This window comes from Euzebyales bacterium (assembly GCA_035461305.1).
In the GTDB taxonomy this organism is placed as follows: Bacteria; Actinomycetota; Nitriliruptoria; order Euzebyales; family JAHELV01; genus JAHELV01.
In genome coordinates this window covers 57,672-112,905 of the sequence record DATHVN010000141.1, presented here as the reverse complement: position 1 = coordinate 112,905, position 55,234 = coordinate 57,672, and the positions used below count along the sequence as shown (strand labels likewise).

Genomic DNA, 55,234 nt, shown 5'->3' with positions numbered 1-55,234 from the left:
CGCCGTGGGGTGGCGCCGCGCTGTGGGTGGAGACGCCGATCAACCCGCTCCTGCGCGTCGCCGATCTCGCCGAGCTCGGTGCGATCTGCGCCCGCCACGGCACGCTGACGGTCGCCGACAACACGGTCGCGACCGCGGTCCTGCAGCAGCCGGCGCGCTTCGGTGCCGCCGCCACGGTCTACTCGCTGACGAAGGCGGTGGCCGGCCACTCGACCTCCTGCTCGGCGCGGTCGTCACTCAGGACGCCGAGCTGGTGCACAGGCTGCGGCAGTGGCGGACGCTGACCGGCGGGATCCCCGGGGCGTTCGAGGCGTGGCTGGCGACCCGGAGCCTGAGCACCCTGGCACTGCGCATCTCCGCCCAGTCCGCGGGCGCGCTCGAGATCGCCCGGCACCTGCGGCACCATGGCCTGGTGACGGCCGTCCACCACCCCGGCGTCGCGCCGCACGGCGTGGTGGCGGACCGGCAGATGACCGGGGGCTACGGACCGCTCGTGTCGTTCGAGATCGCGGGCGGCGCCGGATGCGTGCACGTGCGGCTGCGGGTGCCGCCGTTCTTCCGGCTCCCGCGCTACGGTTGGCTGATCCTGGCGGACGCGCGCGCTGCCCTGAGCTTGCTGCCGTGGGCGGAGGCGATCGACCTGTGCTTCATCGACGATGGCGTCGGTGGCCCCGCAGACGCCGGTGTCCCACCCCTGTTCGACGAGCCCGGGTCAGAGCGACAGAGGTCCGACATCCGCCGTACGGCGTTCCTCAACCGACAGCTGCGGCTGGTCCGATCGCTGCTGACCGCGGGCTGCAGCGCGCGAGCTGCTCGCGCTGACACTGGCGGACCTGCCGATGACCGCCCACTCGGCCGTCTACCTCCAGCGCCGCTCCGAGATGCTCCTGCCGACCGACGCGCGTGCGCCCGTGCTGGTGACCGAGGACGGTCGGCCGGTGGCCGCGGAGGACGTCGACGACCACCTCGCCCGTCTGCGCGTCACGACGCGCGACTGAAGCCACGAGGTGGAAAATGCCGGTGCCACGGTGACCACGACCGCTATCTTGCACGTTCCGAGCCGTCGGAGGAGGACGTCACATGACGCGCCAGATGCACCGGATCGCCGAGCTTGACGAGTCGGAGTGCCGGCGCCTGCTGGCGGCCAACCCGACCAGGCTGGGCCGTGTCGCCTTCGTCGAGGACGGCGATCCCAACTGGCCGACCGTGCTGCCCGTCAACTACGCGGTCATCGACGACGCCGTGTACTTCCGCACGTTCGAGGGGTCGAAGCTCTATGCCGCGCTGCGACACCAGCGCGTCGCGTTCGAGGTCGACGCCGTCGACCAGGAGTGGAACGACGGCTGGAGCGTCCTGGCGGTCGGGTCGCTGGACATCGTGCGCGACCCCGAGGTGGCTGCGGCCGCCGACGAGGACCTGGCGTCGTGGGCGGCCGGCGCGGACGAGCAGCTGGTGCGGCTCGACATCGATCGCATCACCGGTCGGCGCGTGATCGGGCCGCGCGCCTCCGCCTGACGTCACTGGTACGACACGAAGACCGGCGGCGGTGTGAGCGCCATCGTCGCCTCGGGTGAGCGCATCGGCGTGTCCTCGTCGTAGAAGTTCTTCCAGCCGAAGTGGACGCCGTCCGGCGGTGCGGCGGTGATGGCGTTCCAGGTCTCGAGCTTGCTGCCCTGCGGCCCCTGCCCGTCCATCTGGATCACGTAGGCCAGCTCGTCGCGGCTGGTGTCGAGCCGCTCGCGCCCGCGCACCATCGACAGGCGGAACTGGTGGATGAGAAGCATCTTCTGCGGCAGCCGCCGGCGTCGGGTCAGGTCGGCGAGCCACCCGGCCACCTCGTTGACCTCGTCGATGTCGACCGAGCCGATCTGCTCGAGGTGCTTCTCACCAGGTCGCAGCCGCCACTCGGGATCGAGGGCGAGCCCGACGTGGGGGCGGCGCAACAGCCTGCGGTACCGCCGTGCCTGGGTGAGGAAGTCGGTGCGGCCTGGCTGGATGTCGAGCAGCACGTACAGCCCGGCCCGCCTCGCGGCCTGCACGGCGGGCTCGAGATCGGCGATCGACAGCTCGTCTGCGTAGTTGCCATCGCGGCCGGCCGCGCTCGAGGCGATGGTGGCGATGATCTCGAAGCAGCCGATGATGTCGGCCATTGAGCCGACGGCCTGCCGATACTCGCGCACGAGCCGGCGCGTCCGCGTGACCGACGCGTCGACCGGCTGCTCGCCCAGCGCCCCCAGGGCCGCCGACTGTGGCACGCCGTACAGCCCGACGTACCGCCGCGCGTGCGGAAAGTGCGGGTCGACCACCAGCTGGCCGCCTCCCGGCAGCCGGACGCCGGTCGCCGCGACGGCGACCTGCGCGGCGACCTCGCGACGCTTCAGCGACGCCATCCCGCCGCCGCCGAGGACGACCCGGGGTGCCTCGCCATCCCGTGACAGCTCAGCCAGCCGGTCGATCAGGCGGGCGTCCCCGCGCAGGTCGCGGGCGGCTGTCGCGACGACGGTGTGCCCGACCGCGCGCGCGGCCAGGGCCACGTGCACCGCCTCGTACCCCCTGGGGCGGACCAGCGCCGCGACGCGGGTCGGTGGGGCCGGTGCGGGCAGGGTGTCGAGCAGGTCCTGCACGGCGCGGTCGTCGAAGCCCGGGTCGTTGCGCTTCCCGGGCGCCCTGCCGCCCGCGGCCCACCTGATGAGCTGTCGGCCGGTCGGCCGCCGGCGGGTCGCCGGGCGGAGCCGCACGACCTCGCGCACCCCGCCGTCGCGGGCCGCCTGGTCGCTGACCGCGTCGCCGACCAGGACCGCGCGGACGACCCCCATGCGCCGCATCGCGGCGGCGGCCTCGGACCGCGCCTGCGCGGACGGACGGGCGGAGGCCCGACCAGCGTGTTCGCTGCGGCCGCCCGCTCCAGCGTCCGGCCCGCCCGCACGGACGATCACCAGTGGCGCCCGCAGCATGTGGGCCAGGTGGGCGGCGCGCATGCGGTCGGGTCCGGGCGGCGCGACGACCGCAGTGTGCACGTGCCCGACCAGGGTGAGTGCGTCGGGCACGGAGGCGCCCGTTGCGATGCGTGTGACCGGCGCGGCCAGCTCGGCGGGTGCACCCGCCACCTCGGGCACCGCCGGTGACGTCGCCGTGGCCCGGGGCTCGGGCGGTCCGCCCGGGTCGCGCAGCGCCAGCATTGCACCCAGGGCGACGAGCGCGCCGACGAGCACGACGATCGCCCTGTGCCTCTCGATGTCTCCGGATCGCTGCATGACCCCTTGGCCAAGACGCGCCGGCCGGCGGTCCACTGCCGGCCGGGGTTGCCGTTCAACCCGTCGCACCGGTGTGTGCGGCGTCGACGACCTCGCCGATCAGCTCCTCGATTGCGTCCTCGAGGGTGACCACGCCCAGGACGGTATCAGCCGAGCTCACCCTGCCGAGGTGGCTGCCCGTGCGTTGCAGCTCCTCGACGATGTCGTCGACGGTCGCGTCGGCGTCGACGGTCGGCAGCGCGCGGATGCGACCGTTGGGCACCGGCTGGTCGGGCTCGAGGTCGAGCACGTCCTTGACGTGGAGGTAGCCGACGAGCGCGCCGTCCTCGTCGCGGACAGGGAACCGGGAGAACCCTGTCCGCGCCACGAGGTCCTCGACCTGCTGCGCGGTGACCGGCCAGTCGAGCGACACGAGATCGTCCGGACCCATGAGCAGGTCCCGGGCCTGTACCCGCTCGTACTGCAGAGCGCCCGTCAGCAGCTCGTGCTCCTCGTGGTCGAGCAGCCCCTCCCGGCGGGACTCGGACAGCATCGCCGCGACCTCCTCGGCGGTGAAGGCCGACGACACCTCGTCGCGCGGCTCGACCCGCAGCAGGCGCAGCACGCCGTTCGCGATCGCGTTCAGCAGCCAGATCGCCGGTTTGGCGATGCGGACGATGGTGGCCAGCAGTGGGCCGAGCAGCAGCGCCGACCGCTCCGGCGCCGCCAGGGCGACGTTCTTGGGGACCATCTCGCCCAGGACCATGTGCAGGTAGACCACGATCGCGAGCGCGAGCGTGAACGCGACGGGGTGCAGCAGCGACTCTGGCATCCCCAGTGCCTCGAACGGACCCTCCAGCAGGTGTGCGATCGCGGGCTCGCCGACCGCGCCCAGGCTGAGCGAGCAGACGGTGATGCCGAGCTGCGCGCCCGCCAGCATCAGTGATACCCGCTCCATGGCCCACAGCGTCGTCCGTGCCCGTCGCCGTCCGTCGGCCGCGAGCGGCTCGATCTGGCTCCGGCGCGCTGAGATCAGCGCGAACTCCGCGCCCACGAAGAACGCGTTGCCCAGCAGCAGCCCGGCGGTGAGCCACAGCGCACCCGCGCCGCTCACTGGTGCAGCATCCCGATGACGGCGGCTGCGAGGCTCACGTCGTGACCCCGTCGGCGTCCTCGCTGGCGTCGGCGCCGTCCTCGTCACGCATCACCGGTGTGACCTTGACGCGGTCGACGCGCAGGCCGTCCATGCGGATCACCCGCATGGTCCAGTCGCCTACGTCGACCTCGTCGTCCGTCTCGGGCAGGCGGTCGAGCGCGTCCGCCATGAAGCCGGCGATGGTGTCGTAGCCGTCGTCGTCGGGCACCTCGACGCCGAGTGCGCGGATCTCGTCGGGGCGCAGGAGGCCGGTGACGACGTAGGTGCCGTCACGTCCCAGCCGCACGCGCGCCACCGGCTGGTCGTGCTCGTCCTCGACCTCGCCGACCAGCTCCTCGATCAGGTCCTCCAGCGTCACGATGCCCGCCGTGCCGCCGTACTCGTCGACCACGACCGCAAGGTTGGTGCCCGTGTTGCGCAACTGACGCAGCAACGTATCGAGCTCGATCGCCTCGGGCACGAACAGCGGCTCGACGGCGACGTCGCGCGCCGGCGTCGTCGACCGCTCCTCCCGTGGGACCCGTAGCAGGTGGCGGAGGTCGACGACACCCACGATGTCGTCCGAGCCGCCCTCGCCGGTCACGGGGAAGCGCGACAGGCCGCTGTGCCGGGCCTTGGTGAGGACCTCTGCGACCGATGTCTCGGCGTCCACGAACTGCACCCGCGCGCGGGGCGTCATGGCGTCGGCGGCGGAGCGTTCGCCGAACTCGAGGGCGCGCGCGAGCAGTGCCGCAGTCGGCCGCGGCAGCGTGCCGAGCTCCGCCGAGCGCCGCACCAGCGACTGCAGCTCCTGTGGCGCACGGGCCGACGCGAGCTCCTCCTGCGGCTCGAAGCCCAGCAGGCGGACGATCGCGTTGGCATTGCCGTTCAGCAGCCGGATCAGCCAGCCGGCGAGGCGCGTGAAGGTCCGCTGGGGACCGACGACGCGGGCCGCGACCGGCCACGGTCGCGCGATCGCGAGGTTCTTGGGAACCAGCTCACCGAGGACCATCTGGAGCCCGGTCGCGACGACCAGCGCGACGGTGACGGCGATGCCCCGCAGCGCACCCTCGGCGACGCCGAGCGCGGACAGCGGGCCGCGCAGCAATGTGGCCAGGGACGGTTCGGCCAGGTAGCCGACGATCAGAGAGGTCACCGTGATGCCGAGCTGCGCGCTGGACAGCTGGGTCGACAGGCTCCGCAACGCCTCGAGCACGCCGGCCGCGGTCTCGTCGCCCTCCTTGGCGGCGTCAGCCACCTGTGAGCGGTCGACCATCACCAAGCTGAACTCGGCGGCGACGAACAACGCGTTGGCGAGCAGCATGGCGGCCGCGAGCGCGAGGAGGACCCAGGCGACGGTCATCGGGACGCCTCGTGGGACTGTGACGATCGGGACGTGATCGGGTCCGGCATGGAACGGCCATTGTGGCCCACGCGTCCAGGCCTCATGCGCGTGTGCGTGACGGCAGCCAGGTGACCGCCGCGGCCACAGCGAGCAGCACGGCCGCCGTCCCGGCCACCACCGGGATCAGTCCGCTGCGGTCGGCCTGGGCCACCGCGATCCCGGTGAACGCCCACACCAGCACCAACGCGAACGCGACGTCGCCGCGGCGCGCCAGCATCAGCAGGCCGACGGCGGACGCGGCCGCCAGCGCGACGGCACCCCACAGTGGCGCTGCGGCGCCGCCGTCGATGCCGACGTCGACGGCGGCGATCGCGGTGTTGGCGATGGTTGCGACGGTGACCCATGCCAGGTAGACGCTGAACGGCAGCCGCACGGCCAGCCACTCGATGCGCGAGCCGACCGGGCCGCCCACACGCTCGTAGCACGCGACCAGGGTCACGAGCAGCGCGACGATCAGCGCCCACGCGAGCTCGATCCGCAGGTGGTGCCACGCGAACAGCCAGGCTGCGTTGCACGCACAGCTCGCCGCGAACGCCAGCCCCAACCGCTGCATCCGCTGGTCGTCGCGCTGGGCTGGCAGCGCCTGCCAGGCCACGAAGACCGCGAGCAGCGCGTAGATGACGCCCCAGATCACGAAGACGTAGCCCGCCGGCGTCACGAACGTCGGATAGCGGTCGGACACCGCGCCGCTGGTGATGCCGTTGATCGGCAGGGCGTTGGCCAGCGCGTTGACCGTGATGACCAGCGCGTAGGCGGCGACATTGAGGAGCTGACGCCAGGCGGGGTGCGGCCACGCGTCGGTCGCGGTGGTCATGCGTCACCTCGGCGCGGTGGGACCTCCGATCCTACGCACCTACCGCGTGTCAGGTCGTCGTCGACGGGTGCAGGCGCAGGTCGGCGCACGCCGCACACGCGTGGGGCGGGATCACCCCCAGGTCGATGAGGCGGGCGAACAGCCAGCAGCCCAGGCACAGGCCGAACGCCGACTCGAGCGTCGCGGCCACCGCGATCATGCCGACGAGCACGAGCGCGGGGCCCGTGGCGGCGAAGCCGACGTGCATGACCACAGCGGTCACCGACAGGGTGGCGCCGATGCCCTGCGCGAACCGCTTGGGCGGTCCGGGGACCGGTCGTGGGGCCACAGGCAGCCGCGGCGTCACGACGCGGGTCACGAGCTGGCCGAGGGGGCTCAGCCTCGGGCCGGTCGCGACGCGCGCCACGAACCCGTACGCGAGCACGGGAAGCAGCCAGGTCGCGCCCGAGAGCGTTGCGACGCACAGCATGACGACACCCGCGGCGACGAGGCGAGCGGAGACCTCGTTGACGGGATCGGGGAAGCTGAACAACCTTCGCATGGCGCTCAACGCTAGGTCCCTCGACGGCCGACACGCAGTGGGAACGCTGCAAAGCCGGCGCTCGATGCCTCCGCGTCGGCAATCTCTGACCTGAGTCAGAGATATCGGACATGATCGACGCAATGGACCACGTCGGTGTGCTGCGCAGGTTCAACCGGTCGTTCACCACGCGGATCGGCGTCCTCGAGGAGCGGTTCCTGGGCCTCGACCGCCCGCTCGGCCACGCCCGGGTGCTCTTCGAGATCGGCACCAGGCCTGACGACGCGATGGCGGTCCGCGACCTGCGTGCCGACCTGGACCTGGACTCCGGCTACCTCAGCCGCATCCTGCGGGCGCTCGAGGCTGACGGGCTCGTCGAGGTCGTGGCCGACCCGGCTGACGCCAGGCAGCACATCGCGCGGCTGACCGTCGAAGGCGGCGACGAGTGGAGCCGGCTCGACGAGCGGGCTGACCGCCTCGCGGCCGCCGTCGTCGACGGGCTGGCGCCCCGCCACCGCGACCGCCTGGCCGTCGCGCTCGGCGAGGCTGACCGGCTGCTCGCCGCAGCGCAGGCGACGTTCGAGCTCACCGATCCGCGGACGCCTGACGCCCGCGAGGCCCTGACCCGCTACTTCGAGGAGCTGGACAGCCGGTTCACGGGCGGGTTTGATCCCGGCGCCGCGACCGAGGCCGACGCACCGGCGCTGTCCATGCCGGCCGGACGTTTCGTGCTGGTACGCGTCGACGGACGTCTGGCGGGGTGTGGTGGCGTCCAGGTGCTGGGCGACGGCATCGCCGAGATCAAGCGCATGTGGATCGCCGATGCCATGCGGGGGCTCGGGCTCGGAGCGCGGCTGCTCCGCACGCTCGAGGAGCACGGGGTCGCCCTCGGCTGTGCCACGGTGCGGCTTGACACCAACGGAGCGCTCACCGACGCCATCGCCATGTACCGCCGTGCCGGGTACCGCGACATCCCCCGCTACAACAGCAACCCCTATGCCGAGCTCTTCTTCGAGAAGCACCTCACGTCACGGTGACGGCCGGCCGGGGTCGACACCGTTCGTGCGCACCACGACGCCCCCGTCATCGACCTGACCGAGCCGGCCGTCCGCGTGTAGCCACCTCACGAGCGGTGGCGCGTCCAGGCGGCCACCGCGGTGCGATGGTGACGGGACCGCACGTCGGCCCTCCGCCGCGCGGTGCGCACGGGTACCGTCGTTCCTCGTCCCCCAGGAGGAACCAATGGGCCAGACCGTGCGCCGTGCCGCATGGGACGGCGCCCGCGCGATCGCGCCGCTGCTGATCGGCGTGGTCCCGTTCGGCATCGTCGCCAGCGTCACGGCGGTCGACCACGGGGTCGCGCCGGCCGGCGTGTTCGGCTTCTCCACGGTGCTGTACGCGGGGGCATCACAGCTCGCGGCCATCGAGGTGCTCGGCCGTGGTGCCCCGCCCCTGGTCGCCATCGGCACGGTCGCGATCATCACCTGCGGTTCGTCATGTACTCGGCGGTCCTCGCACCGCACCTGGCCGACGTCGGACTCGTGCCCCGGCTCGGCGCCGCGTACGTCCTGACCGATCAGGCGTTCGCCGTCTCGGTCACCGCGTACCGCGACCGCGACCTGGGACCCCGGGCGCGTCTCGCGTTCTACCTGGCCGGCGCGGTGGTCATGTGGCTGTCGTGGCAGGTGGCGACCGCTACGGGACTGCTCATCGGCACGACGCTGCCGGAGGGCCTGCCGCTCGACTTCGCCCTGCCGCTGGTCTTCATGGTGCTGCTGATCCCGGCGATCACCGATCGCGCCACCGCGGCCGCCGCGACGGTCGGTGGCGTGGTCGCCGTCCTCGGGGCAGGGCTGCCGGCGGGCACCGGGCTGCTGCTCGGCGCAGCGGCCGGCATCAGCACCGGCGTGGTCATGGCGGCGCGATGATCGAGCCGGCGACGGCATGGATGGTGATCATCGGCGGCGGCATCGTGACCTACCTGGTGCGGGCCGTGCTGTTGACCGTGGCGCACCGCGCCCGCGACCTGCCGCCACGTGTGCGCGACGGATTGCGGATGATCCCGCCGGCGGCCCTGGCGGCCCTGGTGGCACCAGCGGTGCTGCGGCCCGACGGCGGGCTGCTGCTGTGGCACCCACGACCGCTCGCCGGCCTGGTCGCCGCCGCGGTCGCGTGGCGCACCCGCAGCGTCGTGGCGACGCTGCTCGTCGGTGGTGCGGCGCTCGCGGGGCTGACGGCGCTCGGCGTGGGTGCGTGACCGCCGGCCGGGTGATCCGCGCTACGCTTGGGAGTGGACAGGGGGTTCGCGTGCGTGGCTGGGTGATCGCGGCGGTCGTCGCCATCGCGACGATCGTCCTGCTGATCCTCGGGATCCGGGCGCTGCTGCGTGGCCGGCGGGTCCCCAACAAGGCCAAACTGGCGATCGCCGGCGCGGTCCTGTGGCTGCTGTCGCCGATCGATCCGCTGCCCGAGTCCCTGCTGGGTCCGCTGGGCCTGCTCGACGACGTCGCGGTGCTGGTCGCGCTGGTGCGTTACGTGCTGGACCAGGTGCAGCCGCCCGCCGCGGGCGAGCCCGTTCAACGGCGGGTGCGTGACCGGCGTGCGATCGACGCGACCGACTGGCGGCTGTCCGACGACAGTGGCGACCGCCGCTGACGCGGACGCCAGGTGTCACGCCGGGGCTGGACGGCTGATGTCGGCGACCCTCACCTGCGCCAGCGCCTCCAGCGCGGTTGGACGCAGCCGCAGCTTCAGGCGTCGGCCACCTCCACCGAGGATCACCCTGTCGAGCGCCATGATCGGCGCGTCGACGAACACAGGCACATCGTCGGGGAGGGCCAGGGGCGTCACGCCGCCAGGTACCATCCCGGTGCGCTCGGTCGTCTCGTCGGTGCCCGCGAACGAAGCCTTGCGGGCCCCGACGAGCAACCGCGAGTGCCGGTTGAGGTCGAGGCGCCGCGTCGCCTGCACGATGCATGCGGCGTAGCGCAGCTCACCCGTCTTCGATCTGACCAGGATGCAGTTGCCCGACTCCTCCATGGCATGGCCATAGTGGGCGCAGAAGGTGGCCGTGTCAGCCAGGTCGGGATCGATCCAGATGGCTTCGACGTCGGGATCGAGCGTCCTGGCGACGTCGAGCACCCGGCTCTCGAGCGCGTCGGCGTCCATCGGTTGCACGCAGGCACCGTACCGGTTGCGCGTCCGAGTGCACCGACCGGTCGCCCGGTGGCACGGTCGGCCGGGTCGGCACACGACCACCGACAGCGGTAGTTTGTCAATGTCCGACGTGGCCGGTCACTGTGGAACCTTGCCCCGTTGGAGTTTCACCGGCCCGGAAGCCGGTCACCGTGGTCGTGCACGGGGCTCCGCGATCATGGCGGAGCGGACCGCGATTGGAGACTGAACTCGACGGCAGGTCGCTGCGCATGGCTGTTCTGACATCAACGCTCGACGGCGCCCGCGTCCTCGTGACCGGGGGCTCCGGGTTCATCGGTCGCTCGGTCGTGGCGATGCTGCGCTCGGCAGGAGCCGAGGTCCGCAGCGTCGACCGGCACCCAGGTGAAGACGCAATCACGCCGGCAGTCGTCGGCGACCTGCGCCACCCCGAGGTGGTCGAGCGGGTGGTGACCGACGACCTCGACGGCATCGTCCATCTCGCCGCGCGCACGTCCGTGCTCGCGTCGATGAGGCACCCCCGCGAGACGATGGTCGACAACGTCGAGGTCACGGCCGCGTTGCTCGAGCGCGCCCGCGAAACCGGCGTCGGCCGCTTCTTCTTCGCGTCGACCAACGCGGTGACCGGTGACGTGGGCGCGCGGACGATCGCCGAGGGTCTCCCCCTGCAGCCCCTGACGCCCTACGGTGCCACGAAGGCCGCGTGCGAGATGCTCCTCAGCGGCTACGGCGCCTCGTACGGCATGCTGACGTGCTCGCTGCGCCTGACCAACGTCTACGGCGAGGGCATGGCGCACAAGGACAGCTTCGTGCCACGGTTGATGCGGGCGGCGCTGTCGGGTGAGTACGTCCAGGTCTACGGCGACGGCACCCAGCGACGCGACCTCGTCAACGTCGCGGACGTCTGCCGGGCAGTCATGCTGGCGTGGGAGCACGAGGTCGACGGCCCGATGATCGTCGGGTCGGGATCGTCGATCAGCGTGCTGGACCTCGTCGACGCCGCGCGGGAGGCCACCGGCCACGAACTGCCCGTCAAGCACGTCGAGGCCAAGCCGGGCGAGATGCCGGCCGTGATCGTCTCGATCGACCGTGCCCGCAGCATCGGCTACGAGCCCCGGGTCGCGCTCGTCGATGGCCTCCGCCGGGTCTGGCACGAGTTCGACGGCCACAGTCACGGGGCCCTCCCACGCGTGCCGGCGCCGGACGCGGTACGGTCCGCCATGGCGGGGCGCTGACCCTGACCATCTGGAGCCCATGGCGACCGTGCGCACTGCCCCCACCCCGACCGCAGCCGCGGAGGCGGGCCGGCAGGGGAGCGGCCTGCTGCGCCGGCACTGGATGTTCGGGGTCCTGTTCGTCGCCGGCCTCGCGCTGCGGGTGGTCACCTTCCTCGCGTACCAGCCGGCGCTTCTCTACATCGACTCGCTGCCGTACCTGGTCAACATGGGCCCGCTGCGCCCGTCGGGTGCCCGTCCCGTCGGGTACTCGGTGTTCCTGCGGCCGCTGACGGCCCTCGGGGATCTGGGGGTCGTTCCGATCGTGCAGCACGGGATGGGCCTGGCTCTCGCCGTGGGCATCTACGCGCTGCTGCTCCGCGCCGGCACCCGCCGCTGGCTGGCCGCGATCGCCACGGCCCCTGTGCTGCTCGACGCCTACCAGCTCCAGATCGAGCAGAACGTCCTGGCCGAGACGCTGTTCGAGGTCATGGTCTTCGTCGGCCTCGTCCTGCTGGTCGACGGCGTCGGGCGGCATCGTCCGATCGACCGCCGCCTGGTGACCGCGGCCGTCGCGGGCCTCGTGCTGGGCCTGGCCGTGCCAGTGCGCCTGATCGGTCAGTTCGTCGTCGTGCCGGGCGTCGTCCACCTGCTGTTCGAGCGCGGACGCCGGTGGTCGCAACGGGCGCTGGCGGCTGCGCTGTTCACGACGCTGTTCGCGATCCCCGTGGTCGGCTACATGGCCTACTTCCAGTCGTGGACCGGCGACTTCACCCTCACGCCGGTGGGCGGCCGGATGATCTACGGGCGCGTCGCCGTCCTCGTCGACTGCGACCGCATCGACATCCCCGCCGACCAGCGCGACCTGTGTCCCGACCAGCCCCTCGGGCAGCGCCTCAAGATCGACAACTACGTGTGGAACACCGAGTCCCCGATCAACCGCCACGACCCACCACGTGGCATGAACGAGGACCAGTCCCTACGGGAGTTCGGCATGCGGGTCGTCCGTCAGCAGCCGTGGGATCTCGCGAAGGCCATCGTGATCGACATGGGCAAGATGTTCTGGCCGACGAGGGCGCAGTTCCCCAACGACGTCGACGTCGGCCGTTGGCAGTTCCAGGAGGTCTACCCCCGGTACGGCCAGTATGACGAGGTCCTGGCCGAGTTCGGCGCGCGCGCCGAGGTCTCGCCGGGACTGGCGGAGGCGCTTCGCGCCTACCAGCTCAGCATCGGCTACACGCCGGGCCCCGTGCTGCTCCTGGCGCTGCTGGCCGGGCTCGCCGGAGGGCTCGGCATCGGAGGCGCCCGCCGCTCCCCGCTGCGGGCCGCGTGCCTGCTGTGGTCCGTCACCGGCGTCATCGTGGCGATGCTGCCCGCCGTGTACGAGTTCTCGTGGCGCTATATGCTGCCCGCGCTCGTCATGATGCCCATCGCCGGTGCACTTGGCGTGACTGCACTCACCGATCGGAACCGCGCCATGACCACCACCGCCGACCAGACGTCGACCGGGACCGGCGGCGACGCCATCGACGACGCCGCGGTCGCGCGGTTCGTCCGCATGTACCAGGCGCCGCGGCTGGGGCCGCTCGCCGTGGTGATCGCCGCCTACGACGAGCAGGATGCCATCGGTGGCGTGCTGTCGGAGATGCCGTCGACCATCGAGGCGACCCCGGTCAGCGTGGTCGTGGTCGACGACGGGTCGACCGACGCGACGGCCGAGGTCGCCCGGAGGCACGACGCGCACGTCGTCGAGCCAGGTGTCAACCGGGGCCAGGGCGCCGCGCTGCGGCTGGGCTACCGGGTCGCGCGAGCGTGCGGCGCGCGATGGATCGCGACGCTCGACGCCGACGGCCAGTACGACCCGGCGGAGCTGCGCACCGTGCTGCTACCGCTGCTGCGAGACGAGGCCGACTTCGTCACGGGGTCCCGCCGTCTGGGGCGCGAGGAGACCACCGACGCCGTCCGCCGGGCGGGTGTCCGGTTCTACGCGTGGCTGGTCAGCGCGCTCACCAACCAGCGGATCACCGACACATCGTTCGGCCTGCGGGCGATGCGCGCCGAAGTCACCGAGGCGGTGGTGCTCAGCCAGCCGCAGTACCAGTCGTCGGAGCTGCTGATCGGCGCGCTCGCTCACGGGTTCCGCGTCGTCGAGGTCCCGACGACCATGCGGGAGCGCGCTGCCGGCGCGTCGAAGAAGGGCCACAACCTGCTCTACGGCCTGCACTACGGGCGCGTGGTCGTGGGCACGTGGCTCAGGGAACGCGCTCGCTGTCGGCAGGACGCCGGCCGCGGCCGCCAGGTGGCCCCGTCGTCGGGCGGTCCCGGAACACGAGCCGGTCCAGCAGGACGTACTTCGCCAGGAACAGGCCGCCGTTGATCGCGATGAAGGTCGCGTCGACCAGGAGGACCTCGACCGCCCGGGGCAGGCCGACGGACTGCAGCCAGCGGTCGGCCGCCCACGTGCCCGCCGCCGCGGCGACGACGCTGAGCCCCACGACCCCGCCGTAGGGCAGCACCTCCGCGCGCAGCGCCGGGCGTCCGCGGCGTTGCCACGCCCATCGGCGGTTGAGCACGTAGTTGACAGGGATGCCGGCGGCGAAGGCGAGGACCGAGGCGACCTGGGGCGACGTCCAGCCGAGGCCGTACAGCACCAGGAACGTCAGGTTGCTGGTGCCGAAGGCAACCACCGAACCCGCGGTGTACCTGGAGAACCGCTGGACCCCGGGCCTGTCCCACAGACCTGCGAGTCGGGCCAGTGCGCCGGTCGGGGACGCCGGCGTCGTGTCGCGTCTTGAGGTCACGCGCCTGATGCTACGGTGTCAGGCGGTATGCCGCCTCACAGGCGCACGGATCGCCCAGGTGCACGCCGCCCGTCCACCACACCGGCCCGTCCACACATGTTCGTTCGTCAGGTGAAATGGCGATCATGCACCCCGATCGCCAGGCCCACCGGATCAGTTGGCACTGTGCGACCTGCGTAGTAGCTTCTGCGGTCACCAAGGTGTAAAGGACTCACATGCGCACGCTGGTTCTCGGCGGAGACGGATATCTCGGGTGGCCCACGGCGCTGCACCTGTCGCAGTCCGGCCACGATGTCGCCGTCGCCGACAACTTCGCCCGCCGCCAGTACGACTACGAGCTCGGTGTCGAGAGCCTGGTGCCGATCGAGACCCTGCAGACGCGCACCCGCGTCTGGGAGGAGGTCTCCGGCCAGAGGATCGCCACGTACGTGGGCGACCTCACCGACCCCGAGTTCACGATCGAGATGATCCGGTCGTTCCGACCCGACACGATCGTGCACTTCGGCGAGCAGCGTGCCGCTCCGTACTCGATGATCGACCGTTCGCACGCCGTGTACACGCAGGTCAACAACGTGGTGGGCACGCTGAACGTGCTGTTCGCGATCGGTGAGGTCGACCGGGACATCCACCTGGTCAAGCTCGGGACGATGGGCGAGTACGGCACCCCCGAGATCGACATCGAGGAGGGGTGGCTCGACGTCACCCACAACGGGCGCACCGACCGGATGCTGTTCCCCAAGCGGCCGGGGTCCTTCTACCACCTGTCCAAGGTGCACGACAGCCACAACATCGAGTTCGCCTGCCGGATCTGGGGGCTGCGCGCCACCGACCTGAACCAGGGCATCGTGTACGGCTGTGAGACGCCCGAGACCGGGCGGGACCCGCGCCTGGCGACGCGCTTCGACTACGACGCGGTGTTCGGTACGGTGCTCAACCGCTTCATCATCCAGGCTGTCATCGGGCATCCGCTCACCGTCTACGGCTCCGGTGGGCAGACCCGCGGGCTGATCGACATCCGCGACACCGCGGCATGCGTCCGGCTCGCGTCCGAGCACCCGGCCGAACGTGGCGACTTCCGGGTCTTCAACCAGATGACCGAGTCGAAGTCGGTCGCCGAGCTGGCCAAGACCGTCGCCGAGACCTATGCCAAGGACGCGCAGATCGAGTTCCTCGACAACCCGCGCGTCGAGGCTGACACGCACTACTACAACGTCAAGCACACCCGGCTGGTCGAGCTCGGCCTGGAGCCGCACCTGCTCGCAGACACGCTGATCGAGTCACTGTTCGGCGTGGTCGAGCGCCACCGTGACCGCATCGACGAGCGAGCGATGCGTCCCACCGTGGACTGGCGCGCTACGGCCAACCCCCGCTCTGCCCACGAGGACTGATCCGCGCCCCTCCCGTCACCACCCGTGCGGACGCGACACAACGCACAGTTGTTGCATCATCGCACGCCTCCATCCGACATACCTTCCACCGCCCCGAACTTCGCACACCACCCTCGGTTGCCAACGTCGGGGTGGGGAGCGAACGTCGGGCCTGCGCCGAGGTTCTGCCCACACCCGAACTCCGCGTTCGAACGTGTGATGGGAGGTCCGGGTCCTGTCAGCGGAGGATGGGGGTGCCCGAGGTGGCGACGAGAGCAGCGAACAGGCCGCGCAGACGGCTCGTCACCGGGCGGTCGCCGGCGCCGATCGCCCGGCCGTCGACCTCGACGACCGGGACGACCTCGCCCATGGTGCCCGTGCAGAACATCTCGTCGGCCCGGTAGACGTCGGTCAGTGACAGGTCGCGCACCTCGGCGTCGATGCCGTGGTGCGCGCACAGCTCCAGCACCACGGCCCGCGTGATGCCCTCGGGGCACGACGCCGTCCGGGGCGTCAACACCCGGCCGTCGTGCACGACGAACACGTGGGTGGCGTTGGTCTCGGCGACGGCGCCGGCGAGGTCGAGCATCAGCGCGTCGTCCACACCGGCGGCGTTCGCCTGGATCTTCGCCAGGATCGAGTTGATCAGGTTGCACGAGTGGATGTTCTGGTCGACGCAGTCCGGCGGGATGCGCCGGATCCCCGACGTGATCAGCCGGATCCCGCTGCTGTCGTACACGGGCGCCTTGTGCTCCGCGACGATGACCAGCGTCGGTCCCTCGACGTTCAACCGCGGATCCATGCCGCTGGTGTACTTGACGCCGCGCGTCAGCGTCAGCCGGACGTGCACATCGTCGGTCATGTCGTTGGCGGCCAGCGTCCGCGCGAGCTCGTGGGTGAGCTCCGCGTGGGAGGGGATGTGCGTGAACGCCATCGCCTTGGCCGACGCCCGCAGGCGGTCGAGGTGCTCGGTCAGGCGGAACACCCGTCCGTCGTAGACCCGCAGCCCCTCCCAGACGGCGTCGCCGCCCTGCACCGCCGAGTCGAACGGGCTGACGCCTGCCTCATCGCGGTGGACCAGGCGGCCGTTGATGTTGACCTTCAGGTCCCGGTTGCGCTCGTCGAACTGCTGGAGCATCTCAGACCGTCACCAGGCGGTGGGCTGCGAGGCGGTCGTGGATGTCCTTGGCGGCGGCCAGCAGTCCGTCGAAACGGGCGGCGAGGGTCACCTGCCGCGGCTCGTAGGGCGTGAACCCGGTCGAGCGTTCGACGACGCCGTACCAGTGGTCGGCCCAGACGCCGTCGGTCGCGCGGCGGCCCGGTGGCCACGACAGCATCCGCTCGCTGAACGCCACGCCGAGCCTGTCGCACACCGCCGACAGCACGGCGCGCGGGTCCCGCAGCAGGTCGGCCGCGTCAATGACCGGAGGCACCGCACCGCTGTCGGCGGTGTGGGCGACGTGGGCGAACAGCGTCCACTGCTGGGGCAGCCCGAGGTCGTCCAGCGTGGGATCGTGGCGGACCCTCCTGTAGCTCGCGATGACCTCCGCAGGCGACCGGATGAGGAAGCAGTGACGCAGGCCGGCGAGCCACCCGAGGTCGATGTCCTCGGTGATGTGGTGGGTCATGTGCTTCTGGTACCAGATCGCGTGGCCGCCCGGCACCGGTCCCGTCAGCCATGCGGTGACCCGGCGCCAGTCGTGGTCGTAGGCTGCGAGGATCTCGTCGCGAGCCGGATGGCCGATCCCCGTGGTGTGCAGGTAGTGGGCGTACAGCGGTTCGTCGGTGACCGTCGTGTCGGGTCGGTTGCCCCAGGCCCGCAGCAGCGCGGTCGACAGGTTGCGTGGCCCCGACCACATCGCGATCCGCACCGGCTCGGTCATGGGTGCGAACCTAGGGTCTGTCCTCCGGTCCCGGCCGGCATTCGGTCGCATCTGCATCCCGGCTCACGTCGTTGCGGGCGTCGACTGGTGCGCCGTGTCCCGGCACGACGACGTCGGGCGTGGTCGATGTGCCCGCACAGCGTGGCAACGGTGCCGGCCAGTCGAGCGGGAAGCATCCGGACCCGTACCACGGAGGCCCGGACTTCCTCGACGAGATCGCCGGCGAGCCAGGCAGGAGCGTCGGGGACTTCGACGAGCAGGTCGCAGTCCGTGTGCTCGCGACCGAAGTGCAGCAGATCGACCACGTGGACGCCGAGATCGAGCGACAGCCGGTCGTCGACGAGCACGGTCGGCGGCGTGTCACCGCGGCCGGCCACTCGTCCAGGGGGTTCGACGCCCCGTGCGATCCAGTCGGCCAGCATGGGCCGCTCGTAACGGTCCAGGTGTGCCGGTACGAGCCGGTGCCCGTGGATCGGGACGTCGACGTCGGAGCCGGGCCCGAAGCGGGGGTGTCGAACGTGTGGCGGGCCGCCACCGCCACAGTGGGCGCACCGGCGGGTCGGCGTGCCGCCACCGCCACAGTCGGCGCACCGGCCCACAGCGCGGCGACGTGACGCCGTGCTCACCGGGTGTCGACGATCTCCGCGGTCAGTGCCAGCAACTCGTCGGTGACGTGTGGCGCGTTGGCCAGCGCCAGGAAGTGGTTGTCGCCTTCGAGCCGTCGCAAGGGCCACCCGTGCTGCGTGGCCGCGTCGACCGTCCCGGCGTAGCCGTCGCTGAAGATGAGCACGCCGACCGGCGCGTCGGGCCAGTCGACGGCAGTGGGGATCTGCTCGAGCCAGTAGCCGGCCGGCTGTGGGCGCAGCTCGTCGCGCAGCCGCTGCCTGCGCCTTTCGTCGGGCACCAGTGGGCGCAGCGTCTCGTCGTCCCACGCCGGGAACGGCACGCCCTCGTCGAGCGCCTCCCTCAGCCCATCGGCCGCCCCGGGGGCGTCGTCGCCGAGCTGCTCGAGCCGGCTGTGCCCCGCGGGCGGCAGCCCGGCGTCGGCGAGGATCTCGGCGGTCACCCGGTAGCCAGCGTCGCGGAGCACGGGCCCGAGCACGCCCAGCAGCTGGCCTGCGCCGCTGTGCGCGACGAGCACCAGCGGCGCGCCCGGATCGATGTCCTCCGCGATGCTGCGCACGACACAGCGGGCGTGCTGGCGCCAGAACGGCGGTGAGCCGTCGTCGATCAGGTCCGGGACGGTCGCGGGGATGCCGCGCTGGTGGAGCTCGTCGGCGACCGGCTCCCACGTCCCGGGACCCGTGATCGGGCTGTGCACGAGGACGTAGGCGTGGCGCTCGACCAACCAGAACCCCTTGTTCGACGACGGCTACCGCGCAAAGCGCTCCACGTAGTATGTGCGATCTTCGGAGTTGCATGCGCCGATGCCGTAGCGGTCCATCTCGGGATCCATGCGGTTGCGCCGGTGCCGGCGGGTGTGCGCCCACCAGTCGTGCATGGTCCGGGCACCGGCGACGGGATCGTCGTCGATCACCATGCCGACGTTCTCGCGGTGCCCGCCCGCTTCGGTCATCCGCGCGCGGTCGCCGCTGAGTGGGACGTCGCCCCGGGCGATCGCGCATGCGTCGCGGGCTGCGGTCTCGGTGAGCTCCGCGTGGAGCCGCAGCGGCGCCAGCCCCGCATCTGCGCGATCGACGTTCAGCGCCACGAAGACCGGCTCGGCACGCTGATCGAGCGTCGTGCCGGCGGCCTCCGCCGGTGGGGGCGTGTCGGCACGCGCGGTCGGTCCGTGCCCAGGCACCACCACCATGCGACCGATCGTGACGGCGGCCAGGACGAGCAGCCCAAGCAGGACACCGGCGCTGCGCGCGCAGCGCCGGCGTGGCTGGTGGACCATGCAGCGCTCCCGGTCGACGTCGTTGACCGCACAAGCATGCGTCGCCACCGTGGGACAACGGGGCGAAAGGCTTGTCCGGGCGGGAAGGACCACCTTCCCGATGTGATGTTTGCGGCCGCCGGCGATCGCGGTGTCGTCGCATCTGCGCAGGTCAGTGGGCTGCAGAAGGCCCGGTTGTCCGGATGGGCACGGTCGCAGAACGTCGGTGCACGCGCCGATCCGCGGCTGCTCGTGTACCAGTGGTCGTACCACTGGAACGTGCAGATCTGTCGCGACCGAGGAGCACTACGATGTCGAAGTCACCGAATGCCGCCGGCACCACCGACGCCGTAGGCGGTGTTGCGGTCGACGGCGAGTCAGGCACCAAGCCCACGATCACCCTGCCTGCCGGGCCGCCGCCCGACGAGCTGGTCGTCTTCGACCTCGTCGAGGGTGACGGCGTGCAGGTCCCGGTGGGGGCGACCGTGACGACGCACTACGTCGGCGTGTCGTGGGCCAACGACGGACGGCAGTTCGACGCGTCGTGGGACCGCGGGACGCCAATCCAGTTCCCCCTGGCGGGTGTGATCCGGGGGTGGACCGACGGCATCCCCGGCATGCGCGTGGGTGGGCGCCGCCTGCTCGTGATCCCGCCCGCCCAGGGCTACGGCGCGCAGTCGCCGACCCCCGCGATCGCGCCCCACGACACGCTCGTCTTCGTCATCGACATGATCGACGCCGCGGCGTGAGCTGACGACCGTCCGACATCGACAGGCCGGAGAACCGGGATCTGTTTGTGGGTACCGTACGACCACGGCGTGGCTCCGCCGCGGAGGCGGCGGGCGCGAAGGGGTACGGATGGACTGGGTGTGGTGGCTGGTCGTCGCGGTCGTGGTGACGGTGCTGCTGTTCGTGGCGTTCGCGCTGCTCCAGCGCCGCCGTCGGTCCGGGGGGATCGTCGTCGACCGCAAGGCCCGGAGGCGGCAGTGAGCCTGGTCATGCGTGCGGGTGAGATCACGGGACGGCCGGTGGTCACACTCGACACCGCAGAGGACGTCGCCGAGGTCAAGGACTGGTCGACTCCGCTGACAGCCTCCGCGCCGCCGAGGGCGACCACGAGCAGCGCGTCGTGGCCGGCGACCTCGAGGAGCCCGCCGGCGAGTGACCACGGTCGGGCGGGGGCTCAGTCCCTGCGCTCCTCCCGCACGTCGTGGGTCCAGCGCAGGTGGTAGGTGCCCTCGTCATCCGTCCGGTGATAGGTGTGCGCACCGAAGTAGTCGCGCTGCGCCTGGATCAGGTTGGCCGGCAGCCGCTCGCGGCGCACGCCGTCGTAGTAGCTCAACGCCGAGGTCAGCGCGGGCGCCGCGATGCCATGGTCGACCGCGAGGTTGACGACCCGTCGCCATGCCGCCTGGCCCTCGGCGACCCCGTCGCGGAAGTAGTCGGCCAGCAGCAGGTTGTCCAGGTCCGGCGCGTCGTCGTAGGCCTGCTTGATCCGGTCGAGAAACTTCGCCCTGATGATGCAGCCACCCCGCCAGATCGTGGCGACGCTGCCCAGGTTGAGGTCCCACCCGTACTCGTCCGAGGCCGCCGCCAACTGCTCGAAGCCCTGCGCGTAGACCACGATCTTGGCGGCGTACAGGGCCGCCCGCACGTCGCCGACCAGCCCGTCGACGTCGATCCCGCCGCCCGGCGTGGGCCCTGCGAGCAGCGACGCGGCGTGCCGCCGCTCGTCCTTGCGTGACGACACGGCGCGGGCGTACACCGCCTCGGTGATCGCGGTGGAGGGCACGCCGAGCTCGAGCGCGAGCTGCGCGGTCCAGCGGCCCGTGCCCTTCTGCTCCGCCTCGTCGACGATCACGTCGACCATCGGCTGGCCGGTGCGCGGATCGGCGGTCGCAAGGATGTCGGCGGTGATCTCGATGAGGAAGGACTCGAGGTCGCCGGCGTTCCAGTCGGAGAACACGCGGGCGAGCTCGTCGGTGCCGAGCCCGGCGCCGTGGTGCAGCAGGTCGTAGCACTCGGCGATCAGCTGCATGTCGGCGTACTCGATGCCGTTGTGTGCCATCTTGACGTAGTGGCCGGCGCCGTCGGGGCCCAGGTAGGTGCAGCACGGAGTGCCGTCGACCGACGCGGCGATCGTTTCGAGGGTGTCACCGACCTCCTCGTAGGCGTCGGCGCGCCCGCCCGGCATGATGCTCGGTCCGTGCAGGGCCCCCTCCTCGCCGCCGGAGATGCCCGTGCCGATGAACCGCAGGCCGCGCTCGGCCAGGTCCCGTTCACGCCGCCGCGTGTCCTCGAAATGGGCGTTGCCGCCGTCGATGATGATGTCGCCCTCGTCGAGCCTGTCGGTCAGCTCGTCGATCACCGCGTCGGTGCCGGAGCCGGCCTTGACCATCAGCAGCAACCGCCGTGGCCGCTCGGCGGCCTCGAGCAGCTCGTCGATCGTCTCGGCCCCGACGATCGGTCCGTCGTCGCCGTGCGCTGCGAGGAACTCAGTCATGCGCTTGGTCGTGCGGTTGTAGACGGCGACGCCGATGTCGTGGCTGGCGAGGTTGCGGGCCAGGTTCTGGCCCATCACTGCCAGGCCGATGACGCCGATCTGTGCTGTCTGGGTCATGACGTCTCCAGGTCCTCCAGGTCGTCGGGTGTGCTGCGGGCGATCATCGACGCCCACCACAGCAGTGGCAGCTGCAGGGAATCCGTATCCACGCGACGGCCGGGCCGCCGAGCCAGCCAGGCAGTCCGCGGTAGCCGCCATCGACGGCCGCCTGCACGGTGGCGATCCAAACGCCGGCGAGGGTCACGAACGCGAGTGCCCCACCGGTGCGGGCCGTCTCATGGGAGACCAGCAGTGTCGCCGAGCCGAGCTCCGCCACCGTCGCCAGCCGGTTGAGCAGCTGGGGGCCGCCGGGCAGCCACCGGGGGATGGCGCGCTCGAACGCCTCCGGCAGCGCGACGTGCGCCAGGCGCGTGGCCGTCAGCAGCGCGGCCAGCAGCCACCGTGACCACCGGGCGCGCCGCCGCGTGTCCGTGCTGACCGACATGGACGGCTCAGATCTCCGGCAGGCTGAACCGGTCAGCATCCTGTGGCAGGTGCCACCTCCGCGGCGCGATCAGGTCGTTGGCGGCCGCTGGGCCCCACGACCCCTGCGGGTACGGGTGCGGATCGCCGATGTCCAGGATCGGCTCGACCAGCTCCCACGTCCGGGCGATGCCGTCGGTGCGGGTGAACAGGGTGCGGTCGCCGAGCAGCGCGTCGTGGATCAGCCGCTCGTACGGCCCGATCAGCTGGCTGCCGGTCTCGCCGTAGGTGAACCGCATGTTGGTGCGTCCGAGCCGCAGGGCAGGGCCGGGCACCTTGGCGAGGAAGCTGAAGCCCGCGCCCCCACCTGACAGGTCGAACGTCAGGTGGTCGCGCTCCAGGCCACTGTCGGGCACCTCCGGGAACATCGTGGCCGGCGGCCGCCGGAAGCCCAGCGTGACCAGCTGCTTCCTGTCGGCCATCTCCTTTCCGGTGCGCAGGAAGAAGGGCACGCCGTCCCACCGCCAGTTGTCGATGTGCACCCGCGCCGCCACGTACGTGTCGGTCCCGGACCCCTCGGCGACGCCCTCGAGGTCGCGGTAGCCGTCGTACTGGCCGATGACGACGTCGTCGGCGGCGAGCGACCGCATCGAGTCGAACACCTTGAACTTCTCGTCGGTCAGCGGGCCCGAGCGCAGCCGGACGGGTGGCTCCATGGCGACGATGGACAGCACCTGGAAGAGGTGCGTCACCAGCATGTCGCGGATCGCACCGGTCTGGTCGTAGAAGGCGACCCGGTTGTCGACGCCGAGGTCCTCGGGCACGTCGATCTGGACGTGGTCGATGTGCGCGCGGTTCCACATGGCCTCGAAGGCGCCGTTGGCGAAGCGGAACGCCAGCAGGTTTTGGACCATCTCCTTGCCCAGGAAGTGGTCGATGAAGTACGCCTGATCCCCGCGCAGCACGCTGTGGACCGTCTCGTCGAGCTCGGCGAAGCTCGCGGGATCGGTGCCGAACGGCTTCTCGAAGACGACGCGCGCCTCCTTCGCGAGCCCGGCCTCGCCGAGGCCGGCGGTGATGCGCCCGAACGTGCTCGGTGGGGTGGACAGGTAGAGCAGGAGCTGCGGGTCGTCGGTGAACTGGCGGGTCGCGTGGGCGACGGCGTCGGACAGGACCTGGGTGTCGCCGGGGCGGAAGTCGGTGGACACGAAGCTCAGGTGCTGCCGGAAGCGTGCGAAGCGGTCCTCGTCGAACGCGCAGCGCTCGTGCTCGACGACCGCGTCACGGGCCAGCTCGCGGAACTCCTCGTCGCTCACCTCGCTGCGCGCCGTGCCGAGCAGGTGCCAGTGCGCTGGAAGGAGGCCCTCCTCCTCCAGGTTCCACAGCGCCGGCAGCAGCTTGCGCTTTGACAGGTCGCCGTTGGCGCCGAACACGACGAGCAGTGTGTCCGGTGGCGTACTCGGTTGATCCATGACGACCTCTCGACGCACGATGCATGCACGTACCTACCCCACCTGGCCGCCGGGCGTACCACCGATGCGACGACGACCTGCGCGGGGAGCGCGCGCCGGTCGCGAGTGGGTGCACCCAGATGCGCTCAATGGTCGGGGTGGATGGCCGCGCCGGACGAGCCGCACCACACCGCCGAGGTGCGCCGTGCGTTCGAGCTCGCCGTCGACCAGCTGACCTCACGCGGTGCCGATCTGGTCACCATCGTCGCAGAGGCGCTCGTCGAGTCCGGCAACCTGTGACCCTGGTCGAGGCGGCGCGTAGGCTCGGACGAGATGGCCGGCCGCCGTACCAACCTGGCGCTGCTCGTCGCGCTCGTCGTCGCGATGGGCACGGGCGTCGGCGCGTTCGCCGTCGGCACCGCCGCCGGGCGGGCGGTCGTCGTCGCGCACGGGATGGCGGGCCTCGCCGTCGTCCTTCTCACTCCCTGGAAGCAGCAGATCGTGCACCGGGGCCTGCGCCGGCCACATCGTGCCCACCGGGCGGGGCTGGCGCTGCTCGTCCTCGTCGCCGTCACCGTCGCTGGGGGGATCGCCCACGCCGCGGGGGTCACGTCGCTGCTCGGCATCACCGCGATGCAACTGCACGTCGGTGCTGCGCTGCTGGCGGTCGTCCCGGCGGCGTGGCACGTGGCGACCAGGCCGGTCCGACCGCGTCCCACCGACGTCGGTCGTCGGGCGACGGCACAGGCCGCCGGGTTGACCCTCGCCGCCGGCGCTGCCTGGTGGGCGGCCGACGGCCTCTATGTGCTGCGCGGCGCGCGCAGGCGGTTCACCGGCTCGCACGAGCGGGGCACCGACGCACCGGAGCGCATGCCCGTGACGCAGTGGCTGTCCGACACGGTGCCGGCCATCGACACCGGGGCGTGGTCGGTGACGATCGACGCGCCGGGGTCGGCGCGGCGCCTGTCGCTGCGGGACCTGCGGGTGCTGCCCGCGGTGCGGCGGCGGGCCGTCCTCGATTGCACGGGCGGGTGGTACGCCGCGCAGACCTGGTCGGGGGTGCCGTTGTCGGCGCTCGTCGCTGCCAACGTCGGCCGACGCCTGGTGGTGACCTCCCTCACCGGCTACGCGCGCGCGTTCCCCGTCGCGGCGGCCGGTGACCTGCTGCTCGCGCTCGACGTGGCCGGAGCCCCGCTGTCGTCAGGCCACGGTGCGCCGGCGCGGCTGGTTGCGCCCGGCCGGCGGGGGTTCTGGTGGGTCAAGTGGGTGACGCGCGTCAGCGTCGACGACGTGCCGCCGTGGATCCAGCCACCGTTCCCGGTGCAGTGACGGGTTCCCAGCGATCGCGTACCGGAAACGGGGAGGCGAGCCGAGATGACCGACGCGGTGGCAACGGTCGCCGACGACGTCCATGACGCGCTGATGGCGGCGTCACCCGTCGACGCCAGCCTGCTTGGCGACCACCGCTTCGACACAGCGGTGCCGGACGTGTCGCCCGCCGGGATCGCCGCCACCCGACGGCGCCTGACGGCCCTGGCCGACCGGCTCGGACGGATCGATCGCGCGGCATCCTCGACCACTGACCGCGTCACCCTGGACGTCGCGGCCCACGCCGTCGCGCACGCCACCCACGACCTCGACGACCGCTACCTGCAGACCGCCGCCGGCCCGATGACCTCGGGCGCCGGCATCGGCTCCGCAGCGGCAGGGCTGCTGGCCGCCCTGCCGAAGCTGGTGCTGCGCGACAGCGCGCACGCCGAGGACCACCTGACACGGTGCCGGCGCATCCCCGGGTGGCTGGCTGATGCCGAGGCGCAGCTGCAGACCGGTGTGGCCGGTGGCTGTGTGCCGCCGGCCCGCCTGGTGGTCGCGACCGTGCGCATGATCGACCGCTACCTCGCGACCGATCAGGCGCACGATCCGCTGCTGCTCGCCGCGCCGCCCGGCCAGCCGGACCCGCGACGGTGGAGGACCGCGCTCGGCGACGTGCTCGCCACCCACGTGCGCCCCGCGCTGCGGCGCCACAGGCGCGTGCTGGCCGACGACGTCGCGCCGGTGGCACGGCCCGACGACGCGGTCGGACTGGTCCACCTGCCCGACGGCGCGGAGCTGTACGCCGACGCGGTCCAGCTGCACACGATGACCCGGGGCACACCGGAGCAGCAGCACAAGCTCGGCCTGGACCTGGTCGCCGCCCTCGCCGAGGAGTACCGCGAGCTTGGGGGACGCGTGCTCGGCAGCACGGACCTGAACGAGATCCTCCGCCGGCTGCGCGACGATCCGGCGCTGCGCTTCACGACCTCCGAGACGGTCCTGGCGACCGCCGAGGCGTCGCTGCGCCGCGCCGAGCGGGCGATGGGGGACTGGTTCGACGGCATGCCACGGATCCCCTGCGAGGTGCGCGGCATCCCCGCGCTGGAGGCGCCCGAGTCGACCATCGCGTACTACCAGCCGCCGGCCGTCGACGGCAGCAGGCCGGGGACCTACTACGTCAACACCACCGAGCCACACCTGCGCACCCGGTTCGAGGCCGAGGCGCTGGCGTTCCACGAGAGCGTCCCGGGGCACCACACCCAGATCGCCACCGCCATGGAGCTGGATCTGCCGATGCTTCAGCGGGTGCACTACCTGACGGCCTACGCGGAGGGCTGGGCCCTGTACGTCGAGCGCCTCGCCGACCAGATGGGCCTGTACAGCGACGATGTCAGCCGGCTCGGGATGCTGTCGTTCGACTCCTGGCGTGCCTGCAGGCTGGTGGTCGACACCGGTATGCACGCGTTCGGCTGGTCACGACTGCGGGCGGTCGCGTACATGCGCGACAACAGCCCACAGGCGCCGTCGAACATCGCCAACGAGGTCGACCGCTACATCGGCTGGCCCGGTCAGGCGCTGGCCTACATGGCCGGTCGCATCCGCATCGACACGCTGCGCGACCGCGCGCGCCGTGCGCTGGGCCGCCGCTTCGACGTCGCCGGGTTCCACCGGGTGGTGCTCGGGCACGGCGCCGTGCCGCTGCACACGCTCGGGCAGCTCGTCGACGCATGGATCCGCAACCGGACAGCCTGAGCGCGCCACCTGACGCAGGCGAAAGTCTTTCGAAACAGGGGCGTTCGATCCCCGATCGTGCGGTCGGCGGGCCGTCCGTGCGTGCCACTATCGTGTCCCACGCCGGACAGCGAGCCGGCCGAACCGCCACCGAACGACTCGGATCCGCGTGACGCCCGTGATCACCTTCCTCTCGGACTTCGGTCTCACCGACAGCTACGTCGGGATCTGTCGCGCCGTCATCGCGGGGATCGCGCCTGGCGCCACGGTCGTCGACCTGGTCCACACCGTGCCGGCCCGGGACGTTCGGCGGGGGGCCGTGCTGCTGGCCGACTGCGTGTCGGTCGCACCCGCGGGCATCCACCTGGCGGTGGTCGACCCCGACGCCGATGCACGTCCCGGCGTGGTCGTCGAGGCCGGCGGAGCGCTGCTCGTCGGCCCCGACAACGGGCTGCTGCTGCCCGCAGCCGACGTGCTGGGCGGCGCCGTGGCCGCGCATCAGCTGCGCGACCCGCGATGGCACCGCACCCCGGTGTCGCCTGTCTTCCGTGGCCGTGACGTGTTCGGCCCCGTCGCGGCGCACCTCGCCAACGGTCTGGCCCCCGACGCGGCCGGCCCCGCCCTGCCCGTCGACGACCTGCAGCGGCGACGGGGTCTCGACGCCGACGTGGGCCACCGGCGCATCGCGGCCCCCATCCGCAACATCGACTGCTACGGCAACGTGCAGCTGACCGTCACCCAGGCCGATCTCCGACGCGCCGGCCTCGATAGTGGCCAGCCGGTGCGTGTCGGCACGCCCGGGGAGACCGTCGAGCTCGCGCGCGTGGCCAGCTTCTCCGACCTCGGGTCAGGCGAGCTGGGCATCGTCGAGGACTCGTTCGGTTGGTTGGCCATCGTCGCCGGCGGCGCCGACGCGGCGGACCGGCTCGACCTGCGCGCGGTGGACGCGGTCCGGCTGGGAGACGGCTGATGGGTGACCGACGGGGTGACGTGGGCGTCACCGAAGCGCATCCGCATCACGACGCGGGCGGGCACGTGTGTGACCACCCCGCACCGGCCCCCACGGTGGTTCCTGCCACCGTGCGCCTGGACCGCCGGGTGGTCTGTCGACTGGCGGGTTGGTACGCCATCTCGCGCATCGTCGTCTGGGCGGCCGTGCTCGGTGGATGGACGCTGCGACCGGAGCTGTCGCTCCACGCGCTCCTGCGGCGGCTGGACGCCAGCTGGTACATCGACACGGCGCGCGGCGGCTACGTGGCGCAGGCCGCGACCCCCGACGCGATCGCCGCCGACCCCGGCGTCCTGCGCGGTGCGTTCTTCCCGCTGTGGCCGGTCGTCGCGCGCCTCACCCGGCCGCCGGGCGTGTCGCTCGAGGTCAGCGCCACCGTCGTGGTGACCCTGCTGGGCTTCGGCGTGGTGGTCGGGTCGTGGCTGCTCGTCGCGCGCCTGGCGGACCGCGCCGCCGCCGACCGCGCCGCCCTGCTGGTCTGCGTGTTCCCAGGGTCGTTCGTGCTGTCGATCGCGTACGCGGAGGCGCTGATGCTGTGCCTGGTCGTGGCGTGCCTCCTGGCGCTGACCCGGCAGCAGTGGCTGATGGCCGGTCTCGCCGCGGCGCTGGCGACCGCCACCCGGCCCAACGCGATCGCACTCGTCGCGTCGTGCGCGTGGGCGGCGGCGGTGGCGATCCACCACCGCCGGGAGTGGCGCAGCCTGATCGCGCCCGCGCTCGCCCCGGTCGGCGTGCTCGCCTTCCACGGCTTCCTGTGGTGGCACACCGGCCGGGCCGACGCGTGGGACCTGATCCAGCGCCAAGGCTGGGAGGAGCGGGTGGATCTGGGCGTCCGCAACGGTGAGCGCCTGAGCACGCTGGTGCGCTGGGACGATCCCGACCCGGGGACGGTGCTCATCGGGCTCGGCGCCGTCGTCGTCCTGGTGGGGGCGTGGGCGCTGTGGCGCTGGCGCCCCCCGCTCACCCTGCCGCTGTACGCCGCTGGGGTCGTCGGGCTTGCGCTCGTGGCGCACACGCTCGGCCCGCGGCCGCGGTTCGTGTTCACGGCGTTGCCGCTGGTCTGGGCGCTGGCCGTGTGGCTGCGCGGCGAGCGCTTCCGGTTGCTGATCCTTGGATCGACCGGGGGCCTGGCCGTCGTGAGCGTCATGTACATCGTCGGCAGCGTCGCGAAGCCGTAGGCCATGTCCCCGGCAGCCGGTTGGCGGACCGCGGATGGCGTGCGCCGCACGCTGGGCCGGCTGGTCACCCCGCCGCGGTTCCCGCCGTTCCGGCCGGGGACGTTCCGCAGCTGCATGCACGACCCGGCGCCTGCGTCATGGCTTGGCATCGCCCTCGGGGCGGCGTTCGGCATCTGCTTCGTCACGGGCATGCTGTCGCACCTGATCCAGAGTGGCGGCAGCCTGCTCGCCCACGACGTGGTGAGCGGCGGAGGCTGGCAGGCGTGGCCGACCGCCGGCGGGCAGCTGTACCGGGTGACCCAGGGCCTCCACGTCATCACCGGGATCGCGGCCGTCCCGCTGCTGTTCGCCAAACTGTTCGTCGTCTATCCCCAGCTGTTCACGCGGCCACCGGTGCGCAGCGTCCGCCACGCCGTCGAGCGCATGACGCTCCCGCTGCTGGTCGGCGGCAGCATCTTCATGCTGGTCACGGGTGTCCAGAACGTCATGTACTGGTACCCGTGGGGCTTCTTCTTCCCGATCGGGCACTACTGGGCCGCGTGGGTGACCATGGGCGCCCTGCTCGCCCACGTCGGCGCGAAGGCGTCGATCGCGGCGTCGGTCGCGCGCCGGGGCCCGCCCACCGACGTCGACGCCGACGACGCCGTCGCCGCGACCGACGACGTCGACGGGCGAGCCGCCGGCGCCACCCTGCCCGCTGAGGGTGGGCTGACCCGCCGGACGGTTCTGACCGCGACGGCCGCCGTGTCGGGCCTGGTCGCCGCCGCATCGGCGGGCGGCACGGTGCGGCCATTGGCACGCCTGGCCGTGCTCAACGCGCGGTCTCCCGGGATCGGTCCCCAGGGCTTCCCCGTCAACACGTCCGCTGCGGCGGCGCGCGTTGAGCAGGCGGCGATGTCCCCGGGCTACCGCCTGCGCATGGCGGGTGGTGCGGGCGGACCGCTGGAGCTGTCGCGCGACGACCTGCTGGCGCTGCCCCAGCACGAGGCGGTCCTGCCCATCGCGTGCGTCGAGGGCTGGTCGGTGGTGAAGCGGTGGACCGGGGTCAGCGTTGCGACGCTGCTCGAGCGCGCCGGCGCCGCGCCGGGCGCCCGCGTTCGGGTGCTGTCGCTGCAGTCGGGCGGCTTCTACCGTGCCAGCGACCTGACGCCCGAGCTGACAGCCGACCCCGACACCCTCCTCGCGCTCCGGGTCGAGGGCGAGGACCTGCACCTGGATCACGGCTTCCCGGTGCGGCTGATCGCTCCGAACAACCCCGGGGTGCTGCAGACCAAGTGGGTTGGCGAGGTGCGGGTGCTGTGAGCGGTCGACAGGCTGACGGGCTGGACACGCGGGTCGAGGCCGTGCCCGGCTGGCTGTTCTGGGGTCTGACGGTCATGGGTCTCGCCGTCATCACCTTCGGTGTCTACGGCATCCTGATCCACCAGGGCACGGGGATCCTGAACGTGCGGGTGCGGCCGCTGTTGACGTGGATGATCGGCGCGCTCGTCTTGCACGACCTGCTCTTCGCCCCACTCGTCCTGCTCGTCGGCCGTGGCCTGCGACGTGTGCGGCCGCGTGCGCTGCGAGCGCCGCTGCAGGTCGGTCTGGCCGCGTCCGCGGTGGTCACACTGGTGGCGTTCCCGCTGGTGCGCGGGTACGGGGCACGCGCGAGCGATCCGTCGCGGCTGCCGCTGAACTACACCGTCGGCTATGGTGCGCTGCTCGCGGTCGTGTGGCTGTTCTGCGCGGCCTGGGCGTGGTACCGGGCGCGCGCTGCAACCGGCCCGGACCGCAGAAGCTAGCGCGCGGAGGAGCGACAGCATGCAGGTGCTGGTCACCGGCGGCGCCGGCTTCATCGGCTCCCACGTGGTCGACGCGCTCGTCAGCGAAGGGCACCGTGTGCGCGTGCTCGACATCCTGTCGGATGCCGCGCACGCCGGACGACCGACCTACCTGCGCGACGACGTCGACTACGTCGAGGCGGACCTGCTCACGGTCGCTGACCGCCCGCGGGTCGTGGCGGGCGCCGACGCCGTGGCGCACCTGGCCTCGCGGGTCGGGCTGGGCAAGGACGTCCTCGACGCCCCCGACTACGTCCGCGACAACGACCTCGGCACCGCCGTGTTCCTGCGGGCGCTGGCCGAGGCTGATGGCACCGGCCGGATCGTGCTTGCCAGCTCGATGGTCGTCTACGGGGAGGGACGCTACCGGGCGCCGGACGGTCGCCTGGTCCGTCCCGGCCCCCGCCGTCCCGAGGACCTCGACGCAGGGCGGTTCGAAGCCCGTGACCCTCAGACGGGCCAGGACCTCACGCCGGAGGCCGTCGGCGAGGACGCGCCGGTCGACCCGCGCAACACCTACGCAGCGACAAAGCTCCACCAGGAGCACCTGTGCCGTGCCTTCGGCATCGAGCGTGGCGTGCCGGTGACCATGCTGCGCTACCACAACGTCTACGGTCCGCGCATGCCCCGCGACACGCCGTACGCGGGCGTTGCGAGCATCATCCGCAGCGCCTACGAGGCGGGTCGCGCAGCACAGGTGTTCGAGGACGGTCGTCAACTGCGCGACTTCGTGCATGTGAGCGACGTGGCCGACGCCACCGTCCGCGCGCTGCTGGTCGACCCGCCCGTCGACGGTGCCGTCAACGTCGCGAGCGGCGACCCGCGAACCGTGCTCGACATGGCCCGGGCGCTGCGTCTGGCGTTCGGCGACGGGGCGCCGGCGCCGGAGGTGACCGGGCGGTGGAGCGCCGGCGACGTCCGCCACGTCTTCGCCGATCCCCGCCGCGCGCAGCGCGAGCTGGGGTTCACCGCCCGGGTCGCCTTCGCCGACGGCATGGCGCAGTTCGCCACCGCGCCGCTGCGCGCCTCGCTGGTGGCGGAGCAGCGCCGGTAATGGCCGAGGTCGTCGCGGTCCTGCCGGCGCTCAACGAGGCTGACGCGCTGCCGGAGGCGCTGGCTGGTGCCCCGACGTGGCTCGACGTCGTGGTGGTCGACAACGCATCGACCGACGACACCGCCGCCGTGGCCGCGGCGCTTGGCGCCCGCGTCGTCCACGAGCCGTTCCGGGGCTACGGCGCCGCCGTGCAGCGGGGCCTGGCGGCCGCCGACGGCGCGACGTACATCACCATCCTCGACGCCGACGCGACCTTCGACTGGGCCGACCTCGATGCGCTGCTCTCACCGTTGCGCGCGGGCCAAGCCGACGTCGTGTTCGGCCGACGTGTGCCAGCGCGCCGGGAGCCGGGCGCCATGCCATGGCACGTCGGCGTCGCCAACGCCGTCCTCGCGCGCGTGTGCGGCCGTATCGCCGGCACCGACCTGCACGACATCGGTCCGTTCAAGGCGTTGCGCGGCGACGTGGTCGCCACCATCGGCGCCCGCGACCGCACGTACGGCTGGCCCCTGGAGTTCGCGCTGCGCGCCGCCCACGCCGGCCTGCGGCTGGGACAAGTCGACGTCGCCTACCGTCTGCGCGCCGGCGTGTCGAAGGTCACGGGCCGACCGTGGCCGACGGTCAAGACGGCTGCCAAGATGCTGTCCGTGCTGCTCCGTCAGGCGGTCGCCCTCCGGCGTGCTGCGGACGCCGCCACGCCGGCTCCGCCCTCCCTACCATGACATCCTGACCAGGCGCCAGGATGATCCCCGACGGTGGACCCCGTCGACGGTCAGGTGGCCTGGTACTTGCGGGGCTTCTGCCGCCAGTGCAGGGGGGACAGCTCCTCGACCTTCGTCACCGACTTGTGGGAGGCGACCATGTCGGCGACCTTGGCGACCTCGTCCTCGTTGCAGGTCACGACCAGCACGCCCTCCGACCCGCCGGTCCGTGTGAAGTCGATCTGCTCCGCGCCCGGATCGACGCGCTGGATGAAGGCGAGCAGCTTCTCGAGCTTCGACACGTCGCCGACATGGACCTCCAGCCGGCGCTGGACCTTCACCCGCCGGCGGCGGACGGCGGCGTCCACGGCCCGCAGCCCGATCAGCATCGAGAGGGTCACGACGGTGCCCAACGCGGCGAGCGAGTAGCTGCCGGAGCCGGCGGCCATGCCGAGTGAGGCGGTGATCCACAGCCCGGCCGCGGTGGTGAGCCCGCTGACCGATCCGCCCTCCTTGAAGATCGCTCCGGCGCCGAGGAAGCCCACCCCCGTCACGATCTGGGCAGCGATCCGTGACTCATCGGCGGCTTCGAACCCCGCGATCGACAGGATTGAGAACACCGCCGCACCCACGCCGACCAGCGTGTGGGTGCGCATTCCTGCTGCTCGCAGCGCGGACGCCCGTTCGAAGCCGATCAGCCCGCTGCAGAAGGCGGCCATCAGCAGACGCAGGAACATCTCCTCGGGCGCCATCGCTCATCCTTCCGTCACGAGGATGAGACCCAAGCGTACACCGCGTGTTCAGGCGCTGTTCATCGAATCTTCAACGGCGGATGGCCATCGTCTACGAGGGCCGCGGAGCTCGGCGGCCGCGTCGTCCGTCGCGATGACGACGACGTCGCGCCGGCGGACCTTCGACGCCGGCACACCGGTGCCCCGGAGCCCAGCGCGGACGGCTCCCGCCTTCTCGGCGCCAGTGATCTGCCAGACCAGGAGTCGGGCCGCGTTGATCGCCGGGTACGTCATGGTCATGCGCATGCGCCCCTGGTACGGGCCGGCGATGGCCACCCACCGGTCGCGCACGGCGAGGACGGGGTCGCCCGGCACCAGCGACGCGGTGTGGCCGTCGGCGCCGATGCCGAGGTGGACCACGTCCGCGACCGGTGGCACGCCCGCGACGGTCTGCAGCCGTGACGCGTAGCGCCCGGCCGCCGCGTCGAGGTCGTCGTCGGTCACCGGCATGGGATGCAACAGTGCCTCCGGGATGTCCGCGCCCGCCAGGAGGCTGTTGGTGATCATCGTCCAGTTGCGGTCCTCGTGGCCGTCGGGAGCGACCCGCTCGTCGACCTGGAGGATGTGCGTGGCGTTCCAGCGCAGGTCCATCTTCCCAAGGCGCTCCAGCATCGGCGCCGGCGTCGACCCGCCGCTGAAGGCCAGGACCGCCCGGCCGTGCCGCATGGCACCCTCGCGGGCCGCCTCGGCGATCACCACGGCGGTTCGCTGGGCGACGGCGTCGGCGTCGGCGTAGGTCTCGGTGCGCATGGCGGCCAGGATGCCCTCCGGCGATCAACGGGAACCGCCGCCGACGGCCTGCTCAGGCCACCCGGTCCCGGGCGGCGGCCAACGCGGCGATCGCCCGCACCTGCGTGTTGTGGATGTCGTGCAGCAGGTCGCCCATCACGCCGAACACGACGGCCTCGGGTAGCGGCTGCCCGCCAAGGCCGGTCACCCCGGCGTGGGCGAGCGCGTTCGCCGCCGCCGCCGAGTCCGGGTGCACGCGCCCCGCGGGGTGTAGCCGAGCGTGCGGGTCGGTGCCGCCGGGGCCCGACGACGTGTCGTCGCGCCGTCGTGTGGCGCTCGCCGGTCTTCGTCATCCGCGCGCGGATTCCTCGCCCTGCGTCGCTTGTCGCTGGTCATCGGTCAGCCTCTCACGGCCGGACCGTGACGATCACCCAACGCGCGTCGCCGGCACGGCCATGGCAGCAAACCGATGTGCGTTCGTCGTCCCGAGGCGGATGGGCCCTTCTGCCCTCCGACGTCGGACGGCGTGGGCTTCCGGATGAGGGTGCGGCGCGGGACTCGCCGCTGGCAGCCTGCGTTCGACCGGTCGAGCGTCTGCCGGGGAGGCGCCGTCGCCGGCCTCGGGATGAACGGCACCTGCGTGGGGGATCGTGGTCCCATGGCCACCGACCACCTGCCAGCGGAGGTGCTGGACGACCTCGTCGATCTGCTGACGGTGTGCCCGGCCTTCGTCGGCGTCGGTCGCGACGTGCTCGCCGGGCTCGCCGCCGAGGCCGAGATCGCCTACATCGACGGGGTCACGGGTCTTGCGACCCCGGCGCTGGTGGTCCAGCGCGGCGGGCTGATCGTGCGCGACGGCTCGGACCGTACCGTCGACCTGGTGACGCGCGGCGAGTTCAGCGCGCCGGCCGCCGACGAGCGCCTCGACCCGATCGAGCCCAGCATGGTCGTGTGGCTGCCGGAACGCGCGATCGACATCGCCTGGTCCGCGGCCCCTGACCAGCTGACGGAGGTGCTGGACCGTCCGACCCGCACGATCGACCTCCAGACGGCGGCGGTGAGGACGCTCATGCACGCACCGGTGCGCACCGCCGAGGCCGCCGAGACGTGCGCCGCCGTGGCGCGACGCATGACCGATCAGCGGATCTCGTCGGCGGTGGTGCTCGACCGCGACCGCGTCGGGATCGTCACGGACCGCGACCTGCGGTCCCGCCTCGTGGCCCGGCAGCTCTCGCCGTCGACGCCGATCGGTGACATCGCGACCTGGGACGTCCGCACCGTCACCGCGCAGACGCCGGTGTTCGAGGCGCTGATCGAGATGCTGTCGGCCGGCATCCACCACCTGCCTGTCACAGAGGATGGGCGGCTCGTGGGCATGCTCAGCTCGAACGACGTGCTGGAGCTCGGCACGCGCAGCCCCCTGCATCTGCGCATGACGATCGACCGCGCCGCCACCGTCGACGACGTCGCCGCGGCGGTCGACGACCTGCCCGACGCCGTGCGCGCTCTCCTGGCCGCCGGCACGACCGCCGGTGACGTCGGCACGGTTGTCGCCACGGTCACCGACCGCGTCCAACGGCGCCTGCTTGTCCTGGCGTTCGCCGAGCACGGGGATCCGCCGGGTCCATTCGGCTGGATCGCATTCGGGAGCCAGGCGCGACGCGAGCAGACCCTGCACAGCGACCAGGATCACGGCCTGCTGCTGTCCGACGACCTCGACGACGACGGCGACGCCTGGTGGCGGCGCTCGGCCGAGTGGGTCGTGGCGGGCCTGGAGAGATGCGGATACGCCAGGTGCAACGGCGGGGTCATGGCGATCAACGACGCGTGGCGTCACGACGTCTCGGGATGGCGCCGCGCCTTCGCCGACTGGATCGAGCGGCCCAGCGAGAAGCACCTGATGGACTCGACGATCGCGTTCGACCTGCGCACCGTGACGGGTGAGCTGCAGGTACGGGAGCTGCTCGCACCGGTCATCGCCACCGCCGCCGACAACGGCATCTTCCTCGGCCGGCTCGCCCGCGATGCCACGCGGCACCGCCCGCCGCTGGGGTTCTTCGGCAGGTTCGCCGTCGACCGTTCAGGCGAGCACAAGGGCTCGTTCGACATCAAGGCCGGGGTCACGCTGCCGATCGCCGACATCGCGCGCCTGCACGCACTCGCCCGGGGCAGCAGCGACATCGCCACCGACGTCCGGCTCCTGGGTGCCGCGGACGAGGGGCAGCTGTCCGACGACCTGGCCGCGACGCTGCGGGCCGGCTACGAGCTGGCCACGGGGTTGCGGCTCCGGCGCCATCTCGAGCTGCACGCCGCAGGGCGACCGGCCGACAACTGGCTCGACCCCGAGAAGCTCGAGGCGCTCGCCCGTGCGCAGCTGCGCGAGACGTTCAAGGCGATCCGCACCGCCCAGCAGAGCATCGAGAGCCGGTACCACACGGGCATGCTCGGATGACGGCGCGATCCAGACAGGAGACCACGATGGGTGGACTGCGACTGATCCGGCGAGGCGACCTGTCCGACGACACCAGCCAGTCGACCGGCATGACGCGGCGCGCGGCTCTGTCGGGCGAGCTGGTCGGCTCGTCCACGCTGTGGATGGGCGAGACGCGCGTCGCGCCCGCGACCGCCAGCCAGCCGCATCACCATGGTCGCTCTGAGACGGGCATCTACGTGGTCGCGGGCACGCCCGCGTTCTCGTTCCGCGACGAGCACGGCGAGCTCGTCCGGCTCGAGACGGCACCGGGCGACTACGTCTACGTGCCGCCGAACCTGCCACACATCGAGGAGAACCCCTCGTCCGATACCGAGGCCGTGGTTGTCATCGCCCGGACCACGCAGGAGGCGATCGTCGTCAACCTGCGTGTGCTCTAGGGTCGGCCCGCGCGGTGTGGTTCTTCCGCCGCAGCGACGAACGTGACTGGCGGGACGCGGAGCTCGTGGCGGTCGACTTCGAGACCACCACCGCAGCGCCGCGGGAGGCGGAGCCCCTGTCGGTCGGATGGGTGGCCATCCACGGCGGGAGGGTGCGCCTCGCTGACGCCGGGTACCGGCTCGTGGCGCATGACGGCCGCCTGCCGCGTGCCTCCCTGCCGGTCCACGGCCTGCTGCCGCACCAGCTGCTGGAAGGCGCGCCCCTCGACCAGGTTGCCTCGCAGCTGCGCGACGCCGTCGGCGGACGCGTCGTCGTCGCCCACGGCGCATGGATCGAGCGCGCCCTGCTCGGGCGGCTCGACGTGGACCACGCCGGGCTCATCGACACGATGGCGCTGGTGCGCCGGCTGGACCAGCGTGACGGTCGCATCCCGCGCGGCCGGTCGCTGACCGCGACGGCCCGGCGTTTCGGCGTCACGCCGATGCGCGCCCACCACGCGTTCGGCGATGCCCTGACGACGGCGATGCTCCTGCTGGTGCTCGCGTCGCGCGTGCAGCGCGACCGACCGCACTGCCCGGTGGACGACCTCCTCCGGCTCGGTCGGCTGTAGGGTCTGAGCCACACCTCGTCACTGCGCGACGCCGCCGTCTGCACGTCGATGAAGACGTCACGGATGTCCTCCGGTTGGTCGAGCTTGTACAGCTTGCCGCCGGTGATGTTCGTCACGCGGTTCAGGACCTCGAAGTCCGCCTCTGCCCCGTAGGCAACGCCGATGAACAGCACCGGACGCTGCGGGTCGACGAGGTCCCGCAGCCGGCGGCGCAGCTGCCCGAGGCTGACGCCATCGGCGTCGTCGTTCTTGCCGTCGGTGAAGAAGATGACCGCGTTGAGCTTGCCCGGCTCGAAGTTGTCCAGCATGTGCTCGTAGCCGGCCAGGATCGTGTCGTGCAGGCCGGTGTCAGCCCGCGCCTGCAGCTCCCGGACGGTGGCGATCTCGGCCTCCTGCCGGGTAACGCCTTCGCGGACCTCCTCGTTGAGCGGACCGAGCGGCACGAGGACACGGTGGTCGGTGCTGCCGTCGAGCTCGGTGGAGAACTCCCACAGTCCACCGGAGCTCGCCGGGTCCGTGAGCGCGATGCCTGCCTCGAGCCCCTGCTTGGACAGGTCGAGGCGGCTGGCACCGGTGCCCGGCACCTCGGTCTTCATCGAGCCCGAGACGTCGACGACCGCCAGCAGGTTGCCCGTCTGGCTCAGGTCCTGCCACGCCTGCATCAACGGGCCGACGACGATGTCGGGCACGACCGGCTCGGGTGCGTCGGTCGCCAGGTCCGGCCGGAGGCCCTCGGCGTCGATCAGCTCAGGCGTGGTCTCACGGGTGCTGTCGCGGAACCCGCCGGCCTGGAGCGTCCCGATGCCGTCGGAGGACTCGATCGCGCGCAGCAACTCCGCCGCCGCGTCGGCCGTGGCGTCGTCTGTCCACGGGGCGTCGAGCCGGACGTACGGGTAGTCGGCGTCCGGCGCGCCGTCGGGCGGGTACCAGGCCGCGAGGGGTGTGTCCGGCCCAGCGTCGCGTCGCCGCCGTTGTACATCCAGACCATCTGCTCGGTCAACAGCAGCGCCGACACGGTCTGCAGAAGCTCGTCACGCTGGTCGGTCGCAGGGATCTCGTCGAGCTGCTGGCCCGTCGTCCCGCCCAGGTACTCGACCTTGCGCTCCAGCAGCAGCAGCTGCGCCTTGACATGGAACTGCTCGTCCTCCGACCGGGTCGCCGCGTTCGTCGGCAGGGCGCCGACGGCATCCGTCAGCGCACCGACCGCGCCGATCGTGGGTTCGGCCGCGACGTCCTCGACGAGGCTGATCCGGAACGCACCCCACTGGCGACGGTCGCGCTCGGCCCAGGCGTCGTCGTCGGCGGCCAGGTCGGCGATGCTCTCCCACGACATCGGCGCGTCGGGCCAGCCGAGCACGTCCGCCATCGGTTGTGGCATGGCGATCACAGAGGGTGATGTCGCGATCGAGGGTGACTCGGTGTCGACGAGGTCGCCGGCACCACCGGCGGCGGCGAGGCTGACCTCCGTCGACGTGGTCGGAACCCAGACGTGTGGCGCCGGTCCGCGCTCCTCCTCGTCCCACCCCTGTGCCAGGGCGGCGCGGACGGTCGGCGGCGGTACAGCGGTGACCTCGATCACGACGCACCGCAGGGCGGTGACGGTACCTGCGTCCTCGGCGATCTGTCGCAGCGCCGGCGCGATCTCCGGCCCGGCCGCCACGATCAGCGTCATCCGGTCCTCTGACCGGCAATCACTGGGGGGCCCGGTGTCGCCCTCTTACGGCAGTGGGGACGACACGTCCTCGGCGCCGCCGGGCACGACGTCGAAGCCGACGAGCGCCAGGCCGACCAGGACGCCGCCGACCGCAGCCACCACCGCGACCACTCCGGGGATGAGCCAACGCCGCCCGAAGCCGCGTCCCCCCGATGTCTGCTGCACCTGTTCAGCTCGTCAATGCCCTGCCGCAGGGCCTGTGCCGGCTCGTACGGCGCGCATCGTAGCCTCACCGATGTGACCATGCGTAACCCCGGCGCCTGGCCGAAATGCAGGTTCTGCACCGTGGTGCGCAGAGCGCACAGGTCCTCAGCGCTGTCAACTTCTCGTCAACCGCGCGCTTCCGCAGCCGCTCAGGCCGCCTCCGCCGCGCCACCGGTCGCGGGCAGGTCCGCGTCGGGCAGCAGCGCGACCTCGGTGCCCGTCAGCCCGCGCAGGCCGAGCAGCGTGAACCGCCGCGCGGCTCCGTCGGGGACGTGGTCCCGGCACACCGGCCGGATCGGCGCGCTCCCGAGCGGCAGGGCGATCCGTGCCGACAGGGTGCGCTCGTACAGCAGCTGCTCGCCGCGGAAGTGGGGGTGCGCCAGGAACGTGGTCGCTGGGCGCAGGTAGCCGTCACGCAGGCACCGCGAGCAGGCGTTGGGGATCTCGATGCGCAGCACGCGCTGACGCTGGGCGCGGAACCCCAGCTCGTACTCGAGGACCTCACCGTCGAGGTCCGCCGTGAGCAGCACGTAGCTGCGTGCGGGGTGGCGGGCGCTGAGCTGACCGAGCAGTGCGACGGCGCGGTCGCGGTCGCGGAACGCGTAGAACCCGCAGCGGCAGTCCAGGCCTGGCGGGCTGCAGCCGCGGCGGCGACATCGCGCCAGCTCGTCCACGCCGTACCGGAGGCTCGTGACGCCGGCGAGCCAGGCATCGTCGTCGGGCCCGACGATCAGCTGGGCGATCTTGTACCCACGGAACGGATCGGGCGCCGGTTGCGGCTCGAACCCCGACCACAGCGACCTCCGCGAGCGTCGCTGCACCGCCTCGGCGAGGCCTCTAGCGAGCAGCGGCAGTGCCAGCACAGTCAGACTGAACAGCGTCTCCACGATGCCGGTGCCGTGCTCAGTGCTCCGACGTCTCCGACCCCACGGGCTGCTCGTCGGCGGGCTGCTCGTCGGCCGCGCTCTCGACGAGGATCTCCTCGAGCTCGCTCATCTCGTGCGGCCGCCGGATGTCGTGGCGTGCGACAGGTCGTCCGAGGTCCATGGAGCCTCCTTCGGGCCGTTCCGCTCCCCCCACGGTACCGCGCCTCCGCACGCGGCGGAAGGCGCATTCGGGCCTGCGTCGCACTTCTGGCGAGAGTCGAAAGAATGACGGTCGTGGCCCGAACGGCCGGCGGGCCTGCGGACGTGGGCGACTACGCTCCCCGCCATGCACGCGTGGCCCCGGTCCGGATCGTGAGCCTCACCGCGCCCTCGGACCTGCGCGGCGCCGCGTCGGGCCCGCGTGACGCCACGTCGCACCGCGCGGCACCGGCGCGTGTGCTCGACGACCGCCGTGACCGGGTCGCACTCACCGGCCTGACCGTGGTCGTGATCGCCGTCCACGTCGTCGTGCACCGTCGCGGCGTGCTCGTCGGCATGGACGTTGCGACGCAGTTCATCCCGTGGTTCGGCTGGCTGGGGGAGCAGCTCGCGGCCCTCCACGTCCCGCGGTGGAACCCGACGGTGCTCAGCGGCATGCCGTCCGCCGGCGACCCGCTGTCCGGGTGGGGCTACCTGCCCGCCATGGTGTCGTTCACCCTGTTCGAGCTCGGCCGCGCGGTGCACACGTTCCTGATCGTCCAGCTGCTGCTCGTCGCGACCGGCACCTACGTGCTGGCGCGTGCGCTGCGGCTGTCGGTCGCCGGAGCGCTGGCCGCCGCGGTGACGGCGACGTTCAACGGCTTCATGTTCCAGCGCAATGTCTGCTGCGTTGCGTTCGTGTCGGTCGAGGCGTGGATCCCGTGGCTGCTGCTGGGCATCGAGCGGGGGCTGGTCACCGCCGGGGTGCGCCGCGTCGGCGCATGGGCGCTCGCCGGGATCGCACTGACCCAGGTGACCGGCGGCTGGCTGGGCCAGGGGACGGTGTACGTCCTGGTCCTGGCGGGAGTCTGGCTGGTCGGGCGGGCGCTGTCGGCCGGCGGGTCGTGGCGGTCCCGCCTGCGCACCCTCGGCGTCAACGCGGCGGCGCTCGCGGTCGTCGGCGCGGGCCTGTCCGCGGCGGTCGTCTGGCCGCGGTTGCAGATCAACCCCTCCACCAACCTCGCCGGCGGCTACCCGGGGCAGAGCCTGAGCGACTGGCACGGTGGCTGGTGGCCCGCGGACTGGACCGCGCTGGTCGAGCCGGGGATCTGGCACGTCGGTGCCGTCCCGCTGACGGTGGCCGTGGTTGCGCTCGGGGTCGCCCGCCGCGATCGCCTGGCGTGGCTGCTGGGCGCGGTCGTCGCCGGTGCCCTCGTCCTCGCGCTGCCGGTGCGCACGCCACTGAACGCGCCGCTGCTGGTGGTGCCCGGCTTCGACCGCATGCTCACGCACGCGCCGCAGCGCGCGCTGCTGATCGCCTATCCGGGCGTCGCGCTCCTCGTGGGCATCGCCGTGACGCGCCTGCGGCCCCACCGCGGCGCCACGCGTGTGGTCGCGACCCTGGCCCTGGTCCTCCTGGCGGGTGAGCTGGCCTGGGCCAACACCGTCGAGATCCGACGCGCGCTCGATGCGCCGCGCAACCCCGACCTGCTGCGCCGGATCGATCCCGCCTCCTTCTACGAGCCGTCGGGGGCGGGTGCGTTCCTGCAGCGGCAGCGGGACCGTGGGGAGCTCGGCAGGTACGCCGCGTTCACGCCCGTTCGGCGTCCCGACGGGTCGGTCGTCTCGGCCTCGTACTTCTTCTTCTGGCACTACCCGAGCGTGCAGTGGCTCGAGGCGCACAACGAGAGCATGCTGCTCGGGATCGAGCACGTGCAGGGCTACAACCCCGTCCACCTGGCCCGCTACGACGACCTGATCACCGCGGGCAACGGGCGCAGGCAGGACTACCACGTCGCCAACCTGTTCCCCCGCGCGTTCGACCGCGGCGTGTTCGACCTCCTCAACGGGCGCTGGGTGGTGCTCAACTGCAGCATCGACCACCGCGATCCTGACCTGGTCGGGCGGCGCATCGCCTCGTGGCCCGTGGTGTACCTGGACCGGCAGGTGCGGGTGCTCGTGAACCCCGACGCCATCCCGCGGGCATGGGTCGTGCACGACGCCCGCCGCGTGGCGCCCGGCGCGGCGCTCGAGATGCTCGTCGACGGCGACGTGGACCCGCGGACGACCGCGCTGCTGACGACCGGACCGCCGGACCTGGACCGCGACGCCCGCGGCGCCGCGACGGTGATGGGCCGCGGCACCGACCACCTCGAGGTCGAGGTCACGGGCACCGGCACCGGGCTGCTGGTCGTGTCCGAGGTCTTCCATCCGGCGTGGCGCGCCACGGTCGACGGGCGACCGGCCGATGTCATCGTCGTCGACGACGTGCTGCGCGGGGTGGTGGTTCCGGCGGGGCGCCACACCGTCGAGCTGGCGATGGACGCGGGCGTGCTGCACGCCGGGCTGGCCATGACCGGGGTGACCGCCCTCGCCCTGGCGGCCGCGGCGTGGTGGCTCCGGCGCCGGGACCGGGCGACACCGTGACGGTGGGCACCGCGATCGCCGTCGTCGCGAAGGCGCCGGTTCCCGGCCCCGTCAAGACGCGGATGCAGCCGGGCCTGTCGGCCGATCTGGCCGCCGACCTCGCGGCGGCGATGCTCGCCGATGTCACAACCGCCGCGCGGGCCACGGACGCCACCGTGTGGTGGTCCTACGCAGGGGACCGCGCCGTGCTCGACGCGCTTCGCCCAGCGGGCGTGCGCCTGCTCGCCCAGGTGGGAGACGGGCTCGGCGAGCGGCTCGCCCACGCCCACCGCACGCTGCACGGGGCGGCTGCCGGAAGGGTGCTGTTGGTCGGTGCGGACTGCCCGACGGTGGACGCTGACGTGCTGCGGGCGGCCCTCGCACGGCTCGACGACCACGACGTCGTGCTCGGACCGGCGGGTGACGGCGGCTACACGTTGCTGGGCACGGGGACCTGTGCGCCGTCACTGCTCTCCGCGGTGCCGATGAGCACGGCCCACACCGGCGCGGACACGCTCGCGCAGGCCGAGCGCCTGGGACTGCGGACCGCGGTGCTGGACGCCCGCCCGGACCTCGACACGGTCGACGACCTGCGAACCGCGCTCGACGGCGGCTGGCTCGACGCGGCGCCGCGCACCCGTGCGCTGGCAACGTCCATCCTGGGGACGCGCCCGACCGCGTAGCGCCGTGGCGGCCCCACATCGCGGCGGCTGCGGATGCGGGGCGCAGGGGCCGATCGCGCCATGCAGTGACGGGCGTCGCCAGGTCAGGCGTTGCGCGGCTCCCACGTCCAGAACCGCAGCGCCACGAACGCGCCGGCGATGCCCCACACGGCCATCACGGCCAGGTGGTCCCAGAAGAAGCCGGCGCCGGGCACCGCGGGGTTCACCGCGTCGGCGACCGCGTTGGCGAAGTGCTTCAGCGGGAAGATCCAGCCGACGGCGTCCATCCACGGGGGCAGCTCGCCGATGAGGAAGATGTCGGAGAAGAACGCCAGCGGCAGTAGCGTCGCGTTGGCGATCGCCGGGACCGCGCGGGCGTTGGGCGCGATCGTGGCCAGCGCCAGGCCGAGCGCCGCGAAGCACGCGATGCCGACGACCACCGACGTGATGAGGCCGGGCAGCGCTTCCGGCACGAGTTCGACGTCGTGCACGATGATGCCGACCGCCATCGTCAGGGTGAGGCTGACGAACGCGACGACGACCGCCGAGGTCACGCGGCCCGCCATGAACGCCCACACAGGCAGCGGCGTACCGTGGATCCGCTTGAGGACACCCTGGTCCCGGGCGCGGGCGACACGCTCCGAGAAGTCGGCGTAGGCGGCGGTCGCCGCGCCGAACACAGCCAGCACGGGCGCGAGGAACTGGGTCAGCGGCACGCCGCCACGGTTGGCCAGCTCGGCGTCGCCGAACACGACGGGCAGCAGCAGCAGGAGCATCACGGGGAAGCCGACCGTGAAGAACGCCGAGGCCGTATCGCGCCAGAACGCCCGCACCGCGTAGGTGGCCTGGCTCGCGACCATGCTCGCGATGCCGGGTCGTTCGGTTCGCTCGATCGGTTGCAGCACCCCGGCCGGGTCAGGTGCCGGGGGTGGCTCCTCCGTCCCGCGGGTGCCACGCCGGGACCGCGTCAGCCCCGCGGGCCCGGGCTCCCACCGGAAGAAGCGCAGGGCGACGACCGCACCGGCAAGTCCCCACGCCGTCATCACGGCCAGGTGATCCCACGAGACCTGGGGTCCGGTTGAGAAGGGGTCGAACGTGTCGGCCAGCGCGTTGACGAAGTGCTTGAGCGGGAAGAACCAGCCGATGCGTTCGAGCCACGTCGGCAGCTCGCCGATGGCGAAGATGTCCGAGATGAACGCCAGCGGCAGGATGATCGCGTTGGTCAGCGCCTGGGTCGCGCCCTGCGACGGCGCGACCGAGACGATCGCCAGCCCGAGCGCCGCGAAGCAGCCGATGCCGACCATGATCGTCAGCACGGCGGCCGGTGCGGTCCGACCGACGAGCTGGACGCCGAAGAAGGCCACGCCGGCGGTGATCATCAGCGCGACCGAGACCAGCGCGACCCACACCGTCGAGCCGATGCGCGCGGCCATGTACATCCACGGCGCCAGGGGCGTGCCGCGGGCACGCTTGAGCAGGCCGTCGTCACGCTCGATGACCACCCCGATGGCCAGCGACGTGAACGAGGCGGTGGTCGCGGCGAACGCGGCGATCGCCGGCGTCAGGAACTGCGCCACGCGCAGGCCGCCGGAGTCGGGGATCTCCTCGTTGCCGACCAGGCTGCTGAGCAGCACCAGGAACAGCAGCGGGAAGATGATGGTGAAGAACGCCGCGATCGGCGAGCGCCAGAACGCACGGTTCTCGTAGCGCAGGTACGACCAGACCAGCGACGCCCCCGACGGCCTGCCGGTCTCGACCGCGCCGCTCGGGGCGGTGTCAACCGTCATCGGCGTCGCCGACCAGCCGCAGGTACACGTCCTCCAGCGTCGGGCGGTCCAGGCGCAGCGACTCGAGCTCGATGCCGCGATCGGTCGCCCACCGGGTCAGCGTCGTCAGCGTCGCGGTCGGCGTCGCCGTCCGCGTGGTGACCTGCGGCCCGTCGACCTGGATCGCGCCGAGCGCCGGCAGGTCGCCACCAGCGACCCCGGCGGGCAGGCGGAAGCTGATCAACGCCGCGTCGGACTGCTGGTCGCCGAGCTCGTCGGGCGTGCCCATGGCGACCAGCCGTCCCCTGGCGATCACGGCGAGCCGGTCCGCGAGGTGCTGCGCCTCGTCCATGTAGTGGGTGGTCAGCACGATGGTCTTGCCGAGCTCCCTCAGGTTGTCGACGAGGCCCCACGCCTTGCGCCGCGCCGACGGGTCGAACCCGGTGGTGGGCTCGTCGAGGAACAGCAGCTCGGGATCGCCCACGAGGCCCAGCGCCAGGTCGAGCCGCCGCCGCTGGCCGCCCGACAGCGTCTTGACCCGTGCGTCGGCCTTCTCGGCGAGCCCGACGAGCTCGATCAGCTCCTGGACGTCGCGGCGCCGCGGATACATCCCCCGGTACAGGGTGACCAGCTCGCGCACGGTGAACTCGTCGTCGACGCCCGCCTCCTGCAGCACGATGCCGATCCGCTCCCTGAAGTCACGCCCACCGTCACGCGGGTCGAAGCCGAGGACCTCCACCTCGCCGCCGGTGCGGTCCCGGTGGCCCTCGAGGATCTCAACGGTGGTCGTCTTGCCGGCGCCGTTGGGACCGAGCACGCAGAAGCACTCGCCCTCGCGCACCTCGAAGCTCAGCCCGTCGACGGCGGCGAGGTCGCCGTAGTGCTTGCGCAGGTCCTTGACGACGATCGCGCTCATCGTCGGCCGCGCTGTGGGGGTCGTGCGGTCATGATCGCCTCACTGCCGATGTCGCCCACACAGTAGTGGGGCGTGGGATCAAGGCCCGGCGGAGCCGGTCCACCAGTCGTCTGTGGAACCAGGCCCCACAGAGGCCAAGGCCCGGCGGAGCCGGTCCACCAGTCGTCTGTGGAACCAGGCCCCACAGAGGTGTAAGAGAATGGACGTCGGCGGTGTTGACCATGTGACCGACCCGCGGAGCGAACGGGGCCACGATGAGCCGGCAGGTGGGGCCGTAGTGGACGACAGGTTCGCCGACGTCTTCCACCGGCGCTACGCCGAGCTGGTGCGTCTGGCGGCCCGCGTCACGGGTGACACCGACGAGGCCGAGGACATCGTCCAGGAGGCGCTGACCACGCTGTCGACCCATGCCGTGCTCGAGCGGCCCGACGACGAGGTCGCGGCCTGGCTGCGCCGGGTGACGATCAACGGCGCCTTCAACCGGCTGCGGGGTCGCCGGCGCGCCGATGCGCGGACCCGACGCTCGGCTGCGGCCGAGCGGCCGTTGCGCGTGGCCGACCCGTCGGGGCCCCAGCTCGCACAGGTGGTCCGCTCGGAGGAGCGGGCGCGCGTGCGCGCGGCGCTGGCGGCGCTGCCGGAGCGCCAGCGCACCTGCCTGCTGCTACGGCACAGCGGCTACCGCTACGCCGAGATCGCAGCGGTCCTGGGCGTCGCGACCGGTTCGGTCGGCGTGCTGCTCACCAGGGGCGAGCACGCGTTCCGACGCCACTACGAGGAGCTGGAACCATGAGCTGTCCTACCGACGAGCTGCTCCGCGCGCACCTCGACGCGGCCGACGAGCGGATCGCGAGGCACGTTGACGGCTGTGGAGCGTGCGCCGGACGGCTGGCGGCGGTCGCCGACAACGCCCGCTTCACCGCCCGCGCCGTCGCCGACCTCGGCGCCGAGTCGCCACGCGCGCACGACGTCGAAGTCGACGCCGCCTGGCGTGCCATAGGCCGCTCCCCGACGCGGGCGCCCCGCCGGCTCCGGCTGCCGATCGGCATCGCGGCCGGCGTCGTGGCGCTGCTCGTCGCGGGCCTGGCGGTGTTCACGCCCACTGGACGGCAGGCGGCCGCGGACTTCCTCGAGGGCTTCCGCTCGGAGCGGTTCGAAGTCGTGACCTTCGATCCCGACCAGTCGATGGCAGACCTCGACCAGCTGGCGGAGATCGTCGACGTGGACACCGGCGGCAGGGACATGGCGGGTCCGGAGGCGGTCGACACCCTCGCGCAGGCAGCGGAGGTCAGCGGCTTCGAACCGACCGACGTGGGCGCCCTGCCCGACGATGCGACGCTCGACGGCATCGTGGCGTCGCCCCCGGACACCGCGCGCCTGACCCTCCGTGGTGACCGTGCGCCCGACCTGCCGCCGGCGCTCGACGGCGCGCAGCTGGTCGTGTCGATCCCCGGCGCGGTCGCGTCGACCTACGACGTCGAAGGGGACCAGCTGATGGTCGGCGAAGCGGGGCAGCTGGCCGTCGAGGCGCAGGGTGCTGAGCTCGGCGCGATCCGGGAGTACCTGCTCAGCCGCCCCGAGGTTCCCGAGGACCTCGCGCGCCAGCTCACCGAGATCGACGACTGGACGTCGACGGTGCCGGTCCCCGTCCCGGTGGACACCGTGGTGTGGGAGGACACGACGGTCGGAGGAGCGCCGGCGCTGATGCTCGACGACGCGGCCGGCTCGGGACTGCTGTGGCAGGCGGACGGTCGCATCCACGCGGTCGGTGCCGAGGGGCTCGACATCGACGTGCTGCGCGACGTCGCCGATGGCATCGGCTAGTGCACCGATCCGCGCCCGCGGCCTGCACAAGCGGTACGGCCGCCACGTCGCGCTGGACTCACTCGACCTGGACGTCGGGCCCGGCCAGGTCGTCGGCCTGCTCGGGCCGAACGGCGCCGGCAAGACGACGACGGTCAAGATCCTCACGGGGCTGGTGCACGCGACCGCCGGCCGCGCTGAGCTGTTCGGGGTGCCGGTCGCCGAGCCGACCGCCCGGCGTCGCCTCGGCTACCTGCCCGAGCACTTCCGCTTCCCAGAATGGCTGACTGGGATCGAGCTGCTACGCTTCCACGCGCGGCTGGCGGGCCGCGATCCGCGACGGGAGGCGGGCAGGCTGCTGGAGCTGCTCGCACTGGTCGGCCTCGAGGGCCGTGGCGACGATCGCATCCGCGGATACTCCAAGGGGATGACGCAGCGGCTGGGGCTCGCACAGGCCCTAGTCAGCGAGCCGGACCTGGTCCTGCTCGACGAGCCGACGTCGGCGATGGACCCGCTGGGCCGGCGTGAGATCCGCGAGCTGATCCGTGGCCTGGCCGCCGACGATGTTGCCGTGCTCCTCAATTCGCACCTGCTGAGCGAGGTCGAGCTGGTCTGCGACAACGTGGTGGTCATCGACCGCGGCGTCGTCCTGCGCAGTGGCACCCTCGACGAGGTCCGCTCCGCGGCGGTGGAGGTGCGCATCCAGCTCGATCGGGTCGATCAGCGCACGCTGGACCTCGTCGCGGGGCACGGTCGCATCGTGGCGTCCGACGACCACGAGGTCCTGCTCGGCGTCGAGGATCCCGACGGCGTCCCGCGCCTGGCGGTCGATCTCGTGCAGTCGGGTGCGCGGATCCGGGCGCTGGTCCCGCTCCGGCGCTCGCTCGAGGACGCCTTCGTCGGGCTGGTCGGCAGGGAGGAGTCGGGATGACCGTCGGAGGTGGGCGACGGTGACGGCGCTGGCGATCACCCGGCTGAGCATGCGCGAGGCCGTGAGCCGGCGGCTCGTGCTGATCGGTGTGGTCCTCAGCGTCGCGTTCCTCGCGCTGTTCGGCTTCGGGTTCCACGCGCTGTACAGCAACGTGACCTCCCGGGGCACGGATCGCGTCGAGCTGGCGCTCGGTGCGACGATCATCACCGTGCTCGGCCTGTACATCGTGCGGTTCCTCGCGGCGCTGCTGGCGATCTTCCTGGCCAGTGGCGCAGTCGCCACCGAGGTCGATTCCGGGGTGCTGCACGCCGTGCTCGCCCGGCCGCTGTCCCGCACGTCATGGCTGGCCCAACGGTGGCTGGCGTTCGTGCTCGTGACGGTGGGCTACATCACGTTGATGACCATGGCGGTGCTGGGCATCGCAACCGGCATCGCCGAGTACAGCCCCTTGGATCCGGTACGGGCGCTGGCGGTGCTGGCGCTCGAGCTGGTCGTCCTCCTTTCGGTCGGGCTCCTGGCGAGCACGACGTGGTCGGGCGTCACCAGTGGTGTGGTGACCTTCTGCCTGTTCGGTGTCGCGTGGCTGGCCGGCATCATCGAGCTGGTGGGCGACCAGCTGCGCAACCAGACGATGCAGCTGATCGGCATCGGCACGAGCCTGCTCATCCCCAGCGACGCGCTCTGGCGCGGGGCATCGTTCTACCTCCAACAGCCGTCGGCGCTGCTGGTCGCACGCCAGGCCGCGGGTGGCAACCCGTTCGCCGGCTCCGCGCCGCCGCCGACGTCGCTGATCGTCTGGTCGGTCTGCTACGCGGTGATCCTGCTGCTGCTCGCGGCATGGCGGCTGCGCCGCCGCGACCTCTAGAGGTCTTCCTCGCAGACCGGCTGCACGGTCGGTCAGCCGCTGCGCTTCAACTTGCCGTGGCGCTTGGCGTAGCGCTCGCCGGCCCGGAACACGGCGAGGCCCAGCGGGATCGTCACGACGCCGATGACGGCGAGCGGGAGCAGCTCGTCGCCCATCGTGGCCACACCCTCTCCCGACAGGATCGCACCGCGGATCCCGTCGAGCGCGTAGGTCGCCGGCGAGACGGTCGCGATCGCCTGCATCCAGCCCGGCAGCACGGCGACCGGGGCGTAGACGCCCGAGACCACCAGCAGGACGCCCTGCGCGACGAAGCCGAGCTGCGTGCCCTTCTCGGGCGAGATCAGCGGCAGGACGGCGGTCATCATCCCGAGCCCGACGAACGACACCGAGGCCACGCTCAGGACCAGCAACGCGGCGCCGTAGTCCGCACCCGGCAGGGCCAGGTCGAAGAACATCGCGCACACGCCGAACAGCAGCGTGGCCCTCGCCACCCCGTACAGGATCGCGAACGCTCCCATCCCGAGCAGGTGCACAGGACGGGACAACGGCGCCATGAACGTGTACTCGATCGTGCCCTCCCAGCGCTCCCACGCGACCGTCTCCGTGATGATCTCGAAGATGTTCCCGAGGTAGGCCCAGACGACGCCGCCGATCAGCAGGTACGCCGCGGTGCGGTTGACGTCGAGCGTGCCTCCGGTGGCCTCGACCCCGCGGGCGATGAACACCACGGTCAGCGTGTTGGCCACGGTCCACACGAAGAACGCCAGGTCCCACCAAACGTAGCGCCGGACCAGGTAGAAGTTGCGCTCGACGATGCCCGACAGCCCGATGAGCTCGTGGCGCAGCGACCAGGCGCCGCGCTCCGACGCGTGCCCGGGACGGTGAGCGGTCACGGCTGCCTCGTCTCCCTCCGCATGGCGCCGGTCATGCGTGGACCTCCTGGTCGTCGGCCTCGTCGGCGAGCGTCCGGCCGGTCGCGGCGAAGAACATGTCCTCCAGCGACGAGGCGTCGTAGCGGCGGCACAGGCCGGTGACCGTGTCGAGCGCGATCAGCTGGCCACGGTCAAGCACGCCGATCCGATCGGCGAGCGCCTCGGCCTCGTCGAGGTCATGGGTGCACAGCAGGATCGTCACGTCGTGGCGGTTGCGCATCTCGCGCACGAACTGCTGCACCTCGCGCCTCGACCGCGGATCGAGCCCGGTGGTCGGTTCGTCGAGCAGCAGCAGCGTGGGTGACGTCAGCAGCGCCCGCGCGAGCGCGACCTTCTGCTGCATGCCGCGCGACAGGTTCTCCATAGGCTCGCCGCGGCGGTCCGGTGGAAAGCCGATGGCGCTGAGGATCACAGGGATGGCCGACCGCGTCCGCGAGGGCGTCAGCCCGTGGAACCTCGCGGCGTAGCTCAGGTTTTCGACGGCCGACATGCGCTTGAAGAACGACGCCTCGACCGACACGCGGTTGACGAGGCGGCGCACGACGGCCGCTTCGGCGACAACGTCGTGGCCGAACACGCGCGCGCTGCCGTGCTCGGGCAGCAGCAGGGTCGACAGGACGCGCACCAGGGTCGACTTGCCCGAGCCGTTCTGGCCGAGCACCGCGACCGTCTCGCGCTGTGCGACCTCGAACGTGATGTCGTCGAGCGCCGTCACGGTGCCGCGCGACCGCAGGGCGGCGCCCTCGGCGCGGCGGAAGATCTTGCCGAGCGAGACGAGCGCGATGGCGGGCGTGGTGCCCGCGATGGGTGGGGAGGACATCGGCGGCTCCGATGTGAGGTGTGCGGACGCACGGACCACAGCTCCCGCCGCGGTGGTGCGCGCGGGAGCCGGGTCGGGTTACCGGACCGCCAACATGCACCTCACGCTACAGGGCGTGGACGCTGGACGGAAGGGTGACGTGCGACGTCGGGGGTGCATTGCGCTGAACAGTGGGGGGTTGCATTGCACTGAACAGTTGTTTAGTATATTGAACATGCGTTCAGCAGCTGCCGTCGAGGACCGGACCGCGCGGGCGCGCATCCGCGACGCCGCGATCACGCGGTTCGCCGCGGACGGCATCGCGGCCACCAGCGTGCGCGCCATCGCCGCGGAGGCTGGCGTGTCACCCGGCCTGGTGATCCACCACTTCGGCACCAAGGACGGGCTGCGGTACGCCTGCGACGAGTACGTCGCCGGGATCATCCGTAGCAACAAGCAGGAGGCGATGGCGCAGGGGCCCGCCCTCGACGTCGCGGCCGCCATGCGGCGCGCCAAGCAGGACGTGCCCCTGACCCGGTACCTAGCGCGCAGCCTGGCCGACGGGTCGCCGCACGTCGCGACGCTGATCGACGAGATGGTGGCCGACGCCGCCCGATACATGGCCGAGGGCGTCCGGGCGGGGTCACTGCGCCCGACCGACTATCCGCACGGCCGGGCCGCCGTGCTCACGATCTGGACGCTGGGCGCCTTGGTGCTGCACAAGCACGTCGAGCGCCTCTTGGGCGTCGACCTCACCAGCGACCCGTCGGAGCTCGCGGACCCGCAGGCCTCCGCGGCCTACATCGGTCCCGTGCTCGAGATGTTCACCGAGGGGCTCGTCACCGAGGAGGTCGCCAAGGTCATGCGCAGTGCGTTCGTCGACGGAGCCGAGCCACAGGAGGGAGCAGGGTCATGAACGACGTCGTGATCCGCACGCAGCGACTGGTCAAAGACTACGGGAGGGTCCGGGCGCTCGATGGCCTCGACCTCGAGGTCGAGCGCGGTGAGATCTTCGGGTTCCTCGGGCCCAACGGTGCGGGGAAGTCGACGACGATCCGGGTGCTGCTCGACCTGCTGCGGCCCACCGAGGGCCGTGCGGAGGTCCTCGGCACCTCGCCGGCCGGCGGCGGACCCGCGCTGCGGGCCCGCATCGGGTACATCCCGGGTGAGCTCGCCATGTCCGGCCGGCGGACCGCCGGCCAGCTGCTGCGCTACCTCTCGCGCCTGCGCGGCGGTGCCGGCGACGATGGCATCGGCCCGCTGGCCGAGCGCTTCGGCCTCGATCTCGACCGGCCGATCCGCGGGCTGTCGAAGGGCAACAAGCAGAAGGTCGGCGTCGTGCAGGCGTTCATGCACCGACCCGAGCTGCTGATCCTCGACGAGCCGTCGAGCGGGCTGGACCCTCTGCTGCAACGCGAGTTCCTCGATCTGGTGCGTGAGTCCCGGGACGCGGGGGCGACAGTGTTCATGTCCTCGCACGTGCTCAGCGAGGTCGAGGACGTCGCTGGCAGGGTTGCGATCATCCGCGACGGGGTGGTCGTCGACACCGACGACGTCCGGACGCTGCGTCACCGCGCCGGCCAGGTCGTGGAGCTGCGCTTCGCCGAGCACATCGACGTCGTGGCGTTCTCGTCGCTGCCCGGCGTCGAGGACGCGACCGTGGACGGCAGGACGCTGCGATGCGTGCTGCGGGGGGAGCCGGACGCACTGCTCAAGGCTGCGGCGGCGTACCGCGTGACGGCGTGGTCCGCGCAGGACCGCGAGCTCGAGGACCTGTTCCTGGACTTCTACCGCGTGCCGGCAGACGACCGTCGCGCACGGGAGGTGACCCACTGATGGCCGCGAACACCGCCGTACCGGGCACGGTGCTCGGTGGCGTCATGACGGACCAGCGCCGCGCGCTGCTGCTGTGGAGCGTCGCCCTGGCCGCGATCGCGACGATGTACATCGGCCTCTACCCCGTGATGGGCGTCGATGACATGGCGGCGATGGTCGAGAACCTGCCCGAGGCGATGGTGAACGCCTTCGGGTACGACGAGATCGCCACGCCCGCCGGTTACATCACGTCCACCGTCTACGGCCTGCTCGGCCCGATCCTGTTGTCGGTCTTCGCGATCGCCACGGGGACGCGTTTGGTCGCCGGCCAGGAGGAGGACGGCACGCTGGAGCTCGAGGTGACGGCACCCGTCGGCCGTGCACGGGTGCTGCTGGAGCGCCTCGGAGCGCTGTGGCTCAACATCCTCGTGCCGGTCGCTGCGCTGACGGTCGTGACCATCGCGTTGGTCGTCGTGCTGGACCTCGACGTGGCCATCGGCAACGTCGTCGCCGGGTCAACCGGGCTGCTGCTGCTGCTCCTGGGCTTCGGCACGATCGGCCTCGCGGTCGGCGCAATCACCGGTCGGCGCGCGATCGGCCTGGGCGTGGCCGCGGCGTTCGGCGTGGGCGCGTTCATGCTCGACGCGATCGGCCCCACGATCGATGCCGACTGGATGCTGGCCGTGTCACCGTTCTCGTGGTACCTCGGGGCGCGCCCGCTGTTCACGGGCTTCGACTGGCCGGGTCTGGCGCAACTCGCCGCGGTTCCGCTGGTCGCCGCCGTCGCGGGCGTCGTCGGGTTCACCCGACGTGACCTCATGACGTGAGCGCCAGCGTCAGCGGACGACGGCAAGCGCCATGCCGTCGTGGCCCTTGGTGCCCACCATCTGAACGATGGCGCCCGCGAGCCCCGGGTCGCCCGCCAGCGCGGCGTTGAACCGCTGGATGCCTGTCACGGCCGGGTCGTCGGACGGCCCCCTGGCGACCGAGCCGCTGCGGACGACGTTGTCGGCGACGATCAGCGTGCCCGGTGCCGAGAGGCGCAGCACGGCCTGCAGGTAGTCGGCATAGGGCTCCTTGTCGGCGTCGATGAACGCCATGTCGAACGGACCGGCGCCCTCGCGCTCGAGCTCGGCCAGCGAGTCGAGTGCCCGCCCGAGGCGGATCTCGACACGGTCCGCGAGGCCCGCGCATTCGATGCTGCCGCGGGCGGCCTCGGCGTACGCGGGCTCGCGCTCGAGCGATACCAACTGCCCGTCCGGCGGCAGCGCGCGGGCCATCCAGATCGCGCTGTAGCCGCCGAGCGTGCCGATCTCGAGCACACGCGTGGCCCGGCGCGCCAGCACGAGGACGTGCAGCAGCCGACCGTGGTTCGACGACACGTTGATCGCTGGCAGCCCGGCCGCCTCGGCGCGCGCGAGCCCGGCCATCAACGCCGGGTCGTCGCCACCGAACAGATCGTCGAGATAGGCGTCGACCGCCGCGAAGCCGTCGTCGCCCACGACCGCGTCGATGTCTTTCTAGCGGTCGATCTCCCGTTCGCGCACGACCTCGCGGCGTCGAGGCTCCTCACGAACGACGGTCCGACCCGTGTCGCGGCGCCCGAAGATGAGCGCGGTGAACAGCAGGCCGAGCAGGCCCGCGGCC

61 protein-coding genes and 1 pseudogene (2 of these 62 only partly in view) are annotated in these 55,234 nt (G+C 72.1%); 34 read left to right on the top strand and 28 right to left on the bottom strand.

Annotated features, from left to right (window positions below; all coding sequences use genetic code 11):
* From VK923_13440 to VK923_13430, 3 genes are all read left to right on the top strand, one after another.
* Positions 1-284: the 3' portion of a PLP-dependent transferase gene (locus VK923_13440; protein ID HSJ45677.1), read on the top strand. The gene continues 49 nt to the left of window position 1, outside the view; the window shows 284 of its 333 coding nt (coding positions 50-333); its start codon lies beyond the left edge, outside the window; it ends in the stop codon at positions 282-284.
* A gap of 555 nt (positions 285-839) precedes the next feature.
* On the top strand, positions 840-998 hold the full coding sequence (locus tag VK923_13435) for a hypothetical protein (GenBank protein HSJ45676.1): 159 nt from the start codon (positions 840-842) through the stop codon (positions 996-998).
* Positions 999-1,080: 82 nt separating this feature from the next.
* Entirely contained in the window at positions 1,081-1,515 is a 435-nt protein-coding gene (locus VK923_13430) for a pyridoxamine 5'-phosphate oxidase family protein (protein ID HSJ45675.1), read from the top strand.
* Positions 1,516-1,517: 2 nt separating this feature from the next.
* On the opposite strand, the gene VK923_13425 is transcribed toward VK923_13430, so the two are convergent.
* The 5 genes from VK923_13425 to VK923_13405 form a co-directional block, all read right to left on the bottom strand.
* The gene (locus tag VK923_13425; protein ID HSJ45674.1) at positions 1,518-3,254 is read right to left on the bottom strand and encodes a hypothetical protein; all 1,737 of its coding nucleotides are present in this window, start codon (positions 3,252-3,254) and stop codon (positions 1,518-1,520) included.
* 55 nt (positions 3,255-3,309) lie between these two features.
* Complete coding sequence (locus VK923_13420) at positions 3,310-4,347, bottom strand: hemolysin family protein (GenBank protein ID HSJ45673.1); 1,038 nt, start codon at positions 4,345-4,347, stop codon at positions 3,310-3,312.
* Positions 4,348-4,381: 34 nt separating this feature from the next.
* Positions 4,382-5,731: a hemolysin family protein gene (locus VK923_13415; GenBank protein ID HSJ45672.1), complete on the bottom strand. Its 1,350-nt coding sequence runs from the start codon at positions 5,729-5,731 to the stop codon at positions 4,382-4,384.
* A gap of 82 nt (positions 5,732-5,813) precedes the next feature.
* Entirely contained in the window at positions 5,814-6,587 is a 774-nt protein-coding gene (locus VK923_13410) for a TspO/MBR family protein (protein HSJ45671.1), read from the bottom strand.
* A 49-nt stretch (positions 6,588-6,636) separates the two neighbouring features.
* Entirely contained in the window at positions 6,637-7,128 is a 492-nt protein-coding gene (locus tag VK923_13405; GenBank protein HSJ45670.1) for a DUF4395 domain-containing protein, read from the bottom strand.
* Positions 7,129-7,238: 110 nt separating this feature from the next.
* Between VK923_13405 and VK923_13400 the strand changes: the two genes are divergently transcribed.
* From VK923_13400 to VK923_13380, 5 genes are all read left to right on the top strand, one after another.
* On the top strand, positions 7,239-8,144 hold the full coding sequence (locus VK923_13400) for a helix-turn-helix domain-containing GNAT family N-acetyltransferase (protein HSJ45669.1): 906 nt from the start codon (positions 7,239-7,241) through the stop codon (positions 8,142-8,144).
* Between the two features lie 205 nt (positions 8,145-8,349).
* Complete coding sequence (locus VK923_13395) at positions 8,350-8,679, top strand: AzlC family ABC transporter permease (protein HSJ45668.1); 330 nt, start codon at positions 8,350-8,352, stop codon at positions 8,677-8,679.
* Entirely contained in the window at positions 8,649-9,035 is a 387-nt protein-coding gene (locus tag VK923_13390) for an AzlC family ABC transporter permease (protein ID HSJ45667.1), read from the top strand. The genes VK923_13395 and VK923_13390 overlap by 31 nt, the downstream gene beginning before the upstream one ends.
* Positions 9,032-9,364: an AzlD domain-containing protein gene (locus tag VK923_13385; GenBank protein HSJ45666.1), complete on the top strand. Its 333-nt coding sequence runs from the start codon at positions 9,032-9,034 to the stop codon at positions 9,362-9,364. The genes VK923_13390 and VK923_13385 overlap by 4 nt, the downstream gene beginning before the upstream one ends.
* Before the next feature lie 50 nt (positions 9,365-9,414).
* A complete protein-coding gene (locus tag VK923_13380) occupies positions 9,415-9,762 on the top strand; it encodes a DUF1232 domain-containing protein (protein HSJ45665.1) in 348 nt (115 codons plus the stop codon).
* 15 nt (positions 9,763-9,777) lie between these two features.
* Here the strand turns inward: VK923_13380 and VK923_13375 are convergent, their stop codons facing one another.
* Positions 9,778-10,275, bottom strand: a complete 498-nt coding sequence (locus VK923_13375; protein ID HSJ45664.1) for a YbaK/EbsC family protein — start codon at positions 10,273-10,275, stop codon at positions 9,778-9,780.
* A 257-nt stretch (positions 10,276-10,532) separates the two neighbouring features.
* Here VK923_13375 and VK923_13370 point away from each other — a divergent pair, with 257 nt between their 5' ends.
* Together VK923_13370 and VK923_13365 are read left to right on the top strand one after the other, a co-directional pair.
* On the top strand, positions 10,533-11,516 hold the full coding sequence (locus VK923_13370; GenBank protein ID HSJ45663.1) for an NAD(P)-dependent oxidoreductase: 984 nt from the start codon (positions 10,533-10,535) through the stop codon (positions 11,514-11,516).
* Positions 11,413-13,554: pseudogene (locus VK923_13365) on the top strand (glycosyltransferase). The gene VK923_13370 and the pseudogene VK923_13365 overlap by 104 nt, the downstream one beginning before the upstream one ends.
* A 193-nt stretch (positions 13,555-13,747) precedes the next feature.
* Here the strand turns inward: VK923_13365 and VK923_13360 are convergent.
* Positions 13,748-14,296 carry a GtrA family protein gene (locus VK923_13360; GenBank protein ID HSJ45662.1) on the bottom strand — a complete coding sequence of 183 codons (549 nt, stop codon included), beginning with the start codon at positions 14,294-14,296 and terminating at the stop codon, positions 13,748-13,750.
* 215 nt (positions 14,297-14,511) lie between these two features.
* Here VK923_13360 and VK923_13355 point away from each other — a divergent pair, with 215 nt between their 5' ends.
* Positions 14,512-15,684 carry an NAD-dependent epimerase/dehydratase family protein gene (locus VK923_13355; protein HSJ45661.1) on the top strand — a complete coding sequence of 391 codons (1,173 nt, stop codon included), beginning with the start codon at positions 14,512-14,514 and terminating at the stop codon, positions 15,682-15,684.
* A gap of 217 nt (positions 15,685-15,901) precedes the next feature.
* Here VK923_13355 and VK923_13350 read toward each other — a convergent pair whose 3' ends face one another.
* Complete coding sequence (locus VK923_13350) at positions 15,902-16,801, bottom strand: aminotransferase class IV (protein ID HSJ45660.1); 900 nt, start codon at positions 16,799-16,801, stop codon at positions 15,902-15,904.
* A gap of 1 nt (position 16,802) precedes the next feature.
* Positions 16,803-17,546, bottom strand: coding sequence for a hypothetical protein (locus VK923_13345; GenBank protein ID HSJ45659.1), 744 nt, complete (start codon positions 17,544-17,546; stop codon positions 16,803-16,805).
* Positions 17,547-17,665: 119 nt separating this feature from the next.
* Here VK923_13345 and VK923_13340 point away from each other — a divergent pair, with 119 nt between their 5' ends.
* The gene (locus VK923_13340) at positions 17,666-18,160 is read left to right on the top strand and encodes a hypothetical protein (protein HSJ45658.1); all 495 of its coding nucleotides are present in this window, start codon (positions 17,666-17,668) and stop codon (positions 18,158-18,160) included.
* A gap of 8 nt (positions 18,161-18,168) precedes the next feature.
* Here VK923_13340 and VK923_13335 read toward each other — a convergent pair whose 3' ends face one another.
* Both VK923_13335 and VK923_13330 read right to left on the bottom strand, forming a co-directional pair.
* Positions 18,169-18,894, bottom strand: coding sequence for a hypothetical protein (locus tag VK923_13335; protein HSJ45657.1), 726 nt, complete (start codon positions 18,892-18,894; stop codon positions 18,169-18,171).
* 24 nt (positions 18,895-18,918) lie between these two features.
* Positions 18,919-19,446, bottom strand: a complete 528-nt coding sequence (locus VK923_13330; GenBank protein ID HSJ45656.1) for a CAP domain-containing protein — start codon at positions 19,444-19,446, stop codon at positions 18,919-18,921.
* 290 nt (positions 19,447-19,736) lie between these two features.
* Here VK923_13330 and VK923_13325 point away from each other — a divergent pair, with 290 nt between their 5' ends.
* The gene (locus tag VK923_13325; protein ID HSJ45655.1) at positions 19,737-20,174 is read left to right on the top strand and encodes an FKBP-type peptidyl-prolyl cis-trans isomerase; all 438 of its coding nucleotides are present in this window, start codon (positions 19,737-19,739) and stop codon (positions 20,172-20,174) included.
* 109 nt (positions 20,175-20,283) lie between these two features.
* A complete protein-coding gene (locus tag VK923_13320; protein HSJ45654.1) occupies positions 20,284-20,415 on the top strand; it encodes a hypothetical protein in 132 nt (43 codons plus the stop codon).
* A gap of 193 nt (positions 20,416-20,608) precedes the next feature.
* Here the strand turns inward: VK923_13320 and gndA are convergent, their stop codons facing one another.
* The 3 genes from gndA to zwf are packed head-to-tail and all read right to left on the bottom strand — an operon-like array spanning position 20,609 to position 23,922.
* Positions 20,609-22,045, bottom strand: coding sequence for an NADP-dependent phosphogluconate dehydrogenase (gene gndA, locus VK923_13315; GenBank protein ID HSJ45653.1), 1,437 nt, complete (start codon positions 22,043-22,045; stop codon positions 20,609-20,611).
* Positions 22,046-22,088: 43 nt separating this feature from the next.
* Positions 22,089-22,472 (bottom strand): hypothetical protein, encoded by a 384-nt coding sequence (locus VK923_13310; GenBank protein HSJ45652.1) that lies wholly within the window; start codon positions 22,470-22,472, stop codon positions 22,089-22,091.
* 7 nt (positions 22,473-22,479) lie between these two features.
* A complete protein-coding gene (zwf, locus tag VK923_13305; protein ID HSJ45651.1) occupies positions 22,480-23,922 on the bottom strand; it encodes a glucose-6-phosphate dehydrogenase in 1,443 nt (480 codons plus the stop codon).
* A gap of 141 nt (positions 23,923-24,063) precedes the next feature.
* Here zwf and VK923_13300 point away from each other — a divergent pair, with 141 nt between their 5' ends.
* The 9 genes from VK923_13300 to VK923_13260 all read left to right on the top strand — a co-directional run bounded on the left by VK923_13300 (position 24,064) and on the right by VK923_13260 (position 32,732).
* On the top strand, positions 24,064-24,201 hold the full coding sequence (locus VK923_13300) for a hypothetical protein (protein ID HSJ45650.1): 138 nt from the start codon (positions 24,064-24,066) through the stop codon (positions 24,199-24,201).
* Between the two features lie 33 nt (positions 24,202-24,234).
* Complete coding sequence (locus tag VK923_13295; GenBank protein HSJ45649.1) at positions 24,235-25,230, top strand: molybdopterin-dependent oxidoreductase; 996 nt, start codon at positions 24,235-24,237, stop codon at positions 25,228-25,230.
* Between the two features lie 45 nt (positions 25,231-25,275).
* Complete coding sequence (locus VK923_13290; protein HSJ45648.1) at positions 25,276-26,967, top strand: DUF885 domain-containing protein; 1,692 nt, start codon at positions 25,276-25,278, stop codon at positions 26,965-26,967.
* Positions 26,968-27,115: 148 nt separating this feature from the next.
* Positions 27,116-27,916: an SAM-dependent chlorinase/fluorinase gene (locus VK923_13285; protein ID HSJ45647.1), complete on the top strand. Its 801-nt coding sequence runs from the start codon at positions 27,116-27,118 to the stop codon at positions 27,914-27,916.
* Positions 27,916-29,133 carry a hypothetical protein gene (locus tag VK923_13280; protein ID HSJ45646.1) on the top strand — a complete coding sequence of 406 codons (1,218 nt, stop codon included), beginning with the start codon at positions 27,916-27,918 and terminating at the stop codon, positions 29,131-29,133. The genes VK923_13285 and VK923_13280 overlap by 1 nt, the downstream gene beginning before the upstream one ends.
* 3 nt (positions 29,134-29,136) lie before the next feature.
* Entirely contained in the window at positions 29,137-30,435 is a 1,299-nt protein-coding gene (locus VK923_13275; GenBank protein ID HSJ45645.1) for a molybdopterin-dependent oxidoreductase, read from the top strand.
* Positions 30,432-30,917, top strand: a complete 486-nt coding sequence (locus VK923_13270) for a hypothetical protein (protein HSJ45644.1) — start codon at positions 30,432-30,434, stop codon at positions 30,915-30,917. Before VK923_13275 ends, VK923_13270 begins: the two co-directional genes overlap by 4 nt.
* A 19-nt stretch (positions 30,918-30,936) precedes the next feature.
* Positions 30,937-32,010 carry an NAD-dependent epimerase/dehydratase family protein gene (locus VK923_13265; GenBank protein HSJ45643.1) on the top strand — a complete coding sequence of 358 codons (1,074 nt, stop codon included), beginning with the start codon at positions 30,937-30,939 and terminating at the stop codon, positions 32,008-32,010.
* Positions 32,010-32,732 carry a glycosyltransferase family 2 protein gene (locus VK923_13260; GenBank protein ID HSJ45642.1) on the top strand — a complete coding sequence of 241 codons (723 nt, stop codon included), beginning with the start codon at positions 32,010-32,012 and terminating at the stop codon, positions 32,730-32,732. The genes VK923_13265 and VK923_13260 overlap by 1 nt, the downstream gene beginning before the upstream one ends.
* 50 nt (positions 32,733-32,782) lie before the next feature.
* Here the strand turns inward: VK923_13260 and VK923_13255 are convergent, their stop codons facing one another.
* From VK923_13255 to VK923_13245, 3 genes are read right to left on the bottom strand one after another with little or no spacing between them, the layout of a single operon-like run.
* Positions 32,783-33,463, bottom strand: coding sequence for an MgtC/SapB family protein (locus VK923_13255; protein HSJ45641.1), 681 nt, complete (start codon positions 33,461-33,463; stop codon positions 32,783-32,785).
* Positions 33,464-33,511: 48 nt separating this feature from the next.
* Positions 33,512-34,252 carry a 6-phosphogluconolactonase gene (gene pgl, locus VK923_13250; GenBank protein ID HSJ45640.1) on the bottom strand — a complete coding sequence of 247 codons (741 nt, stop codon included), beginning with the start codon at positions 34,250-34,252 and terminating at the stop codon, positions 33,512-33,514.
* 52 nt (positions 34,253-34,304) lie between these two features.
* Entirely contained in the window at positions 34,305-34,487 is a 183-nt protein-coding gene (locus tag VK923_13245) for a hypothetical protein (GenBank protein HSJ45639.1), read from the bottom strand.
* A gap of 402 nt (positions 34,488-34,889) precedes the next feature.
* Here VK923_13245 and VK923_13240 point away from each other — a divergent pair, with 402 nt between their 5' ends.
* Together VK923_13240 and VK923_13235 are read left to right on the top strand one after the other, a co-directional pair.
* Complete coding sequence (locus VK923_13240) at positions 34,890-36,683, top strand: DUF294 nucleotidyltransferase-like domain-containing protein (protein ID HSJ45638.1); 1,794 nt, start codon at positions 34,890-34,892, stop codon at positions 36,681-36,683.
* A 26-nt stretch (positions 36,684-36,709) separates the two neighbouring features.
* On the top strand, positions 36,710-37,102 hold the full coding sequence (locus tag VK923_13235; GenBank protein HSJ45637.1) for a cupin domain-containing protein: 393 nt from the start codon (positions 36,710-36,712) through the stop codon (positions 37,100-37,102).
* On the opposite strand, the gene VK923_13230 is transcribed toward VK923_13235, so the two are convergent.
* The 5 genes from VK923_13230 to VK923_13210 form a co-directional block, all read right to left on the bottom strand.
* Positions 37,083-38,546 (bottom strand): hypothetical protein, encoded by a 1,464-nt coding sequence (locus tag VK923_13230; GenBank protein ID HSJ45636.1) that lies wholly within the window; start codon positions 38,544-38,546, stop codon positions 37,083-37,085. The two genes, VK923_13235 and VK923_13230, sit on opposite strands and share 20 nt — an antisense overlap.
* Positions 38,456-39,385, bottom strand: a complete 930-nt coding sequence (locus tag VK923_13225) for a substrate-binding domain-containing protein (protein ID HSJ45635.1) — start codon at positions 39,383-39,385, stop codon at positions 38,456-38,458. Before VK923_13225 ends, VK923_13230 begins: the two co-directional genes overlap by 91 nt.
* A gap of 45 nt (positions 39,386-39,430) precedes the next feature.
* Entirely contained in the window at positions 39,431-39,592 is a 162-nt protein-coding gene (locus tag VK923_13220) for a hypothetical protein (GenBank protein HSJ45634.1), read from the bottom strand.
* Positions 39,593-39,780: 188 nt separating this feature from the next.
* Positions 39,781-40,518, bottom strand: coding sequence for a hypothetical protein (locus VK923_13215; GenBank protein ID HSJ45633.1), 738 nt, complete (start codon positions 40,516-40,518; stop codon positions 39,781-39,783).
* Between the two features lie 16 nt (positions 40,519-40,534).
* The gene (locus VK923_13210; protein HSJ45632.1) at positions 40,535-40,678 is read right to left on the bottom strand and encodes a hypothetical protein; all 144 of its coding nucleotides are present in this window, start codon (positions 40,676-40,678) and stop codon (positions 40,535-40,537) included.
* 191 nt (positions 40,679-40,869) lie between these two features.
* Here VK923_13210 and VK923_13205 point away from each other — a divergent pair, with 191 nt between their 5' ends.
* Both VK923_13205 and VK923_13200 read left to right on the top strand, forming a co-directional pair.
* Positions 40,870-43,122: a hypothetical protein gene (locus VK923_13205; GenBank protein HSJ45631.1), complete on the top strand. Its 2,253-nt coding sequence runs from the start codon at positions 40,870-40,872 to the stop codon at positions 43,120-43,122.
* The gene (locus VK923_13200) at positions 43,119-43,784 is read left to right on the top strand and encodes a TIGR04282 family arsenosugar biosynthesis glycosyltransferase (GenBank protein ID HSJ45630.1); all 666 of its coding nucleotides are present in this window, start codon (positions 43,119-43,121) and stop codon (positions 43,782-43,784) included. The genes VK923_13205 and VK923_13200 overlap by 4 nt, the downstream gene beginning before the upstream one ends.
* Before the next feature lie 83 nt (positions 43,785-43,867).
* Here the strand turns inward: VK923_13200 and VK923_13195 are convergent, their stop codons facing one another.
* The gene (locus tag VK923_13195) at positions 43,868-45,550 is read right to left on the bottom strand and encodes an ABC transporter permease (GenBank protein ID HSJ45629.1); all 1,683 of its coding nucleotides are present in this window, start codon (positions 45,548-45,550) and stop codon (positions 43,868-43,870) included.
* A complete protein-coding gene (locus tag VK923_13190; protein ID HSJ45628.1) occupies positions 45,540-46,445 on the bottom strand; it encodes an ABC transporter ATP-binding protein in 906 nt (301 codons plus the stop codon). The genes VK923_13195 and VK923_13190 overlap by 11 nt, the downstream gene beginning before the upstream one ends.
* A gap of 277 nt (positions 46,446-46,722) precedes the next feature.
* On the opposite strand from VK923_13190, the gene VK923_13185 reads away from it, so the two are divergent.
* The 4 genes from VK923_13185 to VK923_13170 are packed head-to-tail and all read left to right on the top strand — an operon-like array spanning position 46,723 to position 50,041.
* Positions 46,723-47,235 carry a sigma-70 family RNA polymerase sigma factor gene (locus tag VK923_13185; protein HSJ45627.1) on the top strand — a complete coding sequence of 171 codons (513 nt, stop codon included), beginning with the start codon at positions 46,723-46,725 and terminating at the stop codon, positions 47,233-47,235.
* On the top strand, positions 47,232-48,266 hold the full coding sequence (locus tag VK923_13180; protein ID HSJ45626.1) for a hypothetical protein: 1,035 nt from the start codon (positions 47,232-47,234) through the stop codon (positions 48,264-48,266). Before VK923_13185 ends, VK923_13180 begins: the two co-directional genes overlap by 4 nt.
* Complete coding sequence (locus tag VK923_13175) at positions 48,253-49,176, top strand: ABC transporter ATP-binding protein (protein HSJ45625.1); 924 nt, start codon at positions 48,253-48,255, stop codon at positions 49,174-49,176. The genes VK923_13180 and VK923_13175 overlap by 14 nt, the downstream gene beginning before the upstream one ends.
* Before the next feature lie 19 nt (positions 49,177-49,195).
* Positions 49,196-50,041, top strand: a complete 846-nt coding sequence (locus VK923_13170; protein ID HSJ45624.1) for an ABC transporter permease subunit — start codon at positions 49,196-49,198, stop codon at positions 50,039-50,041.
* Between the two features lie 32 nt (positions 50,042-50,073).
* Here the strand turns inward: VK923_13170 and VK923_13165 are convergent, their stop codons facing one another.
* Together VK923_13165 and VK923_13160 are read right to left on the bottom strand one after the other, a co-directional pair.
* Entirely contained in the window at positions 50,074-50,934 is an 861-nt protein-coding gene (locus tag VK923_13165) for an ABC transporter permease (GenBank protein ID HSJ45623.1), read from the bottom strand.
* A gap of 31 nt (positions 50,935-50,965) precedes the next feature.
* Complete coding sequence (locus tag VK923_13160) at positions 50,966-51,793, bottom strand: ABC transporter ATP-binding protein (protein ID HSJ45622.1); 828 nt, start codon at positions 51,791-51,793, stop codon at positions 50,966-50,968.
* Positions 51,794-52,007: 214 nt separating this feature from the next.
* On the opposite strand from VK923_13160, the gene VK923_13155 reads away from it, so the two are divergent.
* From VK923_13155 to VK923_13145, 3 genes are read left to right on the top strand one after another with little or no spacing between them, the layout of a single operon-like run.
* Positions 52,008-52,688 carry a TetR family transcriptional regulator gene (locus tag VK923_13155; protein ID HSJ45621.1) on the top strand — a complete coding sequence of 227 codons (681 nt, stop codon included), beginning with the start codon at positions 52,008-52,010 and terminating at the stop codon, positions 52,686-52,688.
* The gene (locus VK923_13150) at positions 52,685-53,608 is read left to right on the top strand and encodes an ABC transporter ATP-binding protein (GenBank protein ID HSJ45620.1); all 924 of its coding nucleotides are present in this window, start codon (positions 52,685-52,687) and stop codon (positions 53,606-53,608) included. Before VK923_13155 ends, VK923_13150 begins: the two co-directional genes overlap by 4 nt.
* Positions 53,608-54,414 carry an ABC transporter permease subunit gene (locus tag VK923_13145; protein ID HSJ45619.1) on the top strand — a complete coding sequence of 269 codons (807 nt, stop codon included), beginning with the start codon at positions 53,608-53,610 and terminating at the stop codon, positions 54,412-54,414. Before VK923_13150 ends, VK923_13145 begins: the two co-directional genes overlap by 1 nt.
* Before the next feature lie 9 nt (positions 54,415-54,423).
* On the opposite strand, the gene VK923_13140 is transcribed toward VK923_13145, so the two are convergent.
* Together VK923_13140 and VK923_13135 are read right to left on the bottom strand one after the other, a co-directional pair.
* Positions 54,424-55,089 carry an O-methyltransferase gene (locus VK923_13140; protein HSJ45618.1) on the bottom strand — a complete coding sequence of 222 codons (666 nt, stop codon included), beginning with the start codon at positions 55,087-55,089 and terminating at the stop codon, positions 54,424-54,426.
* Positions 55,090-55,107: 18 nt separating this feature from the next.
* Positions 55,108-55,234: the 3' portion of a DUF6458 family protein gene (locus tag VK923_13135; protein HSJ45617.1), read on the bottom strand. The gene runs 110 nt beyond the window's last position; the window shows 127 of its 237 coding nt (coding positions 111-237); its start codon lies beyond the right edge, outside the window; the stop codon is at positions 55,108-55,110.

Coding starts and splice junctions, on each gene's coding strand:
- VK923_13435 (HSJ45676.1), top strand. CDS start 840: ATGACCGCCCACTCGGCCGTCTACCTCCAGCGCCGCTCCGAGATGCTC.
- VK923_13430 (HSJ45675.1), top strand. CDS start 1,081: ATGACGCGCCAGATGCACCGGATCGCCGAGCTTGACGAGTCGGAGTGC.
- VK923_13425 (HSJ45674.1), bottom strand. CDS start 3,254: ATGCAGCGATCCGGAGACATCGAGAGGCACAGGGCGATCGTCGTGCTC.
- VK923_13415 (HSJ45672.1), bottom strand. CDS start 5,731: ATGACCGTCGCCTGGGTCCTCCTCGCGCTCGCGGCCGCCATGCTGCTC.
- VK923_13410 (HSJ45671.1), bottom strand. CDS start 6,587: ATGACCACCGCGACCGACGCGTGGCCGCACCCCGCCTGGCGTCAGCTC.
- VK923_13405 (HSJ45670.1), bottom strand. CDS start 7,128: ATGCGAAGGTTGTTCAGCTTCCCCGATCCCGTCAACGAGGTCTCCGCT.
- VK923_13400 (HSJ45669.1), top strand. CDS start 7,239: ATGATCGACGCAATGGACCACGTCGGTGTGCTGCGCAGGTTCAACCGG.
- VK923_13395 (HSJ45668.1), top strand. CDS start 8,350: ATGGGCCAGACCGTGCGCCGTGCCGCATGGGACGGCGCCCGCGCGATC.
- VK923_13385 (HSJ45666.1), top strand. CDS start 9,032: ATGATCGAGCCGGCGACGGCATGGATGGTGATCATCGGCGGCGGCATC.
- VK923_13375 (HSJ45664.1), bottom strand. CDS start 10,275: ATGGACGCCGACGCGCTCGAGAGCCGGGTGCTCGACGTCGCCAGGACG.
- VK923_13370 (HSJ45663.1), top strand. CDS start 10,533: ATGGCTGTTCTGACATCAACGCTCGACGGCGCCCGCGTCCTCGTGACC.
- VK923_13355 (HSJ45661.1), top strand. CDS start 14,512: ATGCGCACGCTGGTTCTCGGCGGAGACGGATATCTCGGGTGGCCCACG.
- VK923_13350 (HSJ45660.1), bottom strand. CDS start 16,801: ATGCTCCAGCAGTTCGACGAGCGCAACCGGGACCTGAAGGTCAACATC.
- VK923_13345 (HSJ45659.1), bottom strand. CDS start 17,546: ATGACCGAGCCGGTGCGGATCGCGATGTGGTCGGGGCCACGCAACCTG.
- VK923_13330 (HSJ45656.1), bottom strand. CDS start 19,446: ATGGTCCACCAGCCACGCCGGCGCTGCGCGCGCAGCGCCGGTGTCCTG.
- VK923_13325 (HSJ45655.1), top strand. CDS start 19,737: ATGTCGAAGTCACCGAATGCCGCCGGCACCACCGACGCCGTAGGCGGT.
- VK923_13320 (HSJ45654.1), top strand. CDS start 20,284: ATGGACTGGGTGTGGTGGCTGGTCGTCGCGGTCGTGGTGACGGTGCTG.
- gndA (HSJ45653.1), bottom strand. CDS start 22,045: ATGACCCAGACAGCACAGATCGGCGTCATCGGCCTGGCAGTGATGGGC.
- VK923_13310 (HSJ45652.1), bottom strand. CDS start 22,472: ATGTCGGTCAGCACGGACACGCGGCGGCGCGCCCGGTGGTCACGGTGG.
- zwf (HSJ45651.1), bottom strand. CDS start 23,922: ATGGATCAACCGAGTACGCCACCGGACACACTGCTCGTCGTGTTCGGC.
- VK923_13300 (HSJ45650.1), top strand. CDS start 24,064: ATGGCCGCGCCGGACGAGCCGCACCACACCGCCGAGGTGCGCCGTGCG.
- VK923_13295 (HSJ45649.1), top strand. CDS start 24,235: ATGGCCGGCCGCCGTACCAACCTGGCGCTGCTCGTCGCGCTCGTCGTC.
- VK923_13290 (HSJ45648.1), top strand. CDS start 25,276: ATGACCGACGCGGTGGCAACGGTCGCCGACGACGTCCATGACGCGCTG.
- VK923_13280 (HSJ45646.1), top strand. CDS start 27,916: ATGGGTGACCGACGGGGTGACGTGGGCGTCACCGAAGCGCATCCGCAT.
- VK923_13275 (HSJ45645.1), top strand. CDS start 29,137: ATGTCCCCGGCAGCCGGTTGGCGGACCGCGGATGGCGTGCGCCGCACG.
- VK923_13265 (HSJ45643.1), top strand. CDS start 30,937: ATGCAGGTGCTGGTCACCGGCGGCGCCGGCTTCATCGGCTCCCACGTG.
- VK923_13260 (HSJ45642.1), top strand. CDS start 32,010: ATGGCCGAGGTCGTCGCGGTCCTGCCGGCGCTCAACGAGGCTGACGCG.
- VK923_13255 (HSJ45641.1), bottom strand. CDS start 33,463: ATGGCGCCCGAGGAGATGTTCCTGCGTCTGCTGATGGCCGCCTTCTGC.
- pgl (HSJ45640.1), bottom strand. CDS start 34,252: ATGCGCACCGAGACCTACGCCGACGCCGACGCCGTCGCCCAGCGAACC.
- VK923_13240 (HSJ45638.1), top strand. CDS start 34,890: ATGGCCACCGACCACCTGCCAGCGGAGGTGCTGGACGACCTCGTCGAT.
- VK923_13235 (HSJ45637.1), top strand. CDS start 36,710: ATGGGTGGACTGCGACTGATCCGGCGAGGCGACCTGTCCGACGACACC.
- VK923_13225 (HSJ45635.1), bottom strand. CDS start 39,385: ATGACGCTGATCGTGGCGGCCGGGCCGGAGATCGCGCCGGCGCTGCGA.
- VK923_13210 (HSJ45632.1), bottom strand. CDS start 40,678: ATGGACCTCGGACGACCTGTCGCACGCCACGACATCCGGCGGCCGCAC.
- VK923_13195 (HSJ45629.1), bottom strand. CDS start 45,550: ATGACGGTTGACACCGCCCCGAGCGGCGCGGTCGAGACCGGCAGGCCG.
- VK923_13190 (HSJ45628.1), bottom strand. CDS start 46,445: ATGAGCGCGATCGTCGTCAAGGACCTGCGCAAGCACTACGGCGACCTC.
- VK923_13180 (HSJ45626.1), top strand. CDS start 47,232: ATGAGCTGTCCTACCGACGAGCTGCTCCGCGCGCACCTCGACGCGGCC.
- VK923_13175 (HSJ45625.1), top strand. CDS start 48,253: ATGGCATCGGCTAGTGCACCGATCCGCGCCCGCGGCCTGCACAAGCGG.
- VK923_13160 (HSJ45622.1), bottom strand. CDS start 51,793: ATGTCCTCCCCACCCATCGCGGGCACCACGCCCGCCATCGCGCTCGTC.
- VK923_13155 (HSJ45621.1), top strand. CDS start 52,008: ATGCGTTCAGCAGCTGCCGTCGAGGACCGGACCGCGCGGGCGCGCATC.
- VK923_13150 (HSJ45620.1), top strand. CDS start 52,685: ATGAACGACGTCGTGATCCGCACGCAGCGACTGGTCAAAGACTACGGG.
- VK923_13145 (HSJ45619.1), top strand. CDS start 53,608: ATGGCCGCGAACACCGCCGTACCGGGCACGGTGCTCGGTGGCGTCATG.